The sequence below is a fragment of the Saccharopolyspora griseoalba genome, from assembly GCF_042665275.1.
Lineage (GTDB): Bacteria > Actinomycetota > Actinomycetes > Mycobacteriales > Pseudonocardiaceae > Saccharopolyspora > Saccharopolyspora griseoalba.
Genome location: NZ_JBHTCJ010000002.1, coordinates 456,830 through 514,500, shown reverse-complemented (window position 1 = coordinate 514,500; position 57,671 = coordinate 456,830). Strand labels below are relative to the sequence as shown.

General features: G+C 70.1%; 49 protein-coding genes and 2 riboswitches (1 of these 51 cut by a window edge). Of the genes, 27 read left to right on the top strand and 22 right to left on the bottom strand.

The features are described from left to right. Window positions 1-21: 21 nt before the first annotated feature. A complete protein-coding gene (locus ACFQRI_RS06520) occupies window positions 22-96 on the bottom strand; it encodes a 50S ribosomal protein bL37 (RefSeq protein WP_380665574.1) in 75 nt (24 codons plus the stop codon). A gap of 183 nt (window positions 97-279) precedes the next feature. Between ACFQRI_RS06520 and ACFQRI_RS06515 the strand changes: the two genes are divergently transcribed. Together ACFQRI_RS06515 and ACFQRI_RS06510 are read left to right on the top strand one after the other, a co-directional pair. Then, entirely contained in the window at window positions 280-495 is a 216-nt protein-coding gene (locus tag ACFQRI_RS06515) for a biotin/lipoyl-binding carrier protein (protein ID WP_380665499.1), read from the top strand. A 27-nt stretch (window positions 496-522) separates the two neighbouring features. Continuing rightward, window positions 523-2,016 carry a histidine kinase N-terminal domain-containing protein gene (locus ACFQRI_RS06510; protein ID WP_380665497.1) on the top strand — a complete coding sequence of 498 codons (1,494 nt, stop codon included), beginning with the start codon at window positions 523-525 and terminating at the stop codon, window positions 2,014-2,016. Window positions 2,017-2,302: 286 nt separating this feature from the next. On the opposite strand, the gene ACFQRI_RS06505 is transcribed toward ACFQRI_RS06510, so the two are convergent. Next, window positions 2,303-2,557, bottom strand: coding sequence for a WhiB family transcriptional regulator (locus tag ACFQRI_RS06505; protein ID WP_380665495.1), 255 nt, complete (start codon window positions 2,555-2,557; stop codon window positions 2,303-2,305). A gap of 247 nt (window positions 2,558-2,804) precedes the next feature. Next, a complete protein-coding gene (locus ACFQRI_RS06500; RefSeq protein WP_380665493.1) occupies window positions 2,805-3,731 on the bottom strand; it encodes a diacylglycerol/lipid kinase family protein in 927 nt (308 codons plus the stop codon). A gap of 483 nt (window positions 3,732-4,214) precedes the next feature. On the opposite strand from ACFQRI_RS06500, the gene ACFQRI_RS06495 reads away from it, so the two are divergent. Next, window positions 4,215-4,643, top strand: coding sequence for a hypothetical protein (locus ACFQRI_RS06495; protein ID WP_380665491.1), 429 nt, complete (start codon window positions 4,215-4,217; stop codon window positions 4,641-4,643). 6 nt (window positions 4,644-4,649) lie between these two features. Here the strand turns inward: ACFQRI_RS06495 and ACFQRI_RS06490 are convergent, their stop codons facing one another. From ACFQRI_RS06490 to sodN, 3 genes are all read right to left on the bottom strand, one after another. Beyond that, window positions 4,650-5,207, bottom strand: a complete 558-nt coding sequence (locus ACFQRI_RS06490; protein WP_380665489.1) for a GNAT family N-acetyltransferase — start codon at window positions 5,205-5,207, stop codon at window positions 4,650-4,652. A 52-nt stretch (window positions 5,208-5,259) separates the two neighbouring features. Then, window positions 5,260-5,856 carry a histidine phosphatase family protein gene (locus ACFQRI_RS06485; RefSeq protein WP_380665487.1) on the bottom strand — a complete coding sequence of 199 codons (597 nt, stop codon included), beginning with the start codon at window positions 5,854-5,856 and terminating at the stop codon, window positions 5,260-5,262. Between the two features lie 140 nt (window positions 5,857-5,996). Further along, window positions 5,997-6,404, bottom strand: coding sequence for a superoxide dismutase, Ni (sodN, locus tag ACFQRI_RS06480; RefSeq protein WP_380665485.1), 408 nt, complete (start codon window positions 6,402-6,404; stop codon window positions 5,997-5,999). Window positions 6,405-6,483: 79 nt separating this feature from the next. On the opposite strand from sodN, the gene ACFQRI_RS06475 reads away from it, so the two are divergent. Continuing rightward, a complete protein-coding gene (locus ACFQRI_RS06475; protein ID WP_380665483.1) occupies window positions 6,484-6,798 on the top strand; it encodes a S24/S26 family peptidase in 315 nt (104 codons plus the stop codon). A 57-nt stretch (window positions 6,799-6,855) separates the two neighbouring features. Here ACFQRI_RS06475 and ACFQRI_RS06470 read toward each other — a convergent pair whose 3' ends face one another. Continuing rightward, window positions 6,856-7,473 (bottom strand): dTDP-4-dehydrorhamnose 3,5-epimerase family protein, encoded by a 618-nt coding sequence (locus tag ACFQRI_RS06470; protein WP_380665481.1) that lies wholly within the window; start codon window positions 7,471-7,473, stop codon window positions 6,856-6,858. 486 nt (window positions 7,474-7,959) lie between these two features. Between ACFQRI_RS06470 and ACFQRI_RS06465 the strand changes: the two genes are divergently transcribed. Together ACFQRI_RS06465 and ACFQRI_RS06460 are read left to right on the top strand one after the other, a co-directional pair. Continuing rightward, complete coding sequence (locus ACFQRI_RS06465; RefSeq protein WP_380665478.1) at window positions 7,960-9,159, top strand: NAD(P)-dependent malic enzyme; 1,200 nt, start codon at window positions 7,960-7,962, stop codon at window positions 9,157-9,159. Window positions 9,160-9,456: 297 nt separating this feature from the next. Then, window positions 9,457-12,255, top strand: coding sequence for a bifunctional diguanylate cyclase/phosphodiesterase (locus ACFQRI_RS06460; protein WP_380665476.1), 2,799 nt, complete (start codon window positions 9,457-9,459; stop codon window positions 12,253-12,255). A gap of 13 nt (window positions 12,256-12,268) precedes the next feature. Here ACFQRI_RS06460 and ACFQRI_RS06455 read toward each other — a convergent pair whose 3' ends face one another. Then, window positions 12,269-13,798 carry a bis-aminopropyl spermidine synthase family protein gene (locus ACFQRI_RS06455; RefSeq protein ID WP_380665474.1) on the bottom strand — a complete coding sequence of 510 codons (1,530 nt, stop codon included), beginning with the start codon at window positions 13,796-13,798 and terminating at the stop codon, window positions 12,269-12,271. A 137-nt stretch (window positions 13,799-13,935) separates the two neighbouring features. Between ACFQRI_RS06455 and ACFQRI_RS06450 the strand changes: the two genes are divergently transcribed. The 4 genes from ACFQRI_RS06450 to ACFQRI_RS06435 are packed head-to-tail and all read left to right on the top strand — an operon-like array spanning window position 13,936 to window position 17,205. Then, entirely contained in the window at window positions 13,936-15,018 is a 1,083-nt protein-coding gene (locus tag ACFQRI_RS06450; RefSeq protein ID WP_380665472.1) for an ABC transporter ATP-binding protein, read from the top strand. Further along, window positions 15,015-15,656 (top strand): ABC transporter permease, encoded by a 642-nt coding sequence (locus tag ACFQRI_RS06445; protein ID WP_380665470.1) that lies wholly within the window; start codon window positions 15,015-15,017, stop codon window positions 15,654-15,656. Before ACFQRI_RS06450 ends, ACFQRI_RS06445 begins: the two co-directional genes overlap by 4 nt. Continuing rightward, window positions 15,653-16,333, top strand: a complete 681-nt coding sequence (locus tag ACFQRI_RS06440) for an ABC transporter permease (protein ID WP_380665468.1) — start codon at window positions 15,653-15,655, stop codon at window positions 16,331-16,333. The genes ACFQRI_RS06445 and ACFQRI_RS06440 overlap by 4 nt, the downstream gene beginning before the upstream one ends. Beyond that, complete coding sequence (locus ACFQRI_RS06435) at window positions 16,333-17,205, top strand: ABC transporter substrate-binding protein (RefSeq protein WP_380665466.1); 873 nt, start codon at window positions 16,333-16,335, stop codon at window positions 17,203-17,205. Before ACFQRI_RS06440 ends, ACFQRI_RS06435 begins: the two co-directional genes overlap by 1 nt. An 89-nt stretch (window positions 17,206-17,294) precedes the next feature. Here ACFQRI_RS06435 and ACFQRI_RS06430 read toward each other — a convergent pair whose 3' ends face one another. Continuing rightward, window positions 17,295-18,077: an IclR family transcriptional regulator gene (locus tag ACFQRI_RS06430; RefSeq protein ID WP_380665464.1), complete on the bottom strand. Its 783-nt coding sequence runs from the start codon at window positions 18,075-18,077 to the stop codon at window positions 17,295-17,297. A 77-nt stretch (window positions 18,078-18,154) separates the two neighbouring features. On the opposite strand from ACFQRI_RS06430, the gene hutH reads away from it, so the two are divergent. The 6 genes from hutH to ACFQRI_RS06400 all read left to right on the top strand — a co-directional run bounded on the left by hutH (window position 18,155) and on the right by ACFQRI_RS06400 (window position 26,072). Beyond that, window positions 18,155-19,690: a histidine ammonia-lyase gene (gene hutH, locus ACFQRI_RS06425; RefSeq protein ID WP_380665462.1), complete on the top strand. Its 1,536-nt coding sequence runs from the start codon at window positions 18,155-18,157 to the stop codon at window positions 19,688-19,690. Then, complete coding sequence (gene hutU / locus ACFQRI_RS06420; RefSeq protein ID WP_380665460.1) at window positions 19,687-21,333, top strand: urocanate hydratase; 1,647 nt, start codon at window positions 19,687-19,689, stop codon at window positions 21,331-21,333. The genes hutH and hutU overlap by 4 nt, the downstream gene beginning before the upstream one ends. Beyond that, entirely contained in the window at window positions 21,330-22,514 is a 1,185-nt protein-coding gene (locus tag ACFQRI_RS06415; RefSeq protein WP_380665458.1) for an allantoate amidohydrolase, read from the top strand. The genes hutU and ACFQRI_RS06415 overlap by 4 nt, the downstream gene beginning before the upstream one ends. Beyond that, window positions 22,511-23,803 (top strand): formimidoylglutamate deiminase, encoded by a 1,293-nt coding sequence (locus tag ACFQRI_RS06410; RefSeq protein ID WP_380665456.1) that lies wholly within the window; start codon window positions 22,511-22,513, stop codon window positions 23,801-23,803. Before ACFQRI_RS06415 ends, ACFQRI_RS06410 begins: the two co-directional genes overlap by 4 nt. A 14-nt stretch (window positions 23,804-23,817) precedes the next feature. Further along, a complete protein-coding gene (gene hutI, locus ACFQRI_RS06405; RefSeq protein ID WP_380665454.1) occupies window positions 23,818-24,978 on the top strand; it encodes an imidazolonepropionase in 1,161 nt (386 codons plus the stop codon). A 125-nt stretch (window positions 24,979-25,103) separates the two neighbouring features. Further along, window positions 25,104-26,072, top strand: a complete 969-nt coding sequence (locus tag ACFQRI_RS06400) for a zinc-binding dehydrogenase (protein WP_380665452.1) — start codon at window positions 25,104-25,106, stop codon at window positions 26,070-26,072. A gap of 47 nt (window positions 26,073-26,119) precedes the next feature. Here the strand turns inward: ACFQRI_RS06400 and ACFQRI_RS06395 are convergent, their stop codons facing one another. The 8 genes from ACFQRI_RS06395 to ACFQRI_RS06360 form a co-directional block, all read right to left on the bottom strand. Further along, window positions 26,120-26,296 (bottom strand): DUF6104 family protein, encoded by a 177-nt coding sequence (locus tag ACFQRI_RS06395; protein ID WP_380665450.1) that lies wholly within the window; start codon window positions 26,294-26,296, stop codon window positions 26,120-26,122. Window positions 26,297-26,522: 226 nt separating this feature from the next. Next, window positions 26,523-30,149 (bottom strand): multifunctional oxoglutarate decarboxylase/oxoglutarate dehydrogenase thiamine pyrophosphate-binding subunit/dihydrolipoyllysine-residue succinyltransferase subunit, encoded by a 3,627-nt coding sequence (locus ACFQRI_RS06390; protein WP_417750616.1) that lies wholly within the window; start codon window positions 30,147-30,149, stop codon window positions 26,523-26,525. A 593-nt stretch (window positions 30,150-30,742) separates the two neighbouring features. Then, entirely contained in the window at window positions 30,743-34,501 is a 3,759-nt protein-coding gene (locus ACFQRI_RS06385; RefSeq protein WP_380665446.1) for an ABC transporter ATP-binding protein, read from the bottom strand. Between the two features lie 219 nt (window positions 34,502-34,720). Beyond that, window positions 34,721-35,575 carry an ABC transporter permease gene (locus tag ACFQRI_RS06380; RefSeq protein WP_380665444.1) on the bottom strand — a complete coding sequence of 285 codons (855 nt, stop codon included), beginning with the start codon at window positions 35,573-35,575 and terminating at the stop codon, window positions 34,721-34,723. After that, complete coding sequence (locus ACFQRI_RS06375; protein WP_380665572.1) at window positions 35,575-36,567, bottom strand: ABC transporter ATP-binding protein; 993 nt, start codon at window positions 36,565-36,567, stop codon at window positions 35,575-35,577. Before ACFQRI_RS06375 ends, ACFQRI_RS06380 begins: the two co-directional genes overlap by 1 nt. Window positions 36,568-36,709: 142 nt before the next feature. After that, window positions 36,710-37,231 carry a hypothetical protein gene (locus tag ACFQRI_RS06370; RefSeq protein ID WP_380665442.1) on the bottom strand — a complete coding sequence of 174 codons (522 nt, stop codon included), beginning with the start codon at window positions 37,229-37,231 and terminating at the stop codon, window positions 36,710-36,712. A gap of 479 nt (window positions 37,232-37,710) precedes the next feature. Continuing rightward, on the bottom strand, window positions 37,711-38,826 hold the full coding sequence (gene ald, locus ACFQRI_RS06365; RefSeq protein WP_380665440.1) for an alanine dehydrogenase: 1,116 nt from the start codon (window positions 38,824-38,826) through the stop codon (window positions 37,711-37,713). Between the two features lie 165 nt (window positions 38,827-38,991). Next, window positions 38,992-40,554, bottom strand: coding sequence for a PucR family transcriptional regulator (locus ACFQRI_RS06360; protein WP_380665570.1), 1,563 nt, complete (start codon window positions 40,552-40,554; stop codon window positions 38,992-38,994). A 113-nt stretch (window positions 40,555-40,667) separates the two neighbouring features. Then, a riboswitch (glycine riboswitch) is annotated at window positions 40,668-40,761 on the top strand. Further along, window positions 40,762-40,864: riboswitch (glycine riboswitch) on the top strand. Between the two features lie 59 nt (window positions 40,865-40,923). Between ACFQRI_RS06360 and gcvH the strand changes: the two genes are divergently transcribed. Beyond that, window positions 40,924-41,298 carry a glycine cleavage system protein GcvH gene (gene gcvH, locus ACFQRI_RS06355; RefSeq protein WP_380665438.1) on the top strand — a complete coding sequence of 125 codons (375 nt, stop codon included), beginning with the start codon at window positions 40,924-40,926 and terminating at the stop codon, window positions 41,296-41,298. A gap of 33 nt (window positions 41,299-41,331) precedes the next feature. Beyond that, entirely contained in the window at window positions 41,332-42,687 is a 1,356-nt protein-coding gene (locus ACFQRI_RS06350; protein ID WP_380665436.1) for an L-serine ammonia-lyase, read from the top strand. A 44-nt stretch (window positions 42,688-42,731) separates the two neighbouring features. Here the strand turns inward: ACFQRI_RS06350 and ACFQRI_RS06345 are convergent, their stop codons facing one another. The 4 genes from ACFQRI_RS06345 to ACFQRI_RS06330 all read right to left on the bottom strand — a co-directional run bounded on the left by ACFQRI_RS06345 (window position 42,732) and on the right by ACFQRI_RS06330 (window position 44,935). Next, window positions 42,732-43,052 (bottom strand): DUF202 domain-containing protein, encoded by a 321-nt coding sequence (locus ACFQRI_RS06345; RefSeq protein ID WP_380665434.1) that lies wholly within the window; start codon window positions 43,050-43,052, stop codon window positions 42,732-42,734. Between the two features lie 3 nt (window positions 43,053-43,055). Next, entirely contained in the window at window positions 43,056-43,448 is a 393-nt protein-coding gene (locus tag ACFQRI_RS06340; RefSeq protein WP_380665432.1) for a YidH family protein, read from the bottom strand. Window positions 43,449-43,542: 94 nt separating this feature from the next. Continuing rightward, window positions 43,543-43,944: an SSI family serine proteinase inhibitor gene (locus tag ACFQRI_RS06335; protein WP_380665430.1), complete on the bottom strand. Its 402-nt coding sequence runs from the start codon at window positions 43,942-43,944 to the stop codon at window positions 43,543-43,545. Between the two features lie 271 nt (window positions 43,945-44,215). Continuing rightward, window positions 44,216-44,935, bottom strand: a complete 720-nt coding sequence (locus ACFQRI_RS06330) for a MerR family transcriptional regulator (protein WP_380665428.1) — start codon at window positions 44,933-44,935, stop codon at window positions 44,216-44,218. A 202-nt stretch (window positions 44,936-45,137) separates the two neighbouring features. On the opposite strand from ACFQRI_RS06330, the gene ACFQRI_RS06325 reads away from it, so the two are divergent. The 9 genes from ACFQRI_RS06325 to ACFQRI_RS06285 all read left to right on the top strand — a co-directional run bounded on the left by ACFQRI_RS06325 (window position 45,138) and on the right by ACFQRI_RS06285 (window position 57,543). Then, on the top strand, window positions 45,138-46,265 hold the full coding sequence (locus ACFQRI_RS06325; protein ID WP_380665426.1) for a CaiB/BaiF CoA transferase family protein: 1,128 nt from the start codon (window positions 45,138-45,140) through the stop codon (window positions 46,263-46,265). 99 nt (window positions 46,266-46,364) lie between these two features. Continuing rightward, a complete protein-coding gene (locus ACFQRI_RS06320) occupies window positions 46,365-47,513 on the top strand; it encodes an acyl-CoA dehydrogenase family protein (protein WP_380665424.1) in 1,149 nt (382 codons plus the stop codon). A gap of 40 nt (window positions 47,514-47,553) precedes the next feature. Further along, complete coding sequence (locus tag ACFQRI_RS06315) at window positions 47,554-48,717, top strand: alkaline phosphatase family protein (protein ID WP_380665422.1); 1,164 nt, start codon at window positions 47,554-47,556, stop codon at window positions 48,715-48,717. 5 nt (window positions 48,718-48,722) lie between these two features. After that, entirely contained in the window at window positions 48,723-49,565 is an 843-nt protein-coding gene (locus tag ACFQRI_RS06310) for an oxygenase MpaB family protein (protein WP_380665420.1), read from the top strand. 238 nt (window positions 49,566-49,803) lie between these two features. Continuing rightward, window positions 49,804-51,294, top strand: coding sequence for an FAD-linked oxidase C-terminal domain-containing protein (locus tag ACFQRI_RS06305; RefSeq protein ID WP_380665418.1), 1,491 nt, complete (start codon window positions 49,804-49,806; stop codon window positions 51,292-51,294). Beyond that, a complete protein-coding gene (locus ACFQRI_RS06300) occupies window positions 51,294-52,547 on the top strand; it encodes an FAD-binding oxidoreductase (RefSeq protein WP_380665416.1) in 1,254 nt (417 codons plus the stop codon). The genes ACFQRI_RS06305 and ACFQRI_RS06300 overlap by 1 nt, the downstream gene beginning before the upstream one ends. Continuing rightward, window positions 52,547-53,863, top strand: a complete 1,317-nt coding sequence (locus tag ACFQRI_RS06295; protein WP_380665414.1) for a (Fe-S)-binding protein — start codon at window positions 52,547-52,549, stop codon at window positions 53,861-53,863. Before ACFQRI_RS06300 ends, ACFQRI_RS06295 begins: the two co-directional genes overlap by 1 nt. Before the next feature lie 231 nt (window positions 53,864-54,094). Continuing rightward, on the top strand, window positions 54,095-55,309 hold the full coding sequence (locus tag ACFQRI_RS06290) for an acetyl-CoA C-acetyltransferase (protein WP_380665412.1): 1,215 nt from the start codon (window positions 54,095-54,097) through the stop codon (window positions 55,307-55,309). A 14-nt stretch (window positions 55,310-55,323) separates the two neighbouring features. Beyond that, window positions 55,324-57,543, top strand: a complete 2,220-nt coding sequence (locus ACFQRI_RS06285; protein WP_380665410.1) for a 3-hydroxyacyl-CoA dehydrogenase NAD-binding domain-containing protein — start codon at window positions 55,324-55,326, stop codon at window positions 57,541-57,543. Window positions 57,544-57,606: 63 nt separating this feature from the next. On the opposite strand, the gene ACFQRI_RS06280 is transcribed toward ACFQRI_RS06285, so the two are convergent. Beyond that, a protein-coding gene (locus ACFQRI_RS06280; RefSeq protein ID WP_380665408.1) for a hypothetical protein crosses the window boundary here: on the bottom strand, window positions 57,607-57,671 show its 3' end. The gene runs 184 nt beyond the window's last position; only the last 65 of its 249 coding nucleotides appear in the window; its start codon lies off the right edge, out of view — the gene reads right to left on this strand; it ends in the stop codon at window positions 57,607-57,609.

The following is a 57,671-nucleotide window of genomic DNA, read 5'->3' as shown; positions in this document are numbered from 1 at the left end:
TAGCGGTGTTCACCGCCTCGCTCACGTCTGAGGGCGCTTGCCGTGGTTGGCCTTGTTCTTGCGCCGGTCCTTCTTCTTGCGCGCACGCTTGCCCATGTGGCGACTCCCTCAAGTTCGGGTTACCGACCAGTTCGGTGACCGTCGGTGATCAACTCACACCCGGTCTCCGCTGGGATTTCGAGCTTCCAGTCTGACATGTCCACTACCTGCCGTCGGCGGGTGGTGGCGGTCGTGGTTTCCTAAGCGGGGGCCGATAGCGGCCGTGACGAGGAGGAAGAGATGGCCGAGGAGATCCGCGCCGAGATGGTGGCCAACGTCATGACGGTGTCGGTGTCCGAGGGCGATGACGTCAACGACGGCGACTCGCTGGTCCTTCTGGAGTCCATGAAGATGGAGATCCCGGTGCTCAGCGAGGCCGCCGGCAAGGTCAGCACCCTTGCGGTCGAGCCCGGTGAAGTGGTTCAGGAAGGCGATCTGATCGCGGTCGTGGAATGACGACCGCACGAACCGGAGGGGCCGCACTTGTCCACGCTGAGTGATCTTCTCGCCGAGCACACCCGACTGTCCGGCGCCGCCGCCGACCACCTGCAGCTGGTGGTCGCCGAGTGGCAGCTGCTCTCGGACCTGTCCTTCGCCGATTTCCTGATGTGGGTGCCCACCGGTCCCGAGGAAGCGCCCGAGGAGCTGTTCCTCTGCGTCGCGCAGGCCCGGCCGACCACCGCGCCCACCGCTCACCCGGAGGACGTGGTCGGCACCGAGGCCACCCGGGAGGACCATCCGCAGCTGCACCGCGCGGCCGCGGAGGGCCGCATCTGCCGCGAGGAGGACCCGCGCTGGCACCTCGGGGTCCCGGTCCGGCGGGAGACCATCCCGGTCAAGCTCGGCGAGGAGATCGTGGCGGTGCTCAGCCGCGACACCAACCTCGCGGTGCCGCGGGTGCCGAGCCCGCTGGAGATCTCCTACCTGGGCAGTGCCGCCGACCTCTGCCAGATGGTCGCAGACGGCGAGTTCCCCACACCCGAGCCCGCTCCCGACGTGCACACCTCGCCGCGCGTGGGCGACGGGCTGATCCGGCTGGACAGCTCCGGAACCGTGGTGTTCGCCAGCCCGAACGCCCTGTCGGCCTACCATCGCATGGGCCATGCCGCCGACCTGGTCGGTGCGCAGCTGGCGCCGCTGACCCGCTCGTTGCTCAACGACCCGTTCGACGCCGACGAGGTTTCCCAGCGGGTGCGCAAGGCGATGGGCGGGCAGCCCAGCATGCGCATCGAGGCCGAGGCCAAGGGCGCCACGGTGCTCTTCCGCGCGCTGCCGCTGCGCCCGCGGGGCCAGGAGGCCGGCGCGCTGGTCCTGGTGCGCGACGTCACCGAGGTCAAGCGGCGCGACCGGGCGCTGATGTCCAAGGACGCCACGATCCGCGAGATCCACCACCGGGTGAAGAACAACTTGCAGACCGTGGCTGCGCTGCTGCGGCTGCAGTCGCGGCGCACCGGTAACAACGAGGCCCGGCAGGCGTTGGACGAGTCGGTGCGACGGGTCACCTCGATCGCGCTGGTGCACGAGACCCTGTCGATGTCGGTCGACGAGCGGGTCGACCTCGACGACGTGGTGGACCGGGTCATCCCGATGATGAGCGACGTGGCAGTCGCCGAGACCGGGGTGAAGGTCCGCCGCGACGGACGCTTCGGGGTGGTCTCGGCCGAGCTGGCCACGCCGTTGGTGATGGTCCTGACCGAGCTGGTGCAGAACGCTCTGGAGCACGCCTTCCCGGAAGGGCAGGGCGGAGAGGTCATCGTGCAGGCGGAGCGTTCGGCGCGCTGGCTCGACGTCGTCATCTCCGACGACGGTCGCGGCCTGCCGAGGGGTTTCTCCCTCGAGCGCGCCGAACGTCTCGGCCTGCAGATCGTGCGGACCCTCGTGGAGTCGGAGCTCCGCGGGTCGCTGAGCTTGCGTGGTCGCGGCCGGCAGAAGGGTACCGAGGCGGTGCTGCGGGTGCCGCTCAAGTACCGGCGGTGACGGTTGACCGTCGCGCGCGCCACGCGCTGCGTCGATGTGGTGACTGCTCCGTGGTCCGAAGCGGAGCGTCGGGCCGATCGGGTCGGTTCTCCGGTGGTTCCACCTGCTCATCACGCCTCAGAGCGGGGTGGGCGCCGGGACCGACATCGACGCTGATCGGCCGGGGCTAGTTGGGGCGGGTTGCTGAACCGAATTTCGCGAGGGCCGTATTGCGCGGCCGGGGCGAGAACGTGCGGTCGGTCACCGGGGGTGCGACCGACCCGGCACGTTCACTGGCGAGCTGCTCTCAGGCGGTGGTGCGCGCCCGGGTGCGAGCGTTGCGCCGCTTGAGAGCACGCCGCTCGTCTTCGCTCATGCCGCCCCAGACACCGGCGTCCTGCCCGCTCTCCAGCGCCCACGCCAGGCACTCGGAGGCAACGGGGCAGCGGTGGCATACGGCCTTCGCCTCGGCGATCTGCAGCACAGCAGGACCGCTGTTCCCAACGGGGAAGAACAGCTCCGGGTCCTCGTCACGGCAAACCGCTTCGTGGCGCCAGTCCATTGTTCCTTGCTCCTCGCTAGGCACGCCTACGCGCGCCGATAGTTCGTTCGGGGTGTTTGTGAATGCTTTCACGGAGTCCGTGCGCTTGTGAATGCTTTCACGAACTGCCGCAATGTCAAGACCTCGATCCAGCGTGGTGAGCGAACTCACCTGAAAGATCGACCAGACTTGACCAGGGGTTTCAGTGTGTCGCCGGTCTCAGACGGGGGTCATGAGTCGGCAACGACGTCCATCCGTTACTGGAAGGTTATACGGCGACGCGGAGAGCGTTCGGGATCGAGGAGAACTCGATGTCCGACCGCTCGCCCAGGCAATCGCCATCGACCTGCAACGGCAACGGCTCCGTACAGGCTACGCGCAGATGGGGCACATCCGCACGCTGAATTGAACTCTTTCCGTGTGGTTTCGCTCTACCGAGTAGCATCTCGGCAATGTGCCGCAACACAGGGTAAGCGCGCATGTTGCACAACGCGAACACCCCGAGGTCGGTGTCGAAGCTGGTCTCCGGGCTCATCCGCACGGGCGTCGAGCCCAGGTAGGTCCACGGATCGGTGTTCGACACGAACACGCTGTGCAGTCGGTCGATGCGTTCCTCACGTCCGATCTGAACACTGACCTTCGGTTCATCTCGGGCCATCCGGAAGTAGCACCGCAGCGCGGTTCGGGCGTACAGCGCAGGGCTGGCGTTGTGGCCCAGCTCTCGCTGCCGCTCGACCTCAGCGACCACCTCGGCGTCCCAGCCGACGCCGGCGTTGAAGGTGAACCACCGGTCGCAGGCCTTGCCCAGACCCACCCATCGAGTGCTGCGCTCGGTCACAGCCCGCAGCAAGCGGTGCGTCGCCTCCACCGGGTCCTTGGAGTAGCCGAGGGCGCGCGCGAACACGTTCGCCGACCCGCCGGGAACCACTCCCAGGGTCGGCAGCGAAGGCGAACCGGGCTCGCCGGTCTCCAGCAGTCCGTTGACGACCTCGTTGACCGTGCCGTCGCCGCCGTGCGCGATCACCAGGTCCGCGCCGTCGTGCGCGGCCGCCCGCGCCGCCTCGCCGGCGTGACCCCAGTGCTGCGTTTCCACGACGTCCAGCTTCAGCTCGCTGGCCAGCGCGTGGGCGATCACGTCGCGGCCGGCCGCGGTGGTGGACGTCGCCTGCGGATTGACGACGAGTACGGCGCGCACAGCCCGAAGCCTACGTAAGTCGGCGCGACCCGCGGCACCGGCATGCGCCGGGAGTCGCCCGCGCTCGCGCGGCCGAACGCGCGCCGCTGCGCGCGAGGGCCGCTGGGCGACGCTCGCGCGACCAGCTGTCAGTCCCGGTGGCGGGCCTCCCTCCGGCACGTCTCCGTCGGCGGGCCGATGTGTCCGCAGGCGGTGGTCCCAGCTGGTACGCGCACCAGGAGCGAGTGCGTCGTACCGGCGGAGACCACCGGTCGCCGGCGGCGGGCGGATGCGTAACCCCGGAACGCACCCGTTCGTCTCCCACCGGCGTCGTGCGGACACGCGACGCGACCGGAGGACACCCCGATATCCCCGATCGCCGAAGCGGCCGTGCGCCGATCATTGCGCTTCATCACCGTCCGAGCTATGCGGCGTTCGGGCGGTATTACCATCGTGAGTGCACACGCAGAGTCACCGAACCCCGGGTCCCGAAAGGCCGCCACCGTGTCAGCTGAAACCGTTCCCCGCACCGTGCGCATCGCCGGAGCGCTCACCACGTTGCAGGCGGTGGCAGGCCTGGTCTTCGTCGGAGCCCTGCTGGTGCGCAGCACCTCCAGCCAGCTCGGCGGAGTGGGAGAGCTCGAACGCACCCAGACCTGGGGCGAGGCGGGCTACTACGCGATCCTGGCCGCCGGAGTCCTGGCCGCGGGCATCGGGCTGCTCAGGGGGAAGCACTGGGCGCGCACCCCCGCGCTGCTCATGCAGCTGCTGTTCCTGGGCACCGCCTGGTACGCCCTGGGTCCCTCCGGGCGGCCCCTGATCGCGGCGGTCATCGCCGTGCCGGCCATCGCGGTCATCTACTTCCTGTTCAACCGCGAGGGCCGCGCCTGGTCCTTCCACGCCTCGCTGGCACCCGACGCGCGCGAGGACTGACGCGCCTCAGCCGCCGAAGTCGCGCAGGGCCTCGCCGGTGAGCCGGTAGACCGTCCAACCGTCCATCGGGAAGGCGCCCTGGGCCTTGTAGAACTCGATGGAGGGCTCGTTCCAGTCGAGGACGGACCACTCCAGCCGCGCGTAGCCGCGTTCCACGCACTCCCGGGCGAGCGTCTGCAGCAGCTGCTTGCCCAGCCCGGCTCCGCGCTGCTGCGGGCGCACGTAGAGGTCCTCCAAGTAGATCCCGTGCACGCCCTCCCAGGTGGAGAAGTTCAGGAACCACAGCGACATCCCGACCACCGCTCCGTCGACCTCGGCGACGTGGCCGAACAGCGCTGGATCCGGCCCGAACAGCGCGGCGCGCAGCTGCTCCTCGGTCAGGTGGCAGGAGTCGGGCTCCTTCTCGTAGAGCGCGAGCTCGTGCACCAGCTCGACGATGGCGGGTACATCGGCTTCACGGGCCCGGCGGATCATCACGCGACCTCCACGCTTGTCGGAACGCCGGCCAGCATATTCGCGCCCCGCACAGCGCCTGCGACGCGAGGAGGGGAACCTTCCTGCCACTGCCACCTTGCCGCGACGGTAGTGGCAGGAAGGTTCCCCTCCTCGCCGTGCCTCAGCCCTGCTGCCAGGGCGGGATGTTGGAGCGCTGGATCTGGGGCTCGCCGCGTTCGAAGCCCAGCACCGTGATGCCCGCGGCGTCGAGCGCGAAGTGCACGCCCGCGGTGACCGGCAGCCCGAGCCAGCGCGCGGTCAGCACGCGGCTGAAGTGCCCGTGGCCGACCAGCACGACATCGGAGTCCGCCGCGCGCACCTGGGCGAGGAGTTCGTCGGCGCGCGCGGTCACGTCGGCGGCCGAATCGCCTCCGGGACAGCTGTGGGTCCACACCGTCCAGTCGGGAACGCTCTGGCGGATCTGGTCGGTGGTCAGGCCCTCGTAGTCGCCGTAGTCCCACTCGACCAGGAGCGGTTCGGTGATCACATCGGGCAAGCCGGCCAGCGCGGCCGTGCGCTGCGCCCGCTGCAGCGGGCTCGCCAGGGCGCGCAGCGGCCCCGCGGCGCGGAGCGAGGTCAGGGTCTGCCCGGCTTGGCGTGCGCGGAGCTCGCCCTCGACGGTGAGCGGGAGGTCGGTGTGGCTGGTGTGCTGCCCGGTCAGCGACCACTCGGTGGTGCCGTGGCGGAGCAGGTAGATGCGATGCGCCGGCGATGTCACGCCTTCGAGCGTACGGTCGCGTCCGCGGCTCGCACGGCGGCGCGCGGGAGTCCTGTTCGGACACGGCGGCGCTCGAGACGAGAAAGCGCCGGCCGACGAACACGTGGTTCGCCGACCGGCGCCTCGGTGGAGACCAGGCCTCAGCCCTTCTTGGTCTCCCAGAAGATCTTGTCGATCTCGGCGATGTAGTCCAGCAGCTGCTGACCGGTGGACGGGTCCATCGAACCCTTGGTACCGGAGGCGCCGGCGGCCTTGGTGGCCTTGTTGATCAGCTCGTGCAGCTGCGGGTACTTCTCGAAGTGCGGCGGCTTGAAGTAGTCGGTCCACAGCACCCACAGGTGGTGCTTGACCAGCTCGGAGCGCTGCTCGGCGATGTTGATCGCGCGAGTGCGGAACTCCGAGTCCTCATTGGCCTGGTACTTCTCCTGGATCGCCTTGACCGACTCGGCCTCGATCCGCGCCTGCGCGGGGTCGTAGACGCCGCACGGAAGGTCGCAGTGCGCGGTGGCCTCCAGGCGAGGGCCGAGGATTCGCGACAGGAGTCGCATGTTTCCTCCCAGACAGTTCAGTGCTCCGACGTGCCTGACCCTACTCTTGAAGATCCTCGTCGTCCTACTGGAGGTAAATGTGAGTTCGCTCGGTCGGTGGCCCTGGCGGAGGTTGCGGGTGCGCGGACCGTCGATGGCTCCCACTCTGCGGGACGGCGACGTGGTGGTGCTGCGGGTCGGCGACCGCGCAGCACCGGGCTCCTTGGTGCTGGTGAGCTGGGACTCGCGGCCGCAGCAGCTGTCGGTCAAGCGCGCCGTGCGCCGCGACGGGGAGGGGTGGCACGTGGAGGGCGACAACCCGTTCGGGTCCACCGATTCGCGCGAACTCGGCCCGGCCCGGGTGCTGGGCGTGGTGCGCTGGCGGCTGTGGCCCGAACCCGGTCGCCTTCGGTGAGCCGAGCAGGGGAACCTTCGTGGCATCCGGCGTGACAGGAAGGTTCCCCTGCTCGCCCTACGCCCGGGCCGAGTTCCGCAGCGTCTCGTAGTGGGCCAGGCAGGCGTGGTAGTCGGGGAGCAGTCCTCGTTCGGCGGCTTCGGCGAGGCTCGGCGCGGTGCGGTCTTTTTCGGACAGGACGGGTTCGCCGGCGAGCTCATCGGCCCACGGCAGGCCGAGCTCGGGGTCGAGCGGGTTGACGCCGTGTTCGGCGCTGGGATTGTACCCGGTCGAGCACAGGTAGCTCATCACCGTGTTGTCGGTCAGGGCGAGGAAGGCGTGCCCGAGCCCTTCGGCCAGGTAGACCGCGCGGTACTCGCTGGAGTCGAGCCGGATCGCTTCCCAGCGTCCGAAGGTCGGGGATCCGATGCGGACGTCGACGATCAGGTCGAGCAGCGCGCCCTGCGGGCAGTAGACGTACTTGGCCTGCCCGGGAGGGGTGTCGGAGAAGTGCACGCCGCGGATGACGCCGTGGGCCGAGACGCTGTGGTTGGTCTGGGCGACCGACAGCGGGTGCCCGGTGGCTTCGGCGAACGCGGGTTCCTGGAAGGGCGCGACGAACAAGCCGCGGTGGTCCGGGAAGGACTTGGGGGTGAATTCGAACGCCCCGGTGATGTCGAGTCGACGTACCTGCACGGTCGCAGAGCCTAGGAGGTGCGGCCCGGGTGGGTCCGGTGGGGCGGCGGTGGCAGGAAGGTTCCCGTGCGGGTGGCAGGAAGGTTCCCATCCTCGCGGCCGTGGATGACATTCCATCCGGGTGGATTCGAATGCGCGGCGTTCGATTCTCGAATCCGAGACGTCGGTTCTGAATCGATGAATTCAAATAGGACGCACGTACGGTCGCTAAATATGACGGATGTACTGTCAAGATTCGTAAAATTTTCGCCTTTTTCCTGCTCAGCGGTGTGATCCCTGTCGCTGACAGCCCACCCGGGGCCTGGCAGACTAACCGCACCGCAGCGTCCGCCGAGTCGCTGTCCGAACAGGACGGCAGGTATCGGTATTTGAGACGTCCTCTTCGCCGGAACGCCCGGGGAGTGGTCGTCGAATAGCGGTGAAGAACCGCGTTTGGCCTGCTCGGATTTGAGTTCGAGCGCTAGGCATGGCTACAGGAGGGACGCCGTGACCGCAGTGAACGACAGCGTCAGCACCGGCATCGGTACTGAATTGACCCACGAAGAGATCTTCGCCGCGCACGAGGGCGGCAAGCTCACCGCCTCGGTGAGCGCGCCGCTGGACACCGCGCGCGACCTCTCCATCGCCTACACCCCCGGTGTGGCGCAGGTGAGCCGCGCGATCGCCAGTGACGCCGCGCTGGCCGACCGCTACACCTGGACGCAGCGGCTGGTCGCCGTGGTCAGCGACGGTTCCGCGGTGCTGGGGCTGGGCGACATCGGGCCGAAGGCGTCGCTGCCGGTCATGGAGGGCAAGTCCGCGCTGTTCAAGACCTTCGCGGACCTGGATTCGATCCCGCTGGTGCTCGACACCAACGACGTCGACGAGATCGTCGAGACCCTGGTCCGGCTGCGGCCGTCGTTCGGCGCGGTGAACCTCGAGGACATCTCCGCTCCGCGCTGCTTCGAGCTGGAGCGGCGGGTCAAGGAGGCCTTGGACTGCCCGGTCATGCACGACGACCAGCACGGCACCGCCGTGGTCGTGCTCGCCGCGCTGCGCAACGCCGCGAAGGTCGCCGGCCGCGAGCTGGGATCGCTGCGCGTGGTGATCTCCGGCGCCGGTGCCGCGGGCGTGGCCTGCGCCGAGATCCTGCACACCGCCGGCGTCGGCGAGATCGTCGTGCTCGACTCGCGCGGCGTGATCCACGCCGATCGCACCGATCTCACCCCGATCAAGCAGGAGCTCGCCTCCTACACCAACTCGCGGGGGATCACCGGCGGACCGGACGAGGCGATGAAGGGCGCCGACGTGTTCATCGGCGTCTCGGTCGGCCAGGTCCCCGAGGAGCGGGTGGCTTCGATGGCCGACGGGGCGATCGTGTTCGCGCTGTCCAACCCGGATCCGGAGATCCACCCCGAGGTCGCGCACCGCTACGCGTCGGTGGTCGCCACCGGGCGCAGCGACTTCCCGAACCAGATCAACAACGTGCTCGCCTTCCCGGGCATCTTCAAGGGTGCGCTGGACGCGGGTGCGCGGGCGATCACCGATGGGATGAAGGTCGCCGCGGCCGAGGCGATCGCCGCCGTGGCCGCCGACGACCTCAGCGCCGACTACATCGTGCCCAGCCCGCTGGACCCGCGGGTGGCGCCCGAGGTGAGCGCGGCGGTGGCCAAGGCCGCGCGGGCCGAGGGCGTGGCCACCGCGTGACCGGCGCGGACCGTCGAGCGCGAGGAGCCGGGCGGTAGTTTCACGAACGGCACTACGGGGCCGGGAGAGTCCAGGCGGACGCTCCCGGCCCCGTCGCATAACCGCTCGGAGGAAATCCGCGAAAACGGCGTCATCAGGTCGGGGGTGTGCTGTCACATCTTTGGGTGTCGGGACTAAAGGCCCGGCACCATGGCAGTACCGGCTCCGGGTGAGGCGGTAGGGTCTGGACTGCGGGTCGCTGTGTCGCACATCACTCGACGGGTGATGGGTCGCCAGCCGCGGGCCGCAACAGGAGGGGTGGAGTTGACCGAGCGCAGGGAGCAGGCCCGATCGGCCGCCGAAGGCCTCGGGCCGGAGAGCACCCGCGTCGGGCGTGACCCGCTGCCCGACGCCCCAGCCCTGCTCAGCACCCACGAAGGCCTCGTCATCGCGGTGACCGAGCAAGCGGTCACGCTCGCCGGGGAAACCAGCGCGGCCGCGCTGCTGGGCAGCAAGCTCGAAGACCTCGTCGAACGCCACGGCCGCGCCACCTGGATGCGCACCCGACGCGGCCGCACGCCCATCCGGATGCAGTCCTGGCCGCACCAGGAAGCCCCGCACCTCAACGTCACCGTCCTGGTGGACGTCTCCGACCTGGCCGACGACGGCGCGGCGGTGACCTCCTCCGCCGACTCCGACGAGCACTACTGGCTCATCGACGCGCAGCGCCTGGCCAAGGTCGCCAGCTGGGTCTACTACCCCGACACCGGGGTGATCTACCGAAGCCCGCTGCTGGCCGAGTTCATGGACGTCGGCGACCCGGACGAGGTCGAGACCGCCACCGCGATGATCGAGACCACCCATCCGGACGACCGCGAGGCCGCCGAGCAGTTCTACGCCACCGTGCTCACCGCGCCGCCCGGCGAACTCGTCGAGGCCGAGCTGCGCAACTACGACGGCAGCCGGACCTTCCTGTGCACCGGCAGCGCCGAGCACGACAAGGCGGGCCAGGTCGCGCGGGTGCAGGGCACCGTCCAGGACGTCACCGAGCACCGCGTCCTCGAACGGCAACTGCGCGACGAGCGGCGCAGGCTGCAGGACGCCCAGCGCATCGCCAAGCTCGGCACCTGGGAGGTCGACCCGCGCGACGACGTGATGCGGTTGTCGAGCATTCTGCGCGAGATCCTGGGCATGCCGCCGGGAACCGACAGCAGCTTCCACCGCTACCTCGAACACGTGCACCCCGACGAGCGCACCCGCGCGCGCCGCGCGTGGAACCGGCTGGCCCGCGACGGTCATCCGGTCGAGATCGAGCACCGCTACGTGCGCGCCGACGGCAACGTGCGGATCCTGCGGGTGCACGGCACCAAGATCGACGACGACACCCGCGGGGCGTTCTACGTCGGCACCGCGCAGGACGTCACCGAGCAGCGCACCGTGGCCACCCGGATGCAGCGCTCCAGCCAGCGCTTCGCCGACCTGGTCAGCATCACTCCGGTGGGCATCGGGCTGTTCGACCGCTCCGAACGGCTCGTCGACGCCAACGACGCGCTGTGCGACCTGCTGGGCTACCGCCTGGAGCAGCTGCGCGGACGGGGCTTCCACGAGGTTCTGCACCCCGAGGAGAACGACGCCAGCCTGCCCGCCCCCGCCGAACCAGGCGTGCGCCGCCGCGTGCCGCAGCGGGTGCTGGTGCGCGCCGACGGCGAACCGGTCTACTGCGAGCTGCACACCTCCACCTCGGTGCAGGACGACGGCACCGAGTTCTGGCTGGTGGTCTTCCAGGACATCACCGAGCGCCGCCGGGCGGCCGAAGCCCTGCGGTACCAGGCCACCCACGACGAGCTGACCGGGCTGCCCAACCGCACCGCGGTCAAGGACCTGCTGGGCAAGCTGCTCACCGGTCCCGGCTCGGACCGGGTGGCGGTGCTGTTCTGCGACATCGACAACTTCAAGCGCGTCAACGACTCCCTCGGCCACGACGCGGGCGACGAGTTGCTGGTGGCGCTGGCCCGCCGCCTGGAGGGCGGCATCCCTGCCGACTGCATCGCCGCGCGCCTGTCCGGCGACGAATTCGTGGTCATCTGCCCCGACGTGGAGGCGGGCGGCGGGGTCGATTCGCTGGCCACGAAGGTCGCCGCGCTGCTGCGCACCGCGGTGCCGGTGCACGGCCAGCTGGTCCGGGTCTCCTCGTCGATCGGGGCCGCGGTGCCCAGCGACGATCACACCGTCGGGGAGGACCTGCTGCGGTTCGCCGACGCGGCCATGTTCGAGGCCAAGCGCCGAGGCGCGGGCAAGGTCGCGCTGGCCAGCTCCGCGCTGATCGCCGCCGCCGACCGCCAGCTGCACCTGGAGGGCCAGCTCCGCGAGGCCCTGGCCACCGACGGCTTGGAGCTGCACTACCAGCCGGTCGTCGACCAGGACGGTGCGGTCGTCAGCGCCGAGGCGCTGGTGCGCTGGCCGCACCCCGAGCGCGGCATGCTCGCCCCCGACGCGTTCCTGCCGGTCGCCGAGCAGGGCGACCTGCTGCGCGAGCTGGACCGCTGGGTGCTGCGCACCGCGCTGCGCGAGGCCACGACGTGGCCGGTGCGCGACGACAAACCGGTCAACATCGCCGTGAACCTCGCCGGGCTCGTTCCCGGGGGACCGGACTTCGTGGACTCGGTGGCCGACATCGTCGCCGAGACCGGCATCGAGTGGGACCGGGTGATCCTCGAACTGGTGGAGACCGCCCTGGTCGACCTGCCCTCGCGCACCCGCCACGAGATGAGGGAGCTGGTCGCGCGAGGTGTGCGGTTCGCCGTCGACGACTTCGGCACCGGGTACTCCTCGTTGGCTCGGCTCAAGGACCTGCCCGCGCAGATCATCAAGGTCGACCGGCGCTTCGTGGCCGGCGTCGGAGGTGACGCCTCCGACTTCGCCGTGGCCAGGGCGGTGGTCGACATGGCCCGCGCGATGGACCGCCAGTGCGTGGCCGAGGGCGTCGAGACCGCCACCCAGTTCGAGCTGCTGCGCGGAGTGGGCGTGGGGAGCTACCAGGGATGGCTGTTCTCCCGCGCAGTGCCCGCCGCCGAGTTCCGCGCGCTGCTCGACGACGGCGGAATCGACGTGCCCTGACCGCCGGCCCGCCTCAGCTGCGGGCCCTGGCCAGCACCTCGCTCGCCCGGTGCCGCGGCAGGTCGATCAGCCGCCGCGCCAGGTCATCGGGGTTGGGCGCGAGTTCGGCGACCTGCTGCTTGGCCTCGCGCTTGGTGAGCTCGCCGGTGCGCGCGATGAGGCCTTCGCGCCAGGTGTTGCCGAGCTTGCCGTGCGCGCGCCGCAGCAGCTGCGCGGCCACCGAATCGGACTCGACGGCTTCGGCGAGCACCACCGCGTGCTTGGAATCCGGGGTGCTGCGGTGGAAGCGCAATCGGAACTTCCCGCTCACCAGCTCGATCAGGTCGGTCTGGGCGAGCTGGTTGGTGATGTCGGGATGGTTGTTGTCGACCAGGAAGCCGACCCGCTCGGCGTTGCAGGCCAGCAGCATCCGCAGCAGCCACGGTCCCGGATCGGCGCGCAGGTCGAACACCGCGGGATCCCCGGACGCGCGCACCGGCCGCGCCCAACCGGGCGAGCGCAGCTCGGTCACCGACGAGCCGAGCAGCCCGGACACGGACTCCAGCAGGTCCTGCCCGGTCGAGCCCGCGACGGCCTCGACCGACTGCGGGCCGTGCGTGTAGATCGACGAGGCCTGGCGCAGCGCGAGCTTGCGGGTGTGCGCGGTCGGCTGGCACACGTAGAGGTCGCTGGTGCTGCCGATGGCCTGCGCGCCGTAGTAGCTGTGGAAGCGGGGCAGGATCGCCTCGAAGACCATGCCCAACCGCAGCAGCTCCTGCTGGACCTTGTGCCCGAGCGCGGGCGTGCGGGGGCTGTAGCCGTAGGCCAGCAGCAGGCGGCTGTTTCCCGGTGCCAGGCACTCGGCGGCGCGAGCGGCGAACAACCCGATGCCCTCGGCGGTGTAGGGCGGGTCGGTGAACACCAGGTCCGCCCACGACTCCAGTTCCGGAGGAAGTCCGAAGCGCAGATCCGCGTGAAGGGAGCCGATGTCGTAGCCGCGCTCGGCGGCCGCGCTGTCGATGTGCCGCAGGATCCGCTCGTCGAGGTCGACCACCCGCATCTGCGCGCGCGGCTCCACGATCGACAGCGCCAGCGAGGTCAGGTCGTGGTCTCCCAGGCACAGCACCTTGGCGCCGGCCAGGTCGTAGTTGTCGCGCATCCACTCGGCCCGGCGCAGCGCGGTCTCCGGGGTGGCGGTGACGTGATCGAGCGCCGTGGTCGGGGGCGGACCGGTGGTGATGAATCCCGCCATGAGCCCGAGCTGCTCGGCGGTGCGCGTCGGCGGTGCGCCCAGCTCGTCGAGGGCGAATTCCGCGCGGTAGCGCGCAGCTGCGTCGTCGGTGAGCCGATAGCCGGTGGGCGTGCGTTCGAGATCCTCGCCGGTGGCGTCGAGGAAGTCCTCCACGGTGCGGCGGGAAACCCCGGTGCGGCGGATGATCTCGTCGAGGGAGCGGGGGTCGCCGGTCAGCTCGGCCAGGACCTCTCGTGCTCGGCGGGCCAGCGGCCCCGCCGAGGAGAGCAGTTCGCGCACGGCCTCGATCGGTTCGGATTCAGCGGAGTTCATGAGGGGAACCAGCCTAGTTGTGCTGGGCACGGGTCGCCGCTGGAGGTCACGCGTCGATATCGAGAGATCGCGGTAGCCCGACCGGGCGTTTAGGGTCGAGCGGGTTTGTGGGGGTTCGCGACGAGAAGGGGGCTCGCGTGATCGAGTTCCAAGCCGTCCGCAAGCAGTACGCCAACGGCACCGTCGCCGTCGAAGAGCTCAGCCTGTCCGTGCCGACCGGCACCGTGACCGTGCTGGTCGGGCCTTCCGGATGCGGCAAGACGACCCTGCTGCGCATGGTCAACCGCATGATCGACCCCTCCTCGGGAACCGTGCTGGTCGACGGCACCGACGTGCGGGCGCAGGACCCCGCTCGGTTGCGGCGCGGCATCGGCTACGTCATCCAGCAGGCCGGGCTGTTCCCGCACCGCTCGATTCTGGACAACATCGCGACGGTGCCCATCTTGGACGGACGCTCTCGCCGCGACGCACGCGCGCGGGCCGCCGAACTCCTCGAACTCGTCGGGTTGCCCGCCGAGCTGGCCAAGCGCTACCCCGCGCAGCTCTCCGGTGGTCAGCAGCAGCGGGTGGGCGTGGCGCGCGCGTTGGCCGCCGATCCCCCGGTGCTGCTGATGGACGAGCCCTTCAGCGCGGTCGACCCCGTGGTGCGCGAGGGCTTGCAGGACGAACTGCTGCGGCTGCAGGGCGAGCTGGGAAAGACCGTCCTGTTCGTCACCCACGACATCGACGAGGCCATCAAGCTCGGCGAGAAGGTCGCCGTTCTGCGCCAGGGCGGGCACCTCGCGCAGTGCGCCGACCCCGACGAGCTGCTGGCCGAACCGTCTGACGACTTCGTGACGTCCTTCGTCGGACGCGACCGCGGGTACCGGCGGCTCTCCTTCGTGCACGCCAACGGGCTGGTGCCGCGGCCGGTGCCCACAGTGGAGCTCGGCAGCACCGTGGGCGCCTCCGACGGATGGCGACTGGCGGTCGACGCCGATGCCAGGCCGCGCGGCTGGCTCGAACCCGGGCGCGAGGTCGACGGCGAGCTCACCGAGGACGCCCTGGTGGCGGGCGGCTCGCTGCACCCGCTCGACGGGCCGCTGCGCGGGGCACTGGACGCCGCGCTGTCGGCTCCGTCCGGGCAGGGCGTGGTCGTCGACGCCGACGGTGCGAGCCTGGGAGTGGTCACCGCCGAGGACGTGCTCGCGCTGCTGCACCAGCACCGGGCGGCGCCGTGATCGAGTTCTTCACCAGTCCCAGCAACCGCGAATTGCTGCTGGGTCAGCTCGGCCAGCACCTGTACCTCTCGCTGCTGCCGCTGGTGCTCGGCACGCTGCTGGCGCTGCCGCTGGGCCGGCTGGCGCAGCGCGTCGGTTGGTTGCGGGGCGTGCTGCAGGGCGCGGCCAACATCGTCTACACGATCCCCTCGCTGGCCCTGTTCGTGATCATCCCGGGCGTGCTGGGCACCCCGCTGCTGTCCCCGCTCAACGTCATCATCGCCCTGACCCTCTACACGGCCGCGCTGCTGGTGCGCCCCGTTCTCGACGCCCTGGAGTCGGTTCCGGGCCACATCGTCGCCGCGGCCACGGCCATGGGCTACCGTCCCGGGCGCCGTCTGCTGGCGGTCGAACTCCCGCTGGCGCTCCCGGTGCTGACCGCTGCCGTGCGAGTGGCCTCGGTGAGCAACATCAGCCTGGTCAGCGTGGGTGCGCTGGTGGGCATCGGTGGTCTGGGCAGGTTGTTCACCGACGGCTTCCAGCGCGACTACCCGGCCCAGATCATCATCGGCATCGCGTTCACCCTGCTGCTGGCCCTGGCGGTCGACCTGCTGCTTGTGCTGGCCTGGCGGCTGGCCACACCGTGGGCGCGCCGATGATCGGCGAAATCCTCACCTGGCTGGGCGACCCGGCGCACTGGACCGGGCCGGGCGGTGTCCTCGTGCAGACCTTCCGGCACCTGTACTACTGCGTGCTCTCGGTGGCCGCGGCAGGTCTGATCGCCCTCCCGCTGGGCATCTACATCGGGCACACCGGCCGCGGCGCGGTGCTCGTCGTGGGCCTCGGCAACGCGATGCGAGCCCTGCCCACCCTCGGCCTGGTCACGCTGCTGGTGCTGGGCTTCGGGATCGGCGTGGCGCCCGCGCTGGCCGGCCTGGTGATCCTGGCGATCCCCGCGGTCCTCTCCGGCACCTACGCCGGTGTCCGCAACGCGCCGCCCGACGCGGTCGACGCCGCCCGGGGAATGGGCATGACACCCCGCCAGGTGCTCTGGCAGGTGGAGCTGCCGACCGCGCTGCCGCTCGTGCTCGGCGGCATCCGCAGCGCGATGCTGCAGGTCGTGGCCACCGCGGCCGTCGCGGCCTACGTCGGCCTCGGCGGGCTGGGACGAATCCTGCTGGACGGGCTCAAGGTCAGCGACTACGCGCAGATGGCCTCGGCCGCGATCGTCATCGCGGTCCTGGCCGTGCTGCTCGATCTGGTGCTGGCCGGGCTCACCCGGTTGTTGGTGCCGCGCGGCCTGCAGCTGGCCGCACGACGAGGAGGGAACCATTGATGCGACTGCTCGCGATGGCCGCCGCAGCGCTGCTGCTGGCGGGATGCGGAACCCAGGACCCCTTGGAAGCCAACCAGCAGAGCAGCGGGCAGGTGGTGATCGGCTCGGCCGACTTCGCCGAGAGCGAGCTGCTCATGCACGTCTACGCCGAGGCGCTGAAGAGCACCGGTGCGAAGGTGCAGACCCGGCCGCGCATCGGCGCCCGCGAGTTCTACGTCGGGGCGGTGCGCGAAGGCGAGCTGACGATGGTGCCCGAGTACACCGGCAACCTCATGCAGCACCTCGACCCGGAGGCCACCGCCACCGAGTCCCGGCAGGTCTACGACCACCTCACCGGGGTGCTGCCGCCGAACCTGCAGGTGCTGGAGCAGTCCGCGGCCGAGGACTCCGACGTGCTCACCGTGACTCGCCGGACCGCCGAGTCCGGGCTGCGCTCGATGGCCGACCTCGGCCCCCGCTGCGGTGAACTCGTGCTCGGCGCACCGGCGGAGTGGAAGTCGCGCTGGGCGGCCAAGATCGCCCAGGAGTACGGCTGCACCTTCAAGCAGATCCGCAGCGTCGAAGCAGGCACCCTCACCGTCGACGCGTTGACCGCGGGGCAGATCCAGGTCGCCAACCTGTTCAGCACCTCCTCGGCCATCCGCGCGAACGACCTGGTCAAGCTCGACGACCCGAAGAACATGTTCCCCGCGCAGAACGTGGTCCCGCTGGTCGGCAAGGGCAAGCTCGACCCGGAGCAGACCGACGCGGTCAACGAGGTCTCCCGCGCGCTGACCACCGACAAGCTCACCGAGCTCAACGAGCGCATCGAGATCGACAAGGCCAATCCCGCGGATGTGGCCAAGGAGTTCGTAGCGAGCATCGGCCTGTGACCGGGCTGCTTCGGGATTCGAGCACGGGAATCTTCCTGCCACTTCCCCTCGGATGGCTGGCAGGAAGGTTCCCTCGCTCGCGCGAGCCCTCAGCCGGCGCGGCCGCTGATCCGCGTGGTCAGCTCGGTGGCCGCGCGCTGCACGTGTTCGGCCATCTCCGCCCAGGTGCTGCCGCAGCCCGGGTCGGCGCAGTGGTGCCGGAAGGTCACGCTGATCGCCGCGATCGGGTGGGCGGCGTGGTCGAACACCGGGCAGGCCACCGAGGCGAAACCGGCGGTGACGAATCCGTCCTCGACCGCCCAGCCGAGGCGTCGTTCCGCGTTGAGCATGCGCCGCAGCTCGGGCAGGTTGCGCGGCCCTCTCTCCGTGCGCAGCACGAACTGCTCCCCGGAAGGAAGCAGCGCGCGCACCTGCGCGGCAGGCAGGTGCGCGAGGATGGCCCGTCCCGAGGCCGGCAGCTGCGCCGGCAACCGCACGCCCACGTCGGTCACCAGCGTCTGCGGCTGAGAAGGTCGCTCCTTGATCAGGTACAGCAGCTCGCCGCCGTGCAGCACGCCCAGCTGGGCCGTGCGTCCCACCCGGTCCACCAGCCGCCGAAGCACCGGGCTCGCCAGCCGCTCCAGCGGATCGTGGCGCAGGTAGGCCGAGCCGAGCTCGAAGACCGCCACCCCCAGTCCGTAGCGGCGCTCCTCGGGCAGGTGCACCACGAAACCGGCCGCCTCCAGCTCGGCCAGCAGGTGGTACGTCGTCGAGCGCGGGAGTTCGAGCTCGCGCGCCAGCACACCAGCCGAGACCGGACCCGGACGCGCGGCCAGGGCCCGCAGGATCGCCAGCCCGCGCCGGAGCGCGGGCACATCGCTGCTACCTCCCACGCCTGGAGTCTGGCATCCCAGACAGTCTCACTCCATCCGGGCTTCTGCCAGCAGCTTTTGCGAGCTGGGATGGAGGTATGCACAACGAGCTGTTCCTCGGTCCGCAACCGCTCGGGCGCGACGAGGTCGTGGCCGTCGCGCGCGGCGGCGCGCGCGTCCGGCTGAACGAGCTCGCCGAGCAGCGCATCGCCGCGACCAGAGAGCACATCGCCGCGCTGGCCGCCGAACAGCGACCGGTCTACGGGGTCTCGACCGGCTTCGGCGCCCTCGCCGTGCGCCACATCCCCGCCGACCGGCGGGCCGCGCTGCAGCAGGCCTTCGTGCGCTCCCACGCCGCGGGCGCGGGCGAACCGGTGGAACCCGAGGTCGTGCGCGCCCAGATGCTGCTGCGCCTGCACACCATCGCCACCGGCCACACCGGGGTCCGGCCCGAAACCGCGCAAGCGCTGACCTCGCTGCTCAACGCCGGCATCGTTCCCGTCGTCCACGAGCACGGCTCGCTGGGCTGCTCCGGCGACCTCGCGCCGCTCGCCTCGGTCGCGCTCGCGCTCACCGGTGAAGGGGAGGTCTTCGACGCCACCGGGCAGCGCAAGCCCGCTGCCGCAGCCCTGGCCGAGGCCGGCATCGAACCGGTCGCGCTGGCCGAGAAGGAAGGGCTCGCGCTGACCAACGGAACCGACGGCATGCTCGGCATGCTGGTGCTGGCCCTGGCCGACATCGCCGCGCTGCTCGACGTCGCCGACCTCACCGCCGCCATGAGCGTCGAGGCCCTCCTGGGCACCGACCGTCCCTTCGCCGCCGATTTGCAGGGCCTGCGGCCGCACCCGGGGCAGGCCACCTCGGCTGAGCGAATGGCGACCCTGCTCGCGAACTCGCCGATCGTGGCCAGCCACCGCGGACCCGATTGCCCCCTCGTGCAGGACGCCTACTCGATGCGCTGCGCACCGCAGGTGCACGGTGCTGCGCGCGACACCGCCGAGCACGCGGCCGCGGTCGCCGAACGCGAACTTGCCGCGGCCATCGACAACCCCGTCGTGCTCGACGACGGGCGCATCGAGTCCAACGGGAACTTCCACGGCGCACCGCTGGGCTACGTGCTGGACTTCCTGGCCATCGCGCTCGCCGACGTGGCGAACATGTGCGAGCGGCGCACCGACCGGATGCTCGACGTCGCGCGCTCGCACGGGCTCCCCGCGTTCCTGGCCGACGACCCGGGCGTGGACTCCGGGCACATGATCGCCCACTACACCCAGGCGGGCATCGCCTCCGAGCTCAAGCGCGTGGCCGCGCCGGCCTCGGTGGACTCCATCCCCACCAGCGCCATGCAGGAGGACCACGTCTCCATGGGCTGGTCGGCTGCGCGCAAGCTGCGCCGCGCCGTCGACGGGCTGACCACCGTGCTGGCCGTCGAACTGCTCACGGCAGCGCGAGCCCTCGACCTGCGCGCCCCGCTGGAGCCCGGCCCAGCCACCGGCGCGGCCCGCGAAGTCCTGCGCACCCGGGTTCCCGGTCCCGGCCCGGACCGGCACGTGGCACCGGAGATCACCGCGGCCGAAGAACTCATCCGCGACGGCACCATCCACGCCGCAGCCGAAACCAGGAGGTCCGCATGACCGACGTGCGAGCAAGGCGGGGCACCCAACTGACCGCGCGCAGCTGGAGCACCGAAGCACCGCTGCGGATGCTGCACAACAACCTCGATCCGGAAGTCGCCGAACGCCCCGAAGACCTCGTGGTCTACGGAGGAACCGGCAAGGCCGCGCGCAACTGGGCGAGCTTCCACGCCATCACCCGCGAGCTCACCGACCTGCGCGAGGACGAGACGCTGCTGGTGCAGTCCGGCAAACCCGTGGGAGTACTGCAGACCCACGAGTGGGCTCCGCGCGTGCTCATCGCCAACTCCAACCTGGTCGGCGACTGGGCGAACTGGGACGAGTTCCGCCGCCTCGACGAGCTCGGGCTGACGATGTACGGGCAGATGACCGCAGGATCCTGGATCTACATCGGAACCCAGGGGATCCTGCAGGGCACCTACGAGACCTTCGGCGCGATCGCGGCCAAGCGCTTCGGCGGCAGCCTCGCCGGGACCCTCACCGTCACCGCGGGGCTGGGCGGCATGGGCGGCGCGCAACCGCTGGCGGTCACCATGAACGAAGGCGCCGCGCTGATCGTGGAATGCGACCCCTCACGCGCGCACCGCCGCGCTCAGCAGGGCTACCTCGACGAGGTCGCCGAGAACCTCGACGAGGCGATCGAGGCGGCGGTCAACGCCAGGAACCAGCGCCGGGCCCATTCGGTCGCCGTCATCGGCAACGCGGCCGAGATCATGCCCGAACTGCTGCGCAGGGGTGTTCCGGCAGACATCGTCACCGACCAGACCTCGGCCCACGACCCGCTGTCGTACCTGCCTCCGGGCGTCGAGCTGGACGACTGGGCCGATTACGCGGCCAAGAACCCCGAGGAGTTCACCACCCGGGCGCGCGAGGCGATGGCCCGTCACGTCGAGGCGATGGTCGGCTTCCTCGACGCCGGATCCGAGGTCTTCGACTACGGGAACTCCCTGCGCGGCGAAGCGCGCCTGGCCGGCTACGACCGCGCCTTCGCCTACCCCGGCTTCGTGCCCGCCTACATCCGGCCCCTGTTCTGCGAAGGAAAGGGTCCCTTCAGGTGGGCGGCGCTGTCCGGCGACCCGACCGACATCGCCAAGACCGACCAGGCGGTGCTGGACCTGTTCGGGGAGGACGAGCACCTGGCCCGGTGGATGCGGTTGGCCGGCAGGAAGGTTCCCTTCCACGGACTCCCAGCCCGCATCTGCTGGCTCGGCTACGGCGAACGCGCCGAGGCGGGGCAGCGGTTCAACGACATGGTCGCCTCCGGTGAGCTGTCGGCTCCCGTCGTTCTCGGCCGCGACCACCTCGACTGCGGTTCGGTCGCATCGCCCTACCGCGAAACCGAGTCCATGGCCGACACCTCCGACGCGGTGGCCGACTGGCCCCTGCTCAACGCCCTGGTCAACACCGCCTCCGGCGCGACGTGGGTGTCCTTGCACCACGGCGGCGGAGTCGGCATGGGACGTTCCCTGCACGCCGGGCAGGTCACGGTCGCCGACGGCACCGAGCTCGCCGGGCGCAAGCTGCAGCGGGTGCTGACCAACGACCCCGGGATGGGCGTGATCCGGCACGTCGATGCCGGGTACGAACGCGCCGAGCAGGTCGCCGCCGAGCGCGGCGTGCGCACCCCGCTGGTGAGCCGATGAGCGGGCTGGCCGACATCGCCGACATCGGAACCGATCCGCGCCGCGGCGGATATTCCCGGCACGTCTTCGACGACGCGGAGCGGCAGTTGCGGGAGTGGTTCGTCGAGCAGGCGCAGCGGCGCGGGCTCGACGTCCACACCGACGCCAACGCCAACATGTGGGCGTGGTGGGGCGAACCGGGCGACGACGCGGTGGTCACCGGCAGCCACCTCGACTCCGTGCCCGGTGGGGGAGCGTTCGACGGCCCGCTGGGCGTCACCAGCGCCCTGCAGGCGGTCGACGTCCTGCGCGCTCGCGGTTTCCAACCGCGACGTCCCTTCGCCGTGGTGGTCTTCGCCGAAGAGGAAGGCGGGCGCTTCGGCGTGCCGTGCCTCGGCTCGAAGCTGCTCACCGGGCAGATCGACCCGGATCGGGCCCGCAACCTGCGCGACGCCGGCGGGCTCACCTTCGCCGAGGCGATGGCCGACTTCGGCGCCGACCCCGCGCGAGCCGGTCGCGACGACGCGGCGCTGCGGCGGATCGGGCAATTCGTCGAGCTGCACGTCGAGCAGGGCAAGGGCCTGATCGAACTGGGGCGCCCGGTGGGCGTGGCCGACTCGATCCTCGGGCACGGCCGCTGGCGGTTCCGCTTCCACGGGCAGGGAAACCACGCCGGGGCGACGCGCATCGACGACCGCCGCGACCCGATGCTTCCGGCCGCCGAGCTCGTGCTCGCCGCGCGCCGGGCGGCTGAAGCCGCCGACGATGCCAGGGCCACGGTCGGCAGGATCGTTCCCACCCCGGGCGGCACCAACGTGATCGCCTCCGCCGTCGACGTCCACCTCGACGCCCGCGCGCCGGAGCGGTCCCGCGAACTGGTCGCGGACCTGTCCGCGCGAGCAGCCGAATTCGCAGCGCACGAAGGCTGTGAGGTGGAGGTCCTCGAGGAGTCCTTCGGCGAGACGGTGCACTTCGACCCGACCATGCGCGACCGGCTCCGCGACCTGCTCCACGGCGCTCCTGCGCTGCCCTCCGGGGCGGGGCACGACGCCGGGATCCTCGCCGCCGAGCGCCCGACCGGCATGCTGTTCGTGCGCAATCCCACCGGCATCAGCCACGCCCCCGAAGAGCACGCCGAGCAAGCCGATTGCGAGGAAGGTTCCCTCGCTCTGGCCGACGTGCTGCAGGAGTTGGCGAGGTGAGCGCGGTGTTCTGGTGCGAGTGGGCCTGGCTGCCGACCGGGCCTGAGCAGGGCGTGCTGTTCGAGACCGACGGCTCGCGGATCACCGGGGTGCGCCGCGGCGAGCGCCCCGGGCACGCCGAGGTGCTCGCCGGCATGGTGCTTCCCGGGTTGGCCAACGCGCATTCGCACGCCTTCCACCGCGCGCTGCGCGGCGACACCACCCGCGGCACGTTCTGGACGTGGCGGGAACGCATGTACCAGGTGGCGGCCGAACTGGACCCCGACACCTACTACCGGCTGGCGCGCGGCGTGTACGCCGAGATGGTGCAGGCCGGTATCACCGGCGTCGGCGAGTTCCACTACCTGCACCACGCACCCGGCGGCGTGACATACGACGACCCCAACGCGATGAGCCACGCCCTGGCGCAAGCCGCCCGCGACACCGGAATCCGCCTCACGTTGCTCGACACGTGCTACCTCTCGGGTGGTTTCGGTCGCGAGCTCGACGAGGTGCAGCGCCGCTTCTCCGACGGCGACGCGGCGAGCTGGGCGAGCCGGGTCGAGCGGTTCCACGCCCCCGACGTGCTCGTCGGGGCCGCACTGCACTCGGTGCGCGCCGTGCCGGTCGAAGCGATCCCCGAAGTCGTGGCCCAGGCGGACCGAGCACCGCTGCACGTCCACCTCTCCGAGCAGCGCGCCGAGAACGAGGCCTGCCTTGCCGCGCACGGGCGAACCCCGACGCAGCTGCTGGCCGACGAAGGCGCGCTGGGCCCCGCGGTCACCGCCGTGCACGCCACGCACCTGACCGACCGGGACGTGGCGCTGCTCGGCGAGAGCGGCACCGGCGTGTGCATGTGCCCGGCGACCGAGGCGGATCTCGCCGACGGCATCGGTCCGGTCGGGGCGCTGCGGAATGCGGGAAGCGAGATCTCGCTGGGCAGCGACGGGCATTCGAGCATCGACGTCCTCGCCGAGGCGCAAGCCGCGGAGGCGCATCAGCGCCTGGCCACCGAAACGCGCGGCCACCACACCCCGGGGGAGCTGCTCGGGATGGCCACCGCGCACCGCAGCATCGGCCATCCCGACGCCGGGCGCCTCGAGGTGGGCGCTCGCGCCGACTTCGTGGCCGTCGACTTGAACTCCGCTCGCCTCGCCGGTGTGGACCCGCGCGCCGTGCCCGTCGTGGCCAGGGCCGACGACGTGCGCGACGTGATCATCGACGGTCGACCGAGGGCTCGGGACTTCGGGCACGTCGACATCGACACCGCCCGCGAACTGAGCGAATCCATCTCCGCACTTCGAACGTGAGGAATCAGCAGACGATGCCAGCCACTGTTATCACTGGAATCGGTGAACTCACCACGAACGATGCCGAATCGGGCACGTTCGGCGACGCCGCGGTGGTCTTCGAGAACGAGCGGATCACCTGGGTGGGCCCGGCGAGTCGAGCACCCGCCGCCGACGAGCAGGTCGACGTCGCCGGCCGCGCGGTCCTGCCGGGCTGGGTGGACAGCCACACCCACCTGCTGTTCGCCGGGGACCGCACCGCCGAGTTCGCCGCCCGCATGGCAGGTGAGCCCTATCAGGCCGGGGGCATCGCGGTGACCGTCGAGGCGACCCGCGAAGCTGACGACGCGCAGCTGGCCGCGAACCTCCGCGCGCACCTCGACGAGGCCGCCGCCCAGGGCACCACGTGCGTGGAGACCAAGACGGGGTACGGGCTGACCGTCGAGGACGAGCTGCGCGCCGCCAAGATCGCAGCGCAGAACGCCGACGAAGTCACCTTCCTGGGCGCGCACTTGGTGCCGCCCGGTTCGGCTGTCGAGGACTACCTGGACCTGGTCTGCGGGGAGATGATCGAGGCGGTCGCGCCGCACGTGCGCTGGTGCGACGTGTTCTGCGAGAAGGGCGCCTTCGACGCGGAGCAGTCCCGGCGCGTGCTCGCCGCTGCCGCGCGGCACGGCCTCGGCCTGCGGGTGCACGGCAACCAGCTGGGTGCGGGACCCGGTGCGCAGCTGGCGGTCGAGCTCGGCGCTGCCAGCGTCGACCACTGCACCTACCTGTCCGAGTCCGATGTGGACGCCCTGGCCGGTTCAGACACCGTGGCGACCCTCCTGCCCGCCTGCGACCTGTCCACCAGGCAGCCGCTGCCGGACGCGCGATCGCTGCTCGACGCGGGCGCGACCGTCGCGCTGGCCAGCAACTGCAATCCGGGCTCGTCCTACACCTCGTCCATGGCGTTCTGCGTGACCACCGCGGTGCTGCAGATGCGGATGAGCGTCGCCGAAGCCGTGCGCGCCGCGACCTGGGGCGGTGCCCGCGCCCTGCGGCGCGAGACCGGCGACGCCGCGGTCGGGGTGCTTCGTCCGGGCGCCCGCGCTGACCTGCAGGTGCTCGACGCCCCGAGCACGACCTGGCTGGCCTACCGGCCAGGAGTTCCCCTGACCCACGCCGTCTGGCGCCGGGGATCCCGCGTGCGGTGAATTGAGCAGGGGAACCTTCCTGTCACTGAATTGAGCACGGGAACCTTCCTGTCGCTCGCGCAGTCTTGACCTCCACCTCGCTCGAAGTTCGACGATGAGCTGAGTCGAGCGGAACGGAGTGTGCGATGCGCGCAGTGCAGGTCGAGAAGTTCGGTGGGCCCGAGGTGCTCTCGGTCGTCGAGACCGACGATCCCGAGCCGTCGCCGGGGCAGGTGGTGGTGCGCACGTCCGCCGTGGACGTGCTGTTCCTGGACACCCAGCTCCGAAGCGGGTGGGGACGGGACTACTTCGAGATGGAACCGCCCTACGTCCCCGGCGACGGGGTCGCCGGGGACGTGGTGGGGCTCGGTTCCCGGGTCGATCCCGGTTGGCTGGGCAAGACGGTGGTCGCCAGCACCGGCAACGCGGGCACCTGCGCCGAATTGGTGGCCGTCGACGAAACCGAGCTCGTCGAGGTGCCGGAGGGACTGGACGCGTCAGCGGCCGTGGTGCTGCTGCACGACGCGAGCACGGCGTTGCTGTTCGCCGAGCACGCCCGCATCCAGGCGGGCGAACGGGTGCTGGTCACCGCCGCAGCAGGAGGTGCGGGAAGCATCCTCGTGCAGCTGGCCAGGTCCGCGGGAGCGCAGGTCGTCGGTGCGGCACGCGGCGCGGCGAAGCTCGACCTGGTGCGCAAGCTCGGGGCCGAACCCGTCGACTACGGCGAACCCGACTGGCCGGAGCAGGTCCGCGAGCGCACCGGCGGGATCGATGTCGTCTTCGACGGAGCCGGGGGAACGATCGGTGCGACCGCCTTCGGCACCACGGTCAACGGCGCCCGGGTCTACAGCTACGGCGCCTCCAGCGGCGACTTCGCCGAGATCGACCAGGCGAAGGCCCGGGACAAGGACGTGACCGTCATCGGGCTGCTGGACATCCAGTACAGCTCCCGCGCGCAGCGGAAGAGCCTGCTGGAACGCGCCCTGCGAGAAGCGGCGGCGGGCAGGGTCCAACCGACGATCGGCGCGAGCTACCCGCTGGGCGCGGTCGCCGACGCCCACGCGGACATCGAAGCGCGCTCCGTGCTCGGCCGCGCCGTGCTGCTGCCCGGGTGATCCGCGAGGCCCGGCCGCGCACTGGGGGTGCGCGGCCGGGCCCGCGCTCACTCGTCGTCGGCGTCGTCGCGAGCCAGGAAGGTCGCGAGGCGCTCGGTGGCGTCCTCGAAATCCGGATTGAGATCCACGAAGGCGCGCATCCGATCGGCAACCCACGAGAGGGTGACCTCGTCGTCTCCGCGACGTTCCTCGAGCTCCTCAATGCCGCGGTCGGTGAAGTACACCGCTTCCTCCTCGAATCCCTGAATGTCGTGAAGCGTTCCGGGAACAGCAGGGTACGAAACCCGATTCGATCGTTGACCCCGGGCCCGCCGCCAACGACAGGACGGTTCCCACGCCGCACCCGCCCGGGGCGGCTCAGGCGAGCGGGGGAACCGATCTGGCGCACCCACCGCGCGAAAGCGGGCCGCCGGTTCCCGGGGAACCGGCGGCCCGCTTCGGGGGTGCGGATCAGGCGAAGGCCGACTCCACGACCTCTGCCTGCTCGACCTCGTGGACCTTGGCCAGGCCGGTGGCCGGGGCGGCCATCGGGCGGCGCGAGACCCGCTGCAGCTTGCCGATCAGCTGCGGGAACAGCTCCGGCAGCGACAGGCCCAGGAACGGCCAGGCACCTTGGTTGGCCGGCTCCTCCTGGGTCCAGCGCACCGACTCCACGTTCGGGTAGCGCTCGAACAGCGCGCCCAGCTTGCGGTGCGGCAGCGGGTAGAGCTGCTCGAGCCGCGCGATCGCGGTGTCGGTGATGCCCTGCTTGTCGCGGTGGGCGGCCAGCTCGTAGTAGAGCTTGCCGGTGCACAGCACCAGCTTCTTGACCTGCGACGGGTCCGGCTGGGCCGGGTCGTCGATCACCGAGGTGAACTTGCCCTCGGTGAAGTCCTCCACGGGGCTGGTCGCGGCCTTGAGCCGCAGCATCGACTTCGGCGTGAACACCACCAGCGGACGGTGGATGCCGTCCAGCGCGTGACGCCGCAGCAGGTGGAAGTAGTTCGCCGGGGTCGACGGCATCGCCACCGTCATGGATCCCTCGGCGCACAGCTGCAGCCACCGCTCGATGCGGCCCGAGCTGTGGTCCGGTCCCTGGCCCTCCTGGCCGTGCGGCAGCAGCATCACCACGTCGGAGCGCTGCCCCCACTTGGCCTCGCCGGACGAGATGAACTCGTCGATGACCGACTGGGCACCGTTGAAGAAGTCACCGAACTGCGCTTCCCACAGCACCAGCGCATCGGGGTTGCCCACCGAGTAGCCGTACTCGAAGCCCAGCGCGGCGAACTCCGACAGCGCCGAGTCGTAGACCAGGAACTTGCCCTGGTCGTCCGACAGGTTCTGCAGCGGCGTGTACTCGGAGTTGTTCTTGCGGTCGATGAGCACCGAGTGGCGCTGACCGAAGGTGCCGCGGCGCGAGTCCTGCCCGGTCAGGCGGACCTGGCGGCCCTCGTTGACCAGCGAACCGAACGCCAGCAGCTCACCGAAGGCCCAGTCGATGCCGCCCTCGCGGCCCATCTTGGCGCGGCGCTCCAGCACCGGCTTGACGCGCGGGTGCGGGGTGAAGCCCTCCGGCAGGTTGATCTGCGCCTCGGCGATGTGCTCCAGGTCCTCGCGGGAGATCGCGGTGGACAGGCCGCGCGGGACCTGCTGCTCGGACTCCACCGACGGGCTCGGCTCCGGCGGGGTCTTCTCCAGCTCGCGCACCTCGTTGAACACGTGCTCCAGCTGCGCGGCGTAGTCCTTGAGCGCCTTCTCGGCCTCCTCCACGGTGATGTCACCGCGGCCGATCAGCGACTCGGTGTAGACCTTGCGTACGCTGCGCATCTTGTCGATCGCGTCGTACATCTTCGGCTGCGTCATCGACGGGTCGTCGCCCTCGTTGTGCCCGCGGCGGCGGTAGCAGACCATGTCGATGACGACGTCCTTGCCGAACGCCTGGCGGTACTGCACGGCCAGCTTCGCGACCCACACGCAGGCCTCGGGGTCGTCGCCGTTGACGTGGAACACCGGCGCGCCGATGGTCTTGGCCACGTCGGTGCAGTACTTGCTGGAGCGGGAGTGCTCCGGCGCGGTGGTGTAACCGACCTGGTTGTTGACGATCACGTGCACCGTGCCGCCGGTGCGGTAACCGCGCAGCAGCGACAGGTTCAGCGTCTCGGCGACCACGCCCTGCCCGGCGAAGGCGGCGTCGCCGTGCAGCAGCACCGGCAGGACGGTGAAGCCCTCCTGGCCCTTGTCCAGGATGTCCTGCTTGGCGCGGACGATGCCCTCCAGCACCGGGTCCACGGCCTCCAGGTGCGAGGGGTTCGAGGTCAGCGACACCTTGGTCTCGCCGTCGCCGAACATCCGGAAGTACTTGCCCTCGGCACCCAGGTGGTACTTCACGTCACCGGAGCCGTGCGCCTGGCCCGGGTCCAGGTTGCCCTCGAACTCGCGGAAGATCTGCGAGATCGGCTTGCCCACGATGTTGGCCAGCACGTTGAGGCGACCGCGGTGCGGCATGCCGACGACGACCTCGTCGAGCTCGTTGTCAGCGGAGGTGTCGAGCACCGCGTCCAGCAGCGGTACGACGGTCTCGGCGCCCTCCAGCGAGAAGCGCTTCTGGCCGACGTACTTGGTCTGCAGGAAGGTCTCGAAGGCCTCGGCGGCGTTGAGCTTGGACAGGATGTACTTCTGCTCGGTCGGGTCCGGCTTCTCGTGCGGCTTCTCGACCCGCTCCTGCAGCCACTCGCGCTCGTCGGGCTCGAGGATGTGCATGTACTCCACGCCGACGGTGCGGCAGTAGGAGTCGCGCAGCACGCCGAGCACGTCGCGCAGCTTCATCTTCTCCTTGCCCGCGAACCCGCCGACCGCGAACTCGCGGTCGAGGTCCCACAGCGTCAGGCTGTGCGAGAGGACGTCGAGGTCCTCGTGCCTGCGCTGCCGGTAGTTCAGCGGGTCGATGTCGGCCATCAGGTGGCCGCGCGTGCGGTAGGCGTCGATGAGCTCGAGCACCCGAGCGGTCTTGTCGACCGCGCCCTCGGGGATGTCGTTGGTCCAGCGCACCGGCTCGTACGGGATGCGCAGCGACGCGAAGATGTCGTCGAAGAACCCGTCCTCGCCCAGCAGCAGCGAGTGCACCCGGCGCAGGAAGTCGCCGGACTCGGCGCCCTGGATGACGCGGTGGTCGTAGGTGGACGTCAGCGTCACGATCTTGCTGATGCCCATGTCGACCAGCGTCTTCTCGCTGGCGCCCTGGAACTCGGCCGGGTAGTCCATCGCGCCGACGCCGATGATCGCGCTCTGGCCCTGGGTCAGCCGCGGCACCGAGTGGTTGGTGCCCGACGGGCCGGGGTTGGTCAGCGAGATCGTGGTGCCGGAGAAGTCGTCCGCGGTCAGCGCGTTGTTGCGCGCCTTGCGGATGATGTCCTCGTAGGCCTGCCAGAACTGGTAGAACGACATCTCCTCGCAGGCCTTGATGGAGGCGACCACGAGGTTGCGCGCACCGTCCTTGCCCGGCAGGTCGATGGCCAGGCCCAGGTTGATGTGCTCCGGCGTGACGGCCGCGGGCTTGCCCTTGGCGTCCTCGCCGTAGTGGCGGTTCATGTTCGGGAAGGCCTTGACCGCCTGGACCAGCGCGTAGCCGATCAGGTGGGTGAAGGAGACCTTCCCGCCCTTGTTCCGCTTGAGGTGGTTGTTGATGACGATGCGGTTGTCGAACAGCAGCTTGGCCGGCACCGCGCGAACGCTGGTCGCGGTCGGAACGGTCAGCGACTGGTCCATGTTCTTGGCGATCGCCGCTGCGGCGCCGCGAAGCGTCTTCACGTCGCCCTGGGCCTGCGGCTCCTTGACCGGAGCGGCCTTGGCCGCCTGCTGCGGGGACGGCTTGCTCGCGGCGGCCGGCTTGGCCGGCTGCGGGGCTGGAGCCGACGGCGCCTGGCCGTTGGTCTCACCGGTGCGCGGAGCGGTGGCGGTGTTCGCCGGGGCCGCCGCGGCGCCGGCCGCAGCCGCGGTCGCGGTGTTGTCTTTGGCTGCCTGGCCCGACTTGTAGTCGGCGAAGAATTCGTGCCACGCCGAGTCTACGGAGGTGGGATCTTGGAGGTACTGCTCGTACATCTCTTCGATCAACCACTCATTGGGGCCGAACTGTGACGCGGGGCTGCTGGACACGGCTGGCGTTCGCCTCGATCCATCTGCTCGTGATTTACAGACACACTCGGGTACCAGGCTAGCCGTCCGAATCGCGAGGTTGACACACAGGACGGCCGTTCGGCGGACCGATATCTGTCACAAAATCGATCAGGATCGTCTTTCCAGGGGGGATGTCCCCCCAAATGGATCACGCGAACGATCAACAGCCGCACCTACTATGTCCCGCCCGCTGCTCAGCGGCGCTTGGTGCTCTTCCACCCGGGATGTCGTCCATCCCCATTATGACGTTTCATCGACACGCTGTGTGGTCGATCGGTCACCGATTTCGATGCGACCGCGGTAGGCGGTGACGGCGGGCGCTCATCTGAGCGCCGAGCCCGCGCGGTCCTGCGCGGAGTGGTGGCGCAGCGTGTCGTTCCATTACCAGAACGTGTTCAGCGGGGGAGTCGACCGTCGATTCGTAATAGAAAGGTTCCCAAGCTCACACTCGCGGCCGCGGCGAGCTGACCGAAAAGTTCCCTTCCCGGCACTCAGCGGCCGGGAAGGGAACCTTCCTCTCACGCGATGTTGCTGTCCACCTGCCGACTGGTGCGCTCATCGGCCGCTCGCCACAGCCGCGCGTAGTACCCGTGCCTGGCCAGCAGCTGATCATGACTGCCCTGCTCGACGATGCGGCCACCGTCGACGACCACGATGCGATCGGCCCGAGCCGCGGTGCCCAACCGGTGCGCCACGACGAACGTCGTCCGCCGAGCCGCCAGCCGATCGCTGGCGGCCACCACCATCGACTCGGTCGCCGGGTCGAGCGCCGCCGTGGCCTCGTCGAGCAGCAGCACGTCGGGATCGACCAGCTCGGCGCGCGCCAGGGCGACCAGCTGACGCTGCCCGGCCGACAACGACCGCCCCCGCTCGCCGACCTCCTGGCGGAAGCCCCGCGGCAGCATGGCGATCCCCGGAAGCGCTCCCACGTCGCGCGCGGCGGTCTCGATCTCGGCCGGTGTCGCGCCCGGGCGCGCGTAGGCGATGTTGCTCGCCACGTCACCGGCGAACAGATGCCCTTCCTGCGGCACCACGGCCAGCCGCTGGTGGAACTCGGCGAGTCCGTACCGGCGCACGTCGACCCCGTCGATCAGCACCGCGCCCTCGGTGACGTCGTAGAACCGCGCGAGCAGCTTGATCAAGGTCGACTTCCCCGCACCGGTCGCTCCCACCAGCGCCACCGTCTCGCCCGGCTGCACCGCCAGCGACACGTCCCGCAGCGCGTACTGCTCGGTGCCGGGGTAGCGGAACGACACCGACCGCAGTTCGATCCCGCCGCGCAGCCGCCCCTCGATCGCGACCGGCTCAGCCGTGTCGGGCACCGACGTCGGCGTGCGCAGCAGCTCACCGATGCGCTTGAGCCCCACCCGCGCCTGCTGATAGGCGTCGAAGACGCCGCCGAGCTGCTGCACCGGGGAGAAGAACAGCCGCAGGTACAGCAGGAAGGCGACCAGAACACCCGAGGTCAAGTCCCCGGAGGCCACGCGCGCGGCCCCCACGCCCAGCACAGCGGCTTGGGCGATGTCCGACAGCAGCGTGACGAATGGGAAGTAGGTCGCGATGTAGCGCTGGGCTCGCAGCCGGGTGCGCCGGTAGTCGTCGCTGCGCTGGGAGAAGATCCGCGCGGCGTGCCCCTCGCGCTGGTGGGCCTGGGCCACCCGCATCCCGGAGACGTTCTCCTGCAGATCGGCGTTGACGATGCTGACGCGCTCCCGCGCCTCGGAGTAGGCCTTCGAGGACACTCGTCGGAAGATCACCGTGGCCACGACCAGCACCGGCAGCACCGCCATGGCCACCAGGGCCAGCGAAACATCCGTGATCAGCAGCGCCCCCGCGATGCCCACCAGCGTCAGCGCGCTGACCACGAAGGTGGCCAGCCCGGTCTGCAGGAACGTCGACAGGGCATCGACGTCGGTGGTCATGCGGGTCATGATCCGCCCGGCCAACTCCCGCTCGTAGAAGTCCAGGCCGAGTCGCTGCAGGTGCGCGAAGCTGCGCAACCGCAAGACGTAGAGCAACGACTCCCCGGTGCGGGCGGCCACCACGGTCTGCAGCTTGATCACCAACCAGCCGCCCAACACCACCAGGCCCGCCACGGCCGTGGCCGCCCACAGCGCGTTCGGGTTGCCCGTACCGACCCCGCCGTCGACGCCGTGGCGCACCAGGGAGGGCAGGAGCACCGAGGTCAGCGCGTCGCCGGCGACCAGGGCGACGGTCAGCAGCAATCCCCACCGGATCGGCTTGAGCAGCCGGGACAGCTTGAAGTTCGGATCGGGCGCGGTGGCGTTGGTGCCCTCCTCCCGCGGTTCGTCGCGCACCGGCGGCAGCTTGCCGATCCCCTCGATCAGCTCCGGCGTGGGCGGGGTCGAGGTTCCCGCCATGCCGTTGCGGCCCCCGGTCTCGGCCGCCGCGGCCGAGATCAGCGACTGCTCCTGAACATCGGGTTCCGGCCACAGCTCGGGGGACGACCCGTCGGGACCCGGATCGCTGCGGTGGTGCGCGGCATCGATCGCTTCACCCGGTCCGGCCAGCAACGAGCGGAACAGCTCGCAGCGAGCGAGCAGCTCGGCCTCCGTTCCGGTGTCGACCACGCGCCCCTCGTCGAGCACCACGATCCGATCGGCCAGCGCGAGCGTGGAGCGGCGGTGCGCGATCAACAGCGTGGTGCGTTGCGCGGTGACCGATCGCAGCGTGCCGTGAATGGCGGCCTCGGTCGCCGGGTCCACTGCCGAGGTCGCGTCGTCGAGAACCAGCACCCGCGGGTCGGACAGCAGGGCGCGGGCCAGAGCGACGCGCTGGCGCTGCCCGCCCGACAACGTCAGCCCGCGCTCGCCGACATTGGTGTCGTAGCCATCGGGCAGGCCGGTGATGAACTCGTGCGCCTCGGCGGCCTTGGCCGCCGCGATCACCTCGTCCGCCGTGGCCTCCGGCCGCCCGTAGGCGATGTTGCCGCGGATGGAGTCGGAGAACAGGAAAGCTTCCTCGAACACCACCCCGACGGCGCTGCGCAGGGACTCGAAACGTAGGTCCCGCACGTCCTGGCCGTCCTCGGGGGAATCGGCCGGGGCGAGCGCGATGCTGCCCGAATGCACGTCGTAGAAGCGGGGCAGCAGCAGCGACACCGTGGACTTGCCCGAACCCGCCGGGCCCACGATCGCGACGGTCTCCCCGGGGCGCACCCGCAACGACGCCTCGCGCAGCACGGGCTGGTCCCGGGTGTAGCCGAAGTCGACCTCGTCGAGCCGCACCTCGATCGGTCCGTCGGGCAGATCGTGCGCGTCGGGCTTTTCCCGGACCTCTGGCTGGGAATCGATGAGCTCGTAGATGCGCTCCACACCCGCGCGCGTGAGCTGACCCTGGATGACGATGCTGGAGAGCATCCTGGCCGGACCTGTGAGCATCGTGACGTAGCCGGCGAATGCCACGAAAGTTCCCAAGCTCACCTGGTTCTGCAGCACCATCCAGCCGCCGAGCCCGAGCACGCCGACCTGGCCCGCCGAGGGCAGCGCGGCCAGGCTGGCCGTCGGCAACGAGGTCAGCCGAGCGGCCCGCATCCGCTCGCCGAACAGCCGGCGCGCCCCCTCGCGCAGCTTGCCGACTTCACGGCCCTCCTGGCCGAACCCCTTGACGACGCGCACGCCGGTGACGGTCTCCTCGACGTGCTGGGCGATGTCGGCGGCGCGCTGCTGGGCCGACCAGGTGGCCGGGAACAGCCGCTTCTTGCTGCGCGCCGAGATCACGGCGACCAGCGGTGCCACGATCAGCGCGACCACGGTGAGCAGCGGGGACAGCCACAGCATCGCCGAGATCGCGAACACCGCGAGCACCGCGGTGCCCGCGGCCAGCGGCATCATGGACAGCAACGCGTTGACCAGCTGAAGGTCGCTGATCGACCGGGACACGACTTGTCCGGTGCGCAGCGCGTCCTGCTTGCCGCCGTCGAGTCGCTGCATCGCCGCGAACACCGCGCGTCGCAGGTCGTGCTGCACGTCCAGCGCCAGCCGCCCGGCGCTGTAGCGGCGGACGAACGCCGCGCCGAAGCTGAACACGCCCAGCGCCACCAGCCCGGCCACGATCGGCCACAGCCGATCGGTGCTGTGGGCGACGGCATCGTCGACGGCGACCTTGGTCAGCAGCGGAACCACGGCCTCCAACCCGACCGCCGTCACCGAGGCGCCCATGGCCAGCACCAAAGCGGCCGGATGACGCCGGCAGGCGGAGAAGAGGCGACGGATCCAGCCGCCGGACGAAGGGCGGGGATTACCGGAGTCGCTCACGCGACCAGGTTAGGCCGCACCACCGACCGCGCAGCACCGCCGAGCAGTCGGTGTGACTACCGGAACCCCGCTCCGAGGGATCGATCCTGCGCGCAGCGTTCGACGGAGGAACGGACCCTTCATCCGGTTCGAGCGGGAGCGGAAGTCGAGCAGGGGAACCTTCCTGCCACTTGCGGCCCACGCGTCAGGGGACGTGACAGGAAGGTTCCCCTGCACACCTCACGCGATGTCGCGCCGGCGGCCCACGAACCACGCTCCCGCCACGAATGCGGCCGCGTAGCAGGCGAAGGTCAGCAGGCTCAGCCACCACGGGTGGTCGTAGGTGCCGCCGAAGAACAGGTGCAGCAGCTCGAAGGCCCCTCGCGGGGTGTTGGGCTCATCGGGGCCGGCGACCGCGGAGACGAACAGCGGCACCGCCAGGTTGGAGACGATGCCGTTGCCCGCCGCTGCGGGCAGGTACGGCCCGATGCCCGACAGGGTGGTTTCCATCACGCTGATCGAGACGGTGAACTCGATGACGAACTTGTAGACCAGCGGGGCGATCACCACCAGCACGGCGTTGGTGACCAGCGCTCCGAAGCCCACGCCCAGCAGCGCCCACAGCAGCATCGACAGCACTCCGGCGCCGCCGACGCTGAGCCAGTCGCCGATTCTGCCGAAGTTGGCCAGGCCGGGCCCCGCGCCGAGCAGCGCGCCGAGGCTGGCGAACAGCACGTTGGCCAGCCCGTAGGTCAGCCCGACGACCCCGCAGGCGGTCAGCTTCGCGGCGAGCACCGCGCCGCGCGGATTCGCGGTCAGGTAGGTCGCGGTGATGGTGTTGTTGCGGTACTCGCCCGCGAAGGACATCGCGCCGAACAGCAGCGCGAAGATCGTTCCGATGTTGGTCGACAGGGATACCGACAGCAGCCCCAGCGGCAGCGTGGCCTGGAACTGTTCGATCATGTCGATGAGTCCCACGAACGCGGTGCCCAGCCACCCCGCGCAGAACGCGAGCACGACGACCGGGATCAGCATCGCCCACCACAGGTTCGTGGTGAAGATCTTGCGGAACTCCGCCCGGATCAACGCAGGCATCACAGACCGGGCCCCCAGGTGCTCGTCGTCCCGTGCTGTCCCGGTGGTGGCGGTTGGCCAGGCATGGACGGACCGTAGTTCGGCCCACCGGAGAACTGACCGTTGGTCAGCTGGAAGAACAGCTGCTCAAGGTCGATGCGTTCGTCGCGCATGCCGTAGAGCGCGACGCCGCACTCGGCCGCCAGATCGGCGACCGTGGCCGAGTCTGCGCCGAGGACGGCGAGCCGACCATCGGGCAGGAACTCCACGCCGAACCCGGCCTCCTGCGCCTTGACGGTCAATTGCTGCGGGTCGGAGGCCTGGACGAGCGCACGCGAGCTCTGCGCGGCCCGGAGCTCGTCGAGGTGGCCGTCGTACACGCAGTGCCCGCGGCTGATGACCACCAAGCGGTCCGCGGTGTGCTCGATCTCGCGCAGGAAGTGACTGGACATCAGCACCGTTCGGCCACCGGCGACGAAGGCCTTGAGGAACTCGCGCAGCCAGGCGATGCCCTCCGGGTCCAGCCCGTTGGCCGGCTCGTCGAGCACCAGGATCTGCGGGTCGCCCATCAGGGCGGAGGCCAGGGCGAGGCGCTGGCGCATGCCCAGGGAGTACGAGCCGATCTTGCGGTTGGCGGCGACCTTGAGCCCGACGAGGTTGAGCGCTCGGTCGACCTGCTCGTCGGGGACGTCCATCGCGGCGGCGTAGCAGAGCAGGTGCTGGTTGGCCGTGCGGCCGGGGTGGAAACCGTGCGCGTCGAGCACGGCGCCGACCACCCCGGCCGGGTTGGGCAGCTCGGAGAACTGCAGTCCGTTGATGGTCGCGGTGCCTGAGGACGGCTGGACCAGGCCGAGGATCATGCGCAAGGCCGTGGTCTTGCCCGCCCCGTTGGGTCCGAGGAAACCGGTCACCACGCCGGGGTGCACCGTGAAGGTCAGGTTCTGCACCGCCGGGAGCTGGCCGAAGCTCTTGCTCAGCCCTTGCACGTGGATCCGGCCGCTGCCGTCGTGCACACGCTCCTCCAAGATCGCCCCTCGCCGGTCGGTCCGCGGGCGGACCCACGGGCCAGCCCGTTGGGACCATCCTGCCCGACCGGCGCGGGCGCTCGGGCGATGCGTGGGGCAATCGGTGCCGGCGTCCTCCCGGCCAGCGGCGTCAGGAGCGGGACACCACCGCTGCCCGGTAGATCTTGGTGTGATCGGTCTCCAACCGGCCGGCGAGCTGGACCGGTGGCTGGGGCGGCACGGTCGTGAGGTTGGGCCGGGTGAACTCACCGGTGTCCCAATCGCTGGGGCCGGGCCCGGTGGCGGCCACGATCGGCTCGGGGATCACCGACACGTCGGAGACCTCGTTGAGGTGCTTTCCGCTCCGCTCGGTGGTGTCGGTGTCACCTCGCGAGCGGTTCTCGCCGGTCTGGTGAGCGATCAGCTGGCGGTGCGCGGTCTCCCACACCGCGCACGGCCACGGGTTCGCGCAGGTCGTCCCCGCGCACGTGGGGCAGTGCCCGTCTTCGTCGGGCTGGTGTTCGGCGAGCACCACGAGCAGTCCGGCCGACAGCCGGTGCAGCTCGGAACGGGCGATCGATAACAGCGAATCGGCGTCCTCCTCCTCGCCCATCAATCGATCCAGCCTGTCGAGTCGATCGAGAACAGCCTTGCGCAGTGCTGTGTCCGTCACGCTTTCTCCCACCCGTAGGCGAACGTTTCGCAACCGGCGTTTTCGCCGGTGGAGAAGTCCGGGTGCGGCGATCACCCGAGCTACTCCAACGGGTGACATCGGCACTGGGTGTTTACGCCTGCACGGGCACCCGGTCAGACTCACCCCATCGAGTGGTTATCGATTCCGCTGTAATTTGGCGCCGAAGCGCTGGCTCACGTCGTCGGCAAACCCGCGATCGTGTCCTACACTGAGTGTGGCGGCCTGCTCCCGGTGACCCCCAGGCTGGTTGAGCGGGCCGCCCCTTTTGCTTCGCGGCCATTTCGCAGCGTGCCTTCTTCTATTCAACGGAAACGCGCAATGTGGAAAATCGGCGACTTCCGCTCCGCTTCGGGACAGGAATTCACGGATCCTGCCCGCAATCGCTGCCGCGAGATGAGAAGGGGAACCTTCCTGCCGCTTGTGCGGTGAAGGTTCCCCTCCTCATCCCGGTGTGACGATCAGCCGAGCACCGAGCTCAACTCGACGCTGCTGCGTCCGTGCGCCTCGGCCACCGGCCGATTGACCAGCACACCGTCGTGGGTGTTGACGCCACCGGCGAGCGCCGCGTCCGCCTTGCACGCCTGCTGCCAGCCGGACTCGGCGATGCGCAGGACGTAGGGGAGCGTCACGTTCGTCAGCGCGTGCGTGGAGGTGTTGGGCACCGCGCCCGGCATGTTCGCCACGCAGTAGAACACCGAATCGTGCACCCGGTAGGTGGGCTCGTCGTGCGTGGTCGGCCGCGAGTCGGCGAAGCAGCCGCCCTGGTCGATGGCGATGTCGACGAGCACGCTGCCCGGCTTCATCTCCGAGACCAGGTGATTGGACACCAGCTTCGGCGCCTTCGCCCCGGGGATCAGCACCGCGCCGATGACTAGGTCGGCAGCCCGGACGGACTGCTCCACGGCATAGCGGTTGGAGGCCACCGTGCGGATCTGGCCGTGGAAGTCGCGGTCGATCTCGCGCAGCTTGTCGACGTTGGTGTCCAGCAGCTCGACGTCGGAGCCCATGCCCAGCGCTACGCGCGCGGCGTTCAGGCCGGCCACGCCGCCGCCGATCACCACCACCCGAGCCGGGTGCACACCGGGCACGCCGCCCGGCAGCACGCCGCGACCGCCGCTGGGCCGCATCATCGAGTGCGCGCCCACCAGCGGCGCGAGCCGCCCGGCGACCTCGCTCATCGGAGCCAGCAGCGGAAGCCCGCCATCGGCGGTCTGCACCGTCTCGTAGGCGATGCCCGTGACGCCCGAGTCCAGCATGGCGTCGGTGAGCTCCGCCGAGGCCGCCAAGTGCAGGTAGGTGAACAGCACCTGGTCGCGCCGCATGCGCGGGTACTCCTCGGCGATGGGCTCCTTGACCTTGAGCACCAGCTCGCCCTCTGCCCACACCTCGTCGGCGGCGGGCAGCACCTTGGCCCCAGCCGCCAAGTAGTCCTCGTCGGGGATCGACGAACCGGCCCCCGCGCCGGCTTCGACGAAGACGTCGTGACCGCGGTCGGTGAGCTCGTGCACACCAGCCGGCGTGATCGCGACCCGGTACTCGTTGTTCTTGATTTCGCGAGGCACTGCGATCTTCACCGTGGAGTCCTTTCGTTGCCGTTACGGACAACGATCGGTCCAGCCGGGGCCCGGCGCATCATTCCCGCGCAATGAGATTGATCGGGGGCGTTTGTGCTACCGGCACAACCGCCGCCCGCGGTCACCGGGCGCCTCGGCAGCCGAGTGGCAGGAAGGTTCCCCTGCTCAGCCGTGCTGCGCCCACCGCTCGGCCAGCAGCTGCACCAGCAGCGCCGAACGGACGTCCGGATCGTCGAGATCGACCTCGACCAGCTGCCCGATCCGCTTCATCCGGTACCGGAAGGTGTTCGGGTGGACGCGAAGTTCCCGGCTCGCGCGTCGCGGGTCGCCGGGATGCCGCAGCCACGCGTGCAAGGTCGGCAGGTACTCCGTCCCCTGAGCGCGGTCGTGCTCCCGCAACACCGGGAGCGGTCCCAGGGAGCCCACGCCCGCGTCCGTGGAGGCCCCCGCCATCCGGCTGAGGATCAGCAGGTGCCACACGTCCTCGTACACCGCCACGCGCTGCTGCATATGTCCCGCGCGCAGCAGCGCGATCAGCTCGTCGGCCTGCGCCCGCGACCGCGGCACGTCGGCGACCGCCACGGCGGTGCCCACGGCGATCAACGGCGGCGGGGAGGCCTCGTGCGACACGAGCGCCTCGCGCAGCTCCGGCCAGCCGCCGCCGCGCGCTCGGTCGGGAACGATCGCGTACAGCACCGCGCCGGCCTCGGTGACCAGCGGCCGCCGCCCTACGCCGCGGGTGATCCACTCCCACAGCGCCAGCCGGTGTCCCTCGGCGGAATCGTCGGACTCGGGGATCTCGATGGCGATGACCCGGTGCGCCTCGTTGGGCACGGCCAGCTCGTTGGCCGCCGCCCGCCAGCCCTCGCCGCCGTCGAGCAGCAGCCGCACCTGCTCGGCGGACCGCCGCCGCTGCACGTCGGCCACCGCGCGCCACCGCAGCAACTGCAAGGCCACCAGCGGTGCGGTGTCGGCGAAGGCCGAGGCCCGTTCCTCGGAGACCGGCCCGGGCACCACCGCCCACATCGACCCCAGCAGCTCGCCGCCCATCCGGATGGGCACCACCAGCCTCGGCAGCGTGCCGTCCTGCTGAGCTGGCACGAAGATCGCCGAACTGCCCTTGGTGAGCTGCCGGAACGTGCCGCGGGAGCGGAACTTCGCCAACACGTCGTCGGGCTGGCGACGACCCATGATCGTCGAGATGCGCGCCGGATCGGTCAGGTCTTGGCGCGCCGAATGAGCCAACACCTGGGAATGCGCGTCCTCGATGGTCACCGGCGCGTCGACGACATCGGCCACCGCATCGGCCAGCCGGAACAGATCGGCCACCCCCGGATCGGCCGTGCTCTCGGACGCTTGGCCGACGCCGGTTCCCGCCATCGCCGCCCGGATCAACCACACGAGTTGTGCCCACGCAGTTCCCGCCCGCACCTCCACCAGGCCGATCCCCGAATCACGGGCGGCCTCGGCGACCTGCTCGTCGGTTCCGACGGGCGCCTTGAGCAGCACCGCAGCGGCACCCAGCTCGCCGCAGCGGCGCACCAGCTCCACCGCGCTCGGCCGGTCGCCAACCGCGATCCCGAGCACCAGATCGCCTTCGGCGGCCGAGGCCGGCTCGCCCGGCTCGGCGATGACCACGTCGCCGACGCAGACGGAGGGTTCGCCGGTGATCACCGTTCGCAGCAGGGTCGGTCCGACCCGCTCGACCAGCGCCCCGACGTCGAGCATCACCGGTCCTCCTGACGACCTGTGCCTTTGCCGGGCACTGTTAGGCAGGTCATTGACAGCTGCACTGGCACGTTTATCGTTGCTGAGCACATCGACAATCGCATATCGGCCAGCGACCCCGTGCGGGAGAGCCCCTGCCTCGAGCAGGGCGCCGAAGGAGCAAATCTCCCCAGCAAACTCTCAGGCAGCCATGACCGTGCGGGCGAGGCAACTCTGGAAAGCGCTCGTCAACGTCGACGCGCCACCCACGGTGCAAGTCGCGCCCAACGGCCGCGGTGAAGCTCTCAGGTTCCGCAACAGAGGGGGAGGCCCAGTCGGAAACCCCGGGGCGCACCACCGCGCCCCCGCAACGCCATGGAGCCTCCCGCTATGTCGACGCTGCCCACCAACCTGTCCTACACCGAAGAGCACGAGTGGATCGAGGACCGCGGCGAGGTGTCTCGCGTGGGCATCACCCAGCACGCCGCCGACGCGCTCGGCGACATCGTGTTCGTGCAGCTGCCCGACGTCGGCGAGCAGATCGAGGCCGGCCAGGCCTGCGGTGAGCTCGAGTCGACCAAGTCGGTCAGCGACCTGTTCGCGCCCGTCACCGGCGAGGTCGTGGCCATCAACGAGGCCGTGGTGGACGACCCGGCCGTGGTCAACTCCGACCCCTACGACAAGGGCTGGTTGCTCGATGTGCGCGTGACCGCCACGGGTGCGACCCTCACGGCCCAGCAGTACTCGGAATTCATCAACGAGTAGGCGCCAGCCAAAGCCCGGGACGAGGCGAGATCAATGGCGATCAGCGTCTTCGACCTGTTCTCGATCGGCATCGGACCGTCCAGCTCGCACACCGTGGGCCCGATGCGCGCAGCGCAGCGGTTCGGGTGCAGGCTGCGCGAGAACCGGCTGCTCGAGCAGGTCGACAGGGTCAAAGCGGAGTTGTTCGGTTCGCTCGGCGCTACCGGCCACGGGCACGGCAGCCCCAACGCGGTGCTGCTCGGCCTGGCGGGGCACGACCCCGAGACCGTGGATCCGGTGGCCGGAGCGCAGCGAGCCGAAGAGGTCGAGCGCACCGGCCGACTGAGGTTGGCCGGTGCGCGAGAGGTGTCCTTCTCGACCTCGCAGGACCTCGTCCTGCACCGGCGCCGGTCGCTTCCGGTGCATCCGAACGGCCTGCGCTTCACCGCCTTCGACTCCGCGGGGACCGAGCTGGATTCGGCGACTTACTACTCGGTGGGCGGCGGATTCGTCGTGGACGAGGACGCCTCCGGTTCCGACCGGGTCCAGCCCGACCGCACGGAAGTTCCCCTGCCGTTCCACACCGGTGCTGAGCTGCTGCGGCGCACCGAGGAATCGGGGCGGCCGATCAGCGGCGTCATGCTGGCCAACGAGCTGTCCCGGCGGGACGAGCGCGACGTGCGGGACGGTCTGCTGGAGATCTGGCGGGTGATGCGCGAATGCGTGGACAACGGGTGCCGCAACACCGGCGATCTTCCCGGCGGACTACGCGTGCGCAGGCGCGCGGCCGAGCTGTTCGCGGCCCTGACCGAGCAGGACGACCCCATGGAGTGGGTCACCTTGTTCGCGCTCGCGGTCAACGAGGAGAACGCCTCCGGCGGTCGTGTCGTCACCGCGCCCACCAACGGCGCGGCCGGCATCGTGCCCGCGGTGCTGCACTACTGCACGCGGTTCGTGCCGGGCGCCGACGAGGACGCGGTCGTGCGCTTCCTGCTCGCGGCCGGTGCGGTGGGCGCGCTGTTCAAGGAGAACGCGTCGATCTCCGGCGCGGAGGTCGGTTGCCAGGGCGAGGTCGGTTCGGCGTGCTCGATGGCCGCCGCAGGCCTCGCCGAGGTGCTGGGCGGCACACCGAGCCAGGTGGAGAACGCCGCCGAGATCGCGATGGAGCACAACCTCGGGCTCACCTGCGATCCGATCGGCGGATTGGTGCAGATCCCGTGCATCGAGCGCAACGCGGTCGCCTCGGTCAAGGCGATCACGGCCGCCCGCATGGCGCTGCGCGGCAACGGGACGCACTACGTGTCGCTGGACAAGGTCATCAAGACCATGCGCGAGACGGGGCGGGACATGAAGGTCAAGTACAAGGAGACCGCCCGCGGCGGACTGGCCGTCAACGTCGTGGAGTGCTGACGCTCGGCTGAGCTGAGGAAGGGAACCTTCCTGTCAGCGCGGGCTCAGAACAGCACGTAGACGATGCCGGTCGCGCCGGCCAGCATCGCCAGCGCCGCTGTCGCGGCGGGCAACGCCGCGCCCGGCAGCGGCGCGCTCGCGTGCAGCCGGCGTTCGCTGAAGCGGTGCCTGCGCCAGATCATCCAGCCGACGATCCCGCTGGCGGGAAGTGTGATCAGCGTGCAGGCCACCGCGGCCACCACGCTGTGGTGGGCGATCAGGCGCAGCAGCACGAGCAAGCTCGCGGTGAAGGCGAGGACCGTTCGCAGCCAGGCCAGGGTGGTGCGTTCGACCTGCAGTCCCGGGTCCCACGGGTGTTTGGCCATCGGCTAGACCCAGGTGACGAAGAGCAGGACGCAGGCGATCACACCCACGACCGCCAGCCCGTAGCCGAGGACGGGAGCGAGCTTCGGCGCCGGCAGCGGGCGGCTTCGCCGCAGCGCGCGTTCGGCCGTCATCCAGCGGGTGAAAGCCGTTGCGCTGCAGAGCACGCCAGCGAGGAGGAGGCTGACGGCGAGCACGGTGCGCACGGCGCTGGGCTGATCGGTGACGGCGTTGAGCGCCTCGATGCCGACGCCTCCGGCCATCAACGCCAGCGCGGTGCGGATCCACGCGAGGAAGGTGCGCTCGTTGGCGAGGGTGAACCTGGGGTCGGGTTCGTCGCCCTCGCCGTAGACCCGTCGCGGCCAGCGCTCGGAGCCGTGGTCGCCATCGGTTGCCATGGCTCAACAGTAACCGGTGGCGATCGGCAGCTCGGTGGACGTCTTGGCCGGTCACGATGCGTCCCAGGGGTGGGGCGGCGCGTGATCGGAGGATTCAGAAGGCGAACACGCCAGCGGTCCTGCTGGCTGCGATGCAGGCGTTGGAGAAGGTGTCGACGTAGTCGACGGCCCTCCCGTCGTAGACGCCGGTTGCGCGCACCGTCACGGGGTCGTAGATGAGCGGGCACAAGCCGTTGCCCCCGTCGATCGCGTGGAAATCCCCCTCGACGTCGGTGATCGCCTCGCAGGCCGCGCCGGGGTCGGGGTGAGTGCCCGCATCCGGGCCGCAGGAGAGCATTGCCGTGCGGAGGTCCTTGGCGTCGTGACCGCTGATCGTCAGGTTCACCACGCCCAGGTGCGCTCGCTGCTGGTCCGCGGCGGTTGCGGCGGGCGCCAGCGCTCCCGCGGCCATCGCCGCGGCGAGCAGGGCCGTACCGACGAGTCTTGGTGAATCCATTTCTTCCCCTCCCGATCGGTATGTCCGCAATGGACCGATCGCTTCACTGCCTATCGCCGGGAGGGGGAGATCCGCTGGGCAACGACGGCATGATCACCGGAACGTGGTTCGCCCGTTGCGGGGGTGGTCACGCGGCGTCATCGAATCGGGCAAATCCGGCATGATCTGGATCGCTCGGTTGAGGGGTGGGAGTCTGCGCGGCGCCAGGTCCGACGCGGGTGCGGTGCCCGTCGTCGCCCGCGGCGTTGACAGGAAGGTGCCCTTCTGCGGATCAGCGCACGTGGGTCCGAATCACGTCGTTGACCGCGCGCTGGAAGCCGTTGACCAGAACTTGGATCGTCAGCGGCCGCAGCTGGTCGGTGGCCGCGCGCACCCGTTCCCGCTCGTCGTCCGGGCGGCCGTGCTCCATGTAGGGGCGCAGCACGTTGGTGGCGAACAGCTCGCGCAGCTCGGTGGCGATCTGCGCGGTGTGCTGCTCGACGATGTCCTTGGCCTGCACAAGCATCTCCAGCGGCAGCCCGAGGTTGAGGATCTGCAGGCCCACGCCCAGCATCGCCGGGCTCGGCAGGCGCAGGTCGTCGGAGCCCTCGATGCGCTCCAGGATTCCCAGCTCCACGAGCTGGTTGATCAGATCGTCGTCGAGGTGCTGTCCGGCGCGGCGGTCGAGCTCGTGGCGGTCGAGGTCTTCGACGTGCTCATCGGTCCACGGCGCGATCAGCGCGCGCTGCAACGCGAGTTCGTCGGGCGAAGCGTCCTCGGGCAGTCGCTGCAGGTGGCGCTCGATCGCCTGGAGCGTGAACCCGAGGGTCTGCAGCTCGCGGATCAGCTCCAGGCGCGCCAGGTGCTCGGCGCCGTACAAGCCCAGGCGGCCGCGCAGGCGTGGCGCCGGCAGCAGGCCGCGCGACGAGTAGAACCGCACCGTACGCACGGTCACTCCGGCGCGGGCGGCCAGTTCGTCGATGGTGAGCTCTTCGTCCGCTGTTCGGAGCATGCCCGTCACGTTACTCCCCGGCTGCTGTAACACCAACGATGTCACATAGCTCCGGTGCGGGGCTTCGCGAACCTTGACGTCTATGACACCAACTGTGTAACACTAAGTGCGTCGCGATTCGTGTGTCGCGCGACACAGCCTCGCGCGCGAGGGGCGTCGTTGAACGGGGACGGCCAGGCCGCGCCGGAGAAGAGGAGTTGGTGTGACGTCGCAGAGCGGTCCGCTTGCCGGGGTCAAGGTCGTCGAGCTGGCCGGGCTGGGCCCGGCTCCGTTCTGCGCGATGCTGCTCGCCGACCTGGGCGCAGATGTCGTCCGGGTGGACCGGCCCAATGCCCCGGCAGGCCAGGACCTGCTCAACCGGGGAAAACGGTCCGTGCAGGTGGACCTCAAGCACGAGCAGGGACCTCAAGCAGTGCTGGGGCTGGCCGAGAAGGCCGAGGTGCTGCTCGAAGGCCTGCGCCCGGGGGTGACCGAAAGGCTCGGTGTCGGGCCGGAGGACTGCTGGAAGGCCAATCCCGCGCTGGTCTACGGCCGCATGACCGGCTGGGGGCAGGAGGGCCCGTTGGCGTCCACAGCGGGTCACGACATCGGCTACATCTCGCTGACCGGCATGCTGCACGCCATCGGCCGCAAGGACGGGCCGCCCCAGGTGCCGGCCAACCTCGTCGGAGACTTCGGCGGCGGAGCGATGTACCTGGCCGTCGGTGTGCTCGCCGCTCTGCTCGAAGCGCGCACCAGCGGCGAGGGGCAAGTCGTCGATGCCGCGATCGTGGACGGCACGACGCACCTGGGCGCGATGCTGTTCGGCTTCCTCGGCGCGGGGGGCTGGAGCACCGATCGGGGAACGAACCTCCTGGACACCGGGGCTCCTTACTACGACGTCTACGAGACGTCGGACGGGCGGTACGTCTCCGTCGGCGCGTTGGAACCGCAGTTCTACGCCGAACTGATCGACAAGCTCGGCATCGCCGACCGAGTTTCCGACCGCGACGACGCTGCCGAATGGCCGAAGTTGCGCGAGGTGCTCGCGGCGACCTTCAAGCAGCGCACCCGCGACGAGTGGGCCGAGATCTTCGCCGAGTCCGATGCCTGCGTCGCCCCGGTGCTGTCGATGACCGAAGCCGAGGACCACCCGCACATGGCCGCGCGACGAACCCTGGTGCGCCGCGACGGCACGCTGCAACCCGCACCCGCCCCGCGCTTCAGCCGCACGCCCAACCCGGATCCGGGCGAGATCGCAGCGCCCGGAGCGCACACCGAGCAGGTGCTGCGGGACTGGGGGCTGGCGCAGGAATACCTGGACTCCGGTGCGATGCGTGCGGCGCAATGACAGGAAAGCTCCCACGTTCGCGCCGGAGCTGTCCGACCCGAGATTGACAGGAAGGTTCCCTTCCTCGTTCTGCCCAACGACCCGGAAGGACGCGTAGCCATGCGCAGGGAGTTGTTCGAGCCCGAGCACGAGGCGTTCCGCGAGACCGTTCGCACGTTCGTCGCCAAGGAGCTCCAGCCGCACACCGCCGAGTGGGAAGAGGCCGGTCAGGTCAGCCGGGATGCCTGGTTGGCCGCGGGGGCGCAGGGGCTGCTGGGCTTCGCCGTCGACGAGGACTACGGCGGTGGGGGAGTCGACGACTTCCGGTTCAACGTCGTGTTCAACGAAGAGCTCGTCTCCGGCGGGATCTCCGGGTTCGGTTCCCCGCTGCACAACGACATCGTCGCGCCCTACCTGATGAAGCTGGCCACCGAGGAGCAGAAGCAGCGTTGGCTGCCGGGCTTCTGCAGCGGCGAGACGATCAGCGCGATCGCGATGACCGAGCCGGGCGCGGGAAGCGACCTCCAGGGCATTCGCACCACCGCGATCCGCGACGGTGACCACTACGTGCTCAACGGGCAGAAGACCTTCATCTCCAACGGCATCATGTCGGACCTGGTCATCGTGGTCGCGCGCACCGACCCGGACCCGGAGGCCGGGCACCACGGCATCAGCCTGCTGGTCGTCGAGCGCGGCATGGAAGGCTTCGAGCGCGGGCGAAACCTCGACAAGATCGGGCAGAAGGCGCAGGACACCGCCGAGCTGTTCTTCAACGACGTGCGGGTGCCCGCCGAGAACCTCCTCGGCGAGGAGGGGCAGGGCTTCATCTACCTGATGCAGAACCTGCCGCAGGAGCGGCTGTCGATCGCGATCGCTTCCGCGGCCACCGCGGAGAAGGTCCTCGGCTTCACCAAGGACTACTGCCGCGAGCGCACCGCGTTCGGTCGTCCCATCGGCAAGTTCCAGAACACCCGCTTCGAGCTGGCCGAGATGGCGACCGAGGTCGAGATCGGGCGGGTCTTCACGGACCGTTGCGTGCAGGAGCACGTCCGCGGTGAACTGGATATCGAGCACGCCGCGATGGCCAAGTGGTGGCTCAGCGAGCTCAACAAGCGCGTGGTGGATCGCTGCCTGCAGTTGCACGGCGGGTTCGGGTACATGACCGAGTACCCGGTGGCCAAGGCCTTCCTGGACTCGCGGGTCCAGACGATCTACGGCGGCACCACGGAGATCATGAAGGAGATCATCGGCCGTTCCATGGGGTTCTGAGCCGCGGGCGCGCGGCGGCCATGGCGAGGAGGCTTGTGGCGTGGACTGGATCGTCGCTCCGGACGGCGCGGGCCGCGCGCTGCGCGATGTCGTGCCGTCGACGCTGGCCGCTCTGGGCGTCGACGGGTTCGTCGACACCATCGGCCTCCCGCCGTGCCGCACGGCTTGCGTGCTGCTCGTGGACGGTCTCGGAGAACAGCTGCTCCGCGAGCACGCCGCCGACGCGCCCTTCCTGGTCGGCCTGCTCGGCGCACCCCCGCTGACCGCGGGCTTTCCCACGACGACGGTCACCAGCATCACCTCGTTGGGCACCGGGCTCTGCGCAGGCGAGCACGGGCTGGTGGGTACCTCGTTCGCCGAGCCGAGCGGCGGCTTGCTGCACTCGTTGCGGTGGAGCACGCACGGAACATCGGCCGATGCCAACGGGAACCGGCGGAGTCTGATCGAGGAGTGGCCGCCCGAGCAGGTTCAGCCCGCCCGCACCGTGCTGGAGGCCGCCGCGGCCGCGGGGGTCGACGTCCGCACCGCGGTGCCCGCGCAGTTCCGCGGCACCGGCTTCACCCGGGCATCGTTGCGCGGCGGTGCCTTCCGCGGCGTGCTGGAGTTCGGCGATCTGGCGGCGGAACTGATCGACGCGGCCAACGCCGACAGCACCACGCTCTGCTACGGCTACCACGGCGGGCTGGACATGATGGGGCACCTGCACGGCCCCGGCTCCCCGCAGTGGCGGTTGCAGCTGGGGCAGATCGATCGATTGGTGCAGGCAGTCGCCGAGCAGCTAGCTCCTGGCGCGGTGCTGGTCGTCGTCGCAGATCACGGCATGGTTTCCCTGGAGCCCTCCGAGGCGTTCGACGCCGATACCGATCAGGTGCTGCAGGACGGGGTCCGGTTGCTCGGCGGCGAAGCCCGGGTCCGCCACGTCTACGTCGAGCCCGGTGCGCGCGAGGCGGTGCTCGCGGCTTGGCGGGAGACGATCGGTGAGCACGGCATCGTGCTCACCGGTGAGCAGGTCATCGAAGAGGGGTGGTTCGGCCCGGTGGTCACCGACGCGGCGCGGGAGCGGATCGGTGACGTGTTGGCGATCATGCGCGCCGGCGGGGTGGTTCGCTCGCTCGCCGAGCCGGGGGAGTCGGCGATGCGCGGCCACCACGGCTCGCTCACTGCCGAGGAACAGCTGATCCCGATCCTGGTCGCAGGGGGCTGAGCACCATGGCTGACCCGGGCCTGTTCGGGCCGAACACGGTCACGTGGCACCTGCACGCCGATCCGACCATGTGGGCCGCCGGGATCACCAGCCTGTTCCTGCAATCGCTGCATCCGCGTGCGGTGGCCGCGGTCGTGCAGAACTCGCGCTTCCAGCAGGACCCGGTGGGCAGGTTGCTCCGCACGGGCAGGTTCGTGGGCGTGAGCACCTACGGCACCACGGAGGAAGCCGAATCGGCGGCTGCGCGGGTCCGCAAGGTGCATCGCACGTTGAGCGCGACCGACCCGCGCACAGGAGAGCCGATCCACCTGGACGACCCGGACCTGCTGCTGTGGGTGCACTGCGCGGAAGTCGCGTCCTTCTCCGCGGTGGTGCGGGCCGCGGGCTTCCCGCTAACCGACGACGCCCACGACCGCTACCTCGACGAGCAGCGGCGCTCCGCTGCGTTGGTCGGTCTCGACCCCGAGCGGGTTCCCGGGTCGCGGGCGGAGATGAACGAGTACTTCCAGCGCGTTCGCCCCGAGCTGGCGCGCACCGACGACTCCGAGCTGGTGGTGCGGTTCCTGCACCATCCCTTCAACCGCTGGTACCTGCGGCCGGTCAATCTCGGCTACCAGCCGCTGGGGCGGTTGGCGTACGCGCAGCTTCCGGACTGGGCCAAGGCGTTGCACGGGCGACGCGGCCTGCCGCGGTCGGTCGCGAGAGCGGGGCTGCGCGGCTTCCGCGCCGCGGGCCGGGCTGTCCCGGATCGGATCCGGTATCGGTGGCCCAGCGGTCACGTGCCGCGTGCGGTGCAGCGGCTGGGCCCGCAGGCCTACCCGTCGTTGACGAAGCTGCCCGAGCGGTAGAGCAGGAGGGGAACCTTCCTCGCACGAACCCGTGGTCGTGGAAGGGAACCTTCCTGTCGAGCGGGAAGAAGTATTCCCTGGTAAGTCTTCGGCGGTCGTCTCCGCGCATCCGCAGGGTCACAATTGAGACGAGCAGGCTCTTCTTGTCGAACTCTTGTATCTATGTTGTAAACAACCTAGGGTTTCCGCTAGTGGAACTGCTTTTTCGCGAAGTGGAAGTTCTTTCGGGAGGCTGACGATGCCGTCGACGAGTCTCGAACCCGATTCGCGGACCCTGCCCGATGCAGCGGTGCGCGAGTTCCGGGCGGCGCTGCCGGATGGCGCTGTCATCACCGATCCCCAGCGTTTGCGGACCTACGAGTGCGACGGCCTGGCCAGTCATCGGGTCGTGCCCGCCGTGGTGGTGCTGCCCGAAACGGCCGAGCAGGTTCAGCAGGTGGTCAAGACCTGCGCCAGGCACGGTGTTCCCTTCGTGGCGCGCGGGGCGGGCACCGGGCTTTCCGGCGGGGCGTTGCCGCACTCCTCCGGGGTGCTGGTGGTGACCTCGAAGATGCGCCGCATCCTCGAGATCGACGCGGCCAACGAGCGGGCCGTGGTCGAGCCCGGCGTGATCAACCTGGACGTGACCAAGGCCGCCGCGCCGCAGGGCTACTACTTCGCGCCGGATCCCTCGAGCCAGCAGGTCTGCTCGGTCGGCGGCAACGTGGCGGAGAACTCCGGCGGTGCGCACTGCCTGAAGTACGGCTTCACCACCAACCACATCCTCGCCCTGGAGGTCGTCACCCCGGACGGCGATCTCATCGAGCTCGGTTCCTCGGCGCGCGAGGCCCCCGGATACGACCTGTTGGGGACCTTCATCGGCAGCGAGGGAACCCTGGGCGTGGTCACCAAGATCACCGTGCGGTTGTTGCGCAAGCCCGAATCCGTCCAGACCCTGCTGGCCGGCTTTCCCTCCACCGACGAGGCGGGCGGAGCGGTGTCGGCGATCATCGCCGACGGCGTCACGCCCGCGGCGATCGAGATGATGGACGCGCTGTCCATCGAGGCCGCGGAACAGGCGGTGCAGTGCGGCTACCCGGAGGGCGCGGGAGCAGTGCTGGTCGTCGAGCTCGACGGTCCTTCCGCCGAGGTCGAGCACACCTTCGCCGAGGTGGAACGCCACTGCCGCGCGCACGGTGCCTTCGAGATCCGGGTGGCCGCCGACGACAACGAGCGCGCCATGATCTGGAAAGGTCGCAAATCGGCCTTCGCCGCGGTCGGTCGCATCAGTCCCGACTACATCGTCCAGGACGGTGTCATCCCCCGCACCGCACTGCCCGAGGTCCTCGGACGCATCGCTCGCCTGTCGGCCGAGAGCGGAGTGCGGGTGGCCAACGTCTTCCACGCCGGCGACGGCAACCTCCACCCGCTGGTGCTGTTCGACGACGCCGAGCCCGGTGCGGGCGAACGAGCCGAAGAGGTCTCCGGGGCGATCCTGGACCTGTGCATCGAGCACGGCGGTTCCATCACCGGTGAGCACGGCGTCGGCGCCGACAAGGTCAAGTACATGGGCCGGATGTTCACCGCCGACGACCTCGACACCATGCAACGCGTGCGTTGCGCGTTCGACCCGGTCGGGATCTGCAATCCCGGCAAGGTGTTCCCGACGCCGCGGCTGTGCGGGGAAGTGCCCGGCCGCCGCAAGGGCGTGCATCCACTGACCGAAGCGGGATTGGCGGAGCAGTTCTGATGCCGACGAAGACCACAGACGCCGCGCGCGACGCACTGGTGGCCGCGTTGGGCGCCGACCGGGTTCGCCCGGCCGCAGAGGCCGACGAGATCGCCGGCGTGCGCCCGCAATGGGTTGCCTCGGTCGAGGACACCGCGCAGACCGCCACCGCGATGAAGATCGCCTACGAGCACGAGCTGCGCGTCGTGCCCAAGGGATCGGGCAGCAAGCTCGATTGGGGCGCTCCGCCGCAGGAAGTCGATCTGCTGCTGGACCTCTCGCCGGCCAACCAGGTCATCGAACACGCCGCCGGCGACCTCGTCGTCCGGGCGCTCGCGGGAACGCCGATCGCCGACATCAACGCCGTGGTCGGCCAAGGCGGCCAGCAGCTGGCCATCGACCAGCCGCTGCCGACCGCGACGGTGGGCGGCGTCGTCGCCACCGCGACCTCCGGGCCGGGCAGGCACCTGTTCGGCGGGGTTCGCGACCTACTGATCGGCATCACCGTGGTTCTCGCCGACGGAACCGTGACCACCGCTGGAGGCAAGGTCGTCAAGAACGTCGCCGGCTACGACCTCGGCAAGATGTACACCGGATCGTTCGGCACTCTCGGCGTGATCACCGAGGCCGTGTTCCGACTGCACCCGGTCGCCGCCGAGCACCGGTGGATCTCGGTCACCAGCCCGACCCCCGCCGAAGCGGTCGCGGCCGCGGACATCATTCGCACCTCGCAGGCCATGCCCACCGCCATCGAGATCGATCGGCCTCGGTCCGATGGCTCCCTGACGGTGTGCGCGCAACTGGAGGGACGCCCTTCTGTCACCCAGGCACGTGCGCTGGAACTGGCCGCGACCGTGGGCGACGACGCCGAGGTGAGCGAAAAGCCCCCCTCGTGGTGGGGGCAGCAGGCCTTCGAGCCCGCCGGAACCGGGCTGCGGGTGGGCGCTGAACCGGCCGCGATGCGCGGCTTGCTCGAGTCGATCGCCGAGTGCGCCGGTGACCTGCCGGTCCTGGTGCGCGGCGCGGTCGGGCTGGGAGCGCTGCACCTGGGGTTGCCGGCTGCCGCCGAGGCCACCGCGATCGCGGAGTTCGTGGGGAAGCTGCGCGATCGCTCCGAATACGCGGTCGTGGAATGCGCGCCGCGCGCCGTCCTCGACCTCGTTGACCCGTGGGGGCCGGTTGCCCCGGGTGTGCAGACCCTCATGCGTCGCAGCAAGGACCAGTTCGATCCGCAACACCGGCTGGCCCCCGGCCGGTTCGTGGGAGGAATCTGATGACCGAGACCCCGGCCCGGCACGGCGCCTTCGACGCGTTCAACCCGCCGCAGCGCGACCTCATCGACGACTGCGTCCACTGCGGGTTCTGCTTGCCCAGTTGCCCCACCTACGAGCTGTGGGGCGAGGAGATGGACTCCCCGCGCGGGCGCATCTACCTGATGAAGGAAGGGTTGGAAGGCGAACCGCTCACCGACAACGTGGTCGAGCACTTCGACGCCTGCCTCGGGTGCATGGCGTGCGTGACCGCTTGCCCCTCGGGCGTGCAGTACGGGACGTTGATCTCCGAAACTCGCGCCCAGGTCGAGCGCAACCACGAGCGCGGGCGTTGGGAGAAGTTGCTGCGCACCGCCATCTTCACGCTCTTCCCGTATCCCAAGCGGCTGCGGGCGATGCGCGGGCCGCTGGCCCTCTACCAGAAGTCTCGGCTGGGGCGGTTGCTCAAGCGCAGCGGGTTGCTGTCCAAGCTGCCGGAGGGCCTGCAGGTCATGGAGTCCCTGGCGCCGCCGATCTCGCGCGGGGAAAGGCTCCCTTCCCGCGTGCCGGCGCGCGGGGAGAAGCGGGCCACCGTCGGTCTGATCACCGGGTGCGTCCAATCGGCGTTCTTCCCGGACGTCAACGCCGCCACCGCTCGGATCCTGTCCGCCGAGGGCTGCGACGTGGTGATCCCGCCGGGGCAGGGTTGCTGCGGTGCGCTCAGCGAACACTCGGGTCGCGAGGAGGAGGCCATCGGGTTCGCCCGCGAGCTCCTCGACACCTTCGAGAAGTCCGAGGTGGACTACGTCGTGATCAACTCCGCGGGCTGCGGCTCCACGCTCAAGGAGTACCCCCGGCTGCTGCAGCACGACCCCGCGTACAAGGCCAAGGCCGAGAAGTTCTCCGAGCGCGTGCGCGACATCTCGGAGGTGCTCGTCGAGCTCTCCCCGGTCGCCGAGCGGCACCCGCTGCCGGTGAGCATCGCCTATCACGACGCCTGCCACCTGGCCCATGGCCAGGGCATCCGCAGCCAGCCCCGAGATCTGCTGCGCGGGATTCCGGGACTGAAGCTCAGCGAGATCAACAGGCCTGAACTGTGCTGCGGCTCGGCGGGCGTCTACAACCTCCTGCAGCCCGAGCCCGCGCGAGAGCTCGGGGACCGCAAGGCCGAGAACGTGCTGGCCACCGGCGCGCAGCTGCTGGTGACCGCCAACCCCGGTTGCTCCATGCAGATCCGCACCGCCCTGGAGCGGCGCGGCGAGCAGATGTCCATGGCGCACACGGTGCAGGTGCTCGACGCGTCCATCCGCGGTCTCGACGTGGGCACCCTGCTGCGCTGAGCTGTCGGTGAGACGAAGGCGGGGTCGCGCTGCGGCCCCGCCTTCTGCTGTCGGTTGGCGCGAGCAAGGGAACCTTTCTCCCGAGCGGTCCAGGTCGGCGGGTGTGACAGCGAGGTTCCCCTCCTGGCTGCCGCCGGTGCACGCGTCCGTACCGCAACAGTCATTGACTGTGACAGCATCGGTGTCACACTCTGAGTGGAGTACCTGCCGCAACGAGGAGGCACGCCACCAATGTCCGAGGCGTTCGTCTACGACGCGATCCGCACACCGCGGGGTCGCGGGAAGAAATCCGGGTCGCTGCACGGGGTGAAGCCGATCTCCCTGGTCGTAGGCCTGATCGAAGAATTGAAGCGGCGCCACCCGCAGCTCGATCCGGCGCTCATCGACGACGTAGTGCTCGGCGTCGTCACGCCCGTTTCCGATCAGGGCGGCGACATCGCCAAGACCGCAGCGCTGGCGGCGGGCCTGCCCGACACCGTCAGCGGCGTGCAGCTCAACCGCTTCTGCGCTTCCGGCTTGGAGGCGGTCAACACCGCCTCGCAGAAGGTTCGCTCGGGCTGGGAGGACGCCGTGCTCGCCGGCGGCGTCGAATCGATGTCGCGCGTGCCGATGGGCACCGACGGCGGTGCCTGGGCGATGGACCCCGAGACCAACTACGAGACATCGTTCGTGCCGCAGGGCATCGGTGCCGATCTCATCGCCACGATCGAGGGCTTCGACCGCGCGACCGTGGATGCCTTCGCCGCCGAGTCGCAAACCCGCGCCGCCAAGGCGTGGGCCGATGGGCGCTTCGCCAACTCGGTGATCCCGGTACGCGACCGCAACGGTTCCGTGGTGCTCGACCGCGACGAGCACATCCGCGTCGGCACCACCGCGGAGAGCCTCGGCGGTCTCAAGCCGTCGTTCGCCGACATGGGCGAGATGGGCGGTTTCGACGCGGTCGCGCTGCAGAAGTACCACTGGGTCGAGCAGATCGACCACGTGCACACCCCGGGCAACTCCTCGGGCATCGTCGACGGTGCCGCGCTCGCGCTGATCGGCAGCGAGGCGCTCGGCGACCGCACCGGGCTCAAGCCTCGTGCGCGGGTCGTTTCCGCCGCGTTGTCGGGCGCCGACCCGACGATCATGCTGACCGGCCCCGGCCCGGCGGTGCGCAAGGCGCTGGACAAGGCCGACATGAGCATCGACCAGGTCGACCTCGTCGAGATCAACGAGGCCTTCGCGGCCGTCCCGCTGAAGTTCATGAAGGAATTCGGCCTCAGCCACGACAAGGTCAACGTCAACGGCGGTGCCATCGCCATGGGCCACCCGCTGGGTGCCACCGGCGCGATGATCCTGGGCACCGTCATCGATGAGCTCGAACGCCGCAACCAGCGCTACGGCCTGGCAACCCTGTGCGTCGGCGGAGGCATGGGTATCGCGACCATCGTCGAACGGATCGGCTGAAGGACACATCTGACATGAGCGAGCAGAACACCATCCGCTGGGAGTCCGACGCCGACGGCATCGTCGTGCTGACCCTGGACGACCCGCAGCAGCAGGCCAACACCATGAACGCGCGCTACCAGCGCAGCATGGACGAGACCGTGCAGCGCCTGGAGGACGAGCGCGACAACATCACGGGCGTGATCATCACCTCCGCGAAGAGCACCTTCTTCGCGGGCGGCGACCTGCGCGAACTCATCCGGGCGCGTCCCGACGACGCCGACGCGGTCGCCGAGACCACCGGCAACGTCAAGAAGCAGCTGCGTCGGCTGGAAACCCTCGGCAAGCCCGTTGTCGCCGCGCTCAACGGCACCGCGCTCGGCGGTGGCCTGGAAATCGCCCTGGCGTGCCACCACCGCATCGCGCTGAACAACCCCAAGGCCCGTTTCGGGTTCCCCGAGGTCCAGCTCGGGCTGCTGCCCGGCGCAGGCGGTGTCGTGCGCAGCGTGCGGCTGCTCGGCATCGCCGAGGCGCTGATGGGCGTGCTGCTGCAGGGCCAGCAGCTGCGCCCGGAGAAGGCGCTCAAGACCGGGCTCATCGACGAGATCGTCGAGACCGAGGGCGAGCTGATCTCCAAGGCCAAGGAGTGGATCAAGGTCAACCCGGAGGCCGCCCAGCCGTGGGACACCGCGGGCCACAAGATCCCCGGGGGAACCCCGTCGAACCCCAAGTTCGCCGCGAACCTGCCCGCGTTCCCCTCGAACCTGCGCAAGCAGATCAAGGGAGCCCCCATGCCGGCTCCGCGCAACATCATGGCCGCGGCCGTCGAGGGCAGCCAGGTCGACGTCGACACCGCGCTGGAGATCGAGGGACGCTACTTCCTGGAACTGCTGTGCGGGCAGACCTCGAAGAACATGAGCAAGGCGTTCTTCTTCGACCTGCAGCACATCAACTCCGGAGGGAGTCGTCCCGACGACGTCCCGCAGTACCGCGCCCGCAAGGTGGCGGTCCTCGGTGGCGGCATGATGGGTGCCGGCATCGCCTACGTCTGCGCGAGGGCCGGGATGGAGGTCGTGATCAAGGACGTCTCCCTGGCCAACGCCGAGAAGGGCAAGGACTACTCCGCCAAGCTGGTGGAGAAGGCCGTCGCGAAGGGGCGTTCCACGCAGGAGCAGGCCGACGAGCTGCTGGCCCGCATCACGCCCACCGACCAGGTCGACCCGCTCGCGGGCGCGGATCTGGTGATCGAGGCCGTCTTCGAAGACACCAAGATCAAGCATCAGGTGTACGCCGAGATCGAGGACGTCATCGACGACGACGCGCTGATCTGCTCGAACACCTCGACGCTGCCGATCACCGGGCTGGCCGAGGGCGTGCGGCGCCGCGAGGACTTCATCGGCCTGCACTTCTTCTCCCCGGTCGACAAGATGCCGCTGGTGGAGATCATCTGCGGCAAGGAGACCAGCGAGCGCGCGCTGGCCCGCGCGTTCGACGTGGTCCAGCAGATCAAGAAGACGCCGATCGTGGTCAATGACAGCCGCGGATTCTTCACCAGCCGCGTCATCGGCACCTTCCTCAACGAGGGCGTGGCGATGCTGGCCGAGGGCGTGCACCCGGCCAGCATCGAGCAGGCCGCTTCCCAGGCCGGGTTCCCCGCTCCTGTGCTCCAGCTCTTCGACGAGCTGACGCTGACGTTGCCGCGCAAGATTCGCGACGAGTCCAAGCGCGCGATCGAGGCGGAAGGCGGCACCTGGACTCCGCACCCGGCCGAGAAGGTCCTGGACCGCATGGTCGACGAGTTCGACCGCAAGGGTCGTTCCAGCGGGGCCGGTTTCTACGAGTACGCCGACGGCAACCGCACGCGGTTGTGGCCGGGTCTGGTGGAGCGCTTCGGCGCTGCCGAGGTCGACCAGGCCCAGATCGACCTCGCCGACCTCCAGGAGCGGATGCTGTTCGTGGAGGCCATCGAAACGGTCAAGTGCCTCGACGAGGATGTGCTGCGATCGGTGCCCGACGCCAACATCGGCTCCATCATGGGCATCGGCTTCCCGCCGTGGACCGGTGGTGTGGTGCAGTACATGAACGGTTACCCGGGCGGTCTGGCCGGGTTCGTCGCTCGCGCCGAGCAGCTCGCCGAGCGCTACGGCGAGCGGTTCCGGCAACCGCAATCGCTGGTGCAGCGCGCTGAGAAGGGCGCTCCGTTCGACATCGGTGAGCCCGATTCGGGCGTGGTCGACGCGACCGCCGCTGCCTGAGGCAGGGCGCAGAAAAAGCGCCGGGTCCTTCGCGGGCCCGGCGCTTCTTCGTCAACTGAGCTTTCAGCCCTGCGGGTGGTCGACCACCGGCGCGTTGACGCAGGACGGGGTCTGCGGCGACAGGATCG

Coding starts and splice junctions, on each gene's coding strand:
- ACFQRI_RS06515 (WP_380665499.1), top strand. CDS start 280: ATGGCCGAGGAGATCCGCGCCGAGATGGTGGCCAACGTCATGACGGTG.
- ACFQRI_RS06505 (WP_380665495.1), bottom strand. CDS start 2,557: ATGGACTGGCGCCACGAAGCGGTTTGCCGTGACGAGGACCCGGAGCTG.
- sodN (WP_380665485.1), bottom strand. CDS start 6,404: ATGCGACTCCTGTCGCGAATCCTCGGCCCTCGCCTGGAGGCCACCGCG.
- ACFQRI_RS06455 (WP_380665474.1), bottom strand. CDS start 13,798: ATGAACTCCGCTGAATCCGAACCGATCGAGGCCGTGCGCGAACTGCTC.
- ACFQRI_RS06440 (WP_380665468.1), top strand. CDS start 15,653: ATGATCGGCGAAATCCTCACCTGGCTGGGCGACCCGGCGCACTGGACC.
- ACFQRI_RS06435 (WP_380665466.1), top strand. CDS start 16,333: ATGCGACTGCTCGCGATGGCCGCCGCAGCGCTGCTGCTGGCGGGATGC.
- hutH (WP_380665462.1), top strand. CDS start 18,155: ATGCACAACGAGCTGTTCCTCGGTCCGCAACCGCTCGGGCGCGACGAG.
- hutU (WP_380665460.1), top strand. CDS start 19,687: ATGACCGACGTGCGAGCAAGGCGGGGCACCCAACTGACCGCGCGCAGC.
- ACFQRI_RS06415 (WP_380665458.1), top strand. CDS start 21,330: ATGAGCGGGCTGGCCGACATCGCCGACATCGGAACCGATCCGCGCCGC.
- hutI (WP_380665454.1), top strand. CDS start 23,818: ATGCCAGCCACTGTTATCACTGGAATCGGTGAACTCACCACGAACGAT.
- ACFQRI_RS06400 (WP_380665452.1), top strand. CDS start 25,104: ATGCGCGCAGTGCAGGTCGAGAAGTTCGGTGGGCCCGAGGTGCTCTCG.
- ACFQRI_RS06390 (WP_417750616.1), bottom strand. CDS start 30,149: ATGTACGAGCAGTACCTCCAAGATCCCACCTCCGTAGACTCGGCGTGG.
- ACFQRI_RS06380 (WP_380665444.1), bottom strand. CDS start 35,575: ATGCCTGCGTTGATCCGGGCGGAGTTCCGCAAGATCTTCACCACGAAC.
- ACFQRI_RS06360 (WP_380665570.1), bottom strand. CDS start 40,554: ATGCTCGACGTCGGGGCGCTGGTCGAGCGGGTCGGACCGACCCTGCTG.
- gcvH (WP_380665438.1), top strand. CDS start 40,924: ATGTCGACGCTGCCCACCAACCTGTCCTACACCGAAGAGCACGAGTGG.
- ACFQRI_RS06350 (WP_380665436.1), top strand. CDS start 41,332: ATGGCGATCAGCGTCTTCGACCTGTTCTCGATCGGCATCGGACCGTCC.
- ACFQRI_RS06345 (WP_380665434.1), bottom strand. CDS start 43,052: ATGGCCAAACACCCGTGGGACCCGGGACTGCAGGTCGAACGCACCACC.
- ACFQRI_RS06340 (WP_380665432.1), bottom strand. CDS start 43,448: ATGGCAACCGATGGCGACCACGGCTCCGAGCGCTGGCCGCGACGGGTC.
- ACFQRI_RS06335 (WP_380665430.1), bottom strand. CDS start 43,944: ATGGATTCACCAAGACTCGTCGGTACGGCCCTGCTCGCCGCGGCGATG.
- ACFQRI_RS06330 (WP_380665428.1), bottom strand. CDS start 44,935: ATGCTCCGAACAGCGGACGAAGAGCTCACCATCGACGAACTGGCCGCC.
- ACFQRI_RS06320 (WP_380665424.1), top strand. CDS start 46,365: ATGCGCAGGGAGTTGTTCGAGCCCGAGCACGAGGCGTTCCGCGAGACC.
- ACFQRI_RS06310 (WP_380665420.1), top strand. CDS start 48,723: ATGGCTGACCCGGGCCTGTTCGGGCCGAACACGGTCACGTGGCACCTG.
- ACFQRI_RS06305 (WP_380665418.1), top strand. CDS start 49,804: ATGCCGTCGACGAGTCTCGAACCCGATTCGCGGACCCTGCCCGATGCA.
- ACFQRI_RS06300 (WP_380665416.1), top strand. CDS start 51,294: ATGCCGACGAAGACCACAGACGCCGCGCGCGACGCACTGGTGGCCGCG.
- ACFQRI_RS06295 (WP_380665414.1), top strand. CDS start 52,547: ATGACCGAGACCCCGGCCCGGCACGGCGCCTTCGACGCGTTCAACCCG.
- ACFQRI_RS06290 (WP_380665412.1), top strand. CDS start 54,095: ATGTCCGAGGCGTTCGTCTACGACGCGATCCGCACACCGCGGGGTCGC.
- ACFQRI_RS06285 (WP_380665410.1), top strand. CDS start 55,324: ATGAGCGAGCAGAACACCATCCGCTGGGAGTCCGACGCCGACGGCATC.